Annotated in this window: 42 protein-coding genes and 1 tRNA gene (1 of these 43 running past the window's edge); 11 read left to right on the forward strand and 32 right to left on the reverse strand. The window is 54.8% G+C overall.

The genetic code is table 11. From position 1 onward, the window contains the following. Positions 1-301 precede the first annotated feature (301 nt). Positions 302-901, reverse strand: a complete 600-nt coding sequence (locus ROO76_22710; protein MDT8070982.1) for a hypothetical protein — start codon at positions 899-901, stop codon at positions 302-304. A 135-nt stretch (positions 902-1036) separates the two neighbouring features. Here ROO76_22710 and ROO76_22715 point away from each other — a divergent pair, with 135 nt between their 5' ends. Both ROO76_22715 and ROO76_22720 read left to right on the forward strand, forming a co-directional pair. After that, positions 1037-1696, forward strand: coding sequence for an HAD family hydrolase (locus ROO76_22715; GenBank protein MDT8070983.1), 660 nt, complete (start codon positions 1037-1039; stop codon positions 1694-1696). Positions 1697-1828: 132 nt separating this feature from the next. Next, a complete protein-coding gene (locus ROO76_22720) occupies positions 1829-3784 on the forward strand; it encodes a glycoside hydrolase family 125 protein (protein ID MDT8070984.1) in 1956 nt (651 codons plus the stop codon). 144 nt (positions 3785-3928) lie between these two features. On the opposite strand, the gene ROO76_22725 is transcribed toward ROO76_22720, so the two are convergent. Beyond that, a complete protein-coding gene (locus ROO76_22725; GenBank protein MDT8070985.1) occupies positions 3929-6124 on the reverse strand; it encodes a prolyl oligopeptidase family serine peptidase in 2196 nt (731 codons plus the stop codon). 118 nt (positions 6125-6242) lie between these two features. On the opposite strand from ROO76_22725, the gene ROO76_22730 reads away from it, so the two are divergent. Together ROO76_22730 and ROO76_22735 are read left to right on the forward strand one after the other, a co-directional pair. Next, the gene (locus ROO76_22730; GenBank protein ID MDT8070986.1) at positions 6243-8567 is read left to right on the forward strand and encodes a transferrin receptor-like dimerization domain-containing protein; all 2325 of its coding nucleotides are present in this window, start codon (positions 6243-6245) and stop codon (positions 8565-8567) included. Positions 8568-8757: 190 nt separating this feature from the next. Then, the gene (locus ROO76_22735) at positions 8758-9729 is read left to right on the forward strand and encodes an NAD-dependent epimerase/dehydratase family protein (GenBank protein MDT8070987.1); all 972 of its coding nucleotides are present in this window, start codon (positions 8758-8760) and stop codon (positions 9727-9729) included. Between the two features lie 47 nt (positions 9730-9776). Here ROO76_22735 and ROO76_22740 read toward each other — a convergent pair whose 3' ends face one another. Together ROO76_22740 and ROO76_22745 are read right to left on the reverse strand one after the other, a co-directional pair. After that, positions 9777-10124 (reverse strand): cupin domain-containing protein, encoded by a 348-nt coding sequence (locus tag ROO76_22740; GenBank protein ID MDT8070988.1) that lies wholly within the window; start codon positions 10122-10124, stop codon positions 9777-9779. A gap of 315 nt (positions 10125-10439) precedes the next feature. Continuing rightward, positions 10440-12251: an ABC-F family ATP-binding cassette domain-containing protein gene (locus ROO76_22745; protein ID MDT8070989.1), complete on the reverse strand. Its 1812-nt coding sequence runs from the start codon at positions 12249-12251 to the stop codon at positions 10440-10442. Positions 12252-12837: 586 nt separating this feature from the next. Here ROO76_22745 and ROO76_22750 point away from each other — a divergent pair. The 3 genes from ROO76_22750 to ROO76_22760 all read left to right on the forward strand — a co-directional run bounded on the left by ROO76_22750 (position 12838) and on the right by ROO76_22760 (position 17563). Next, entirely contained in the window at positions 12838-13836 is a 999-nt protein-coding gene (locus ROO76_22750) for a response regulator transcription factor (protein ID MDT8070990.1), read from the forward strand. A 912-nt stretch (positions 13837-14748) separates the two neighbouring features. Beyond that, the gene (locus ROO76_22755) at positions 14749-16536 is read left to right on the forward strand and encodes a choice-of-anchor D domain-containing protein (GenBank protein ID MDT8070991.1); all 1788 of its coding nucleotides are present in this window, start codon (positions 14749-14751) and stop codon (positions 16534-16536) included. Next, positions 16484-17563 (forward strand): choice-of-anchor D domain-containing protein, encoded by a 1080-nt coding sequence (locus tag ROO76_22760; protein MDT8070992.1) that lies wholly within the window; start codon positions 16484-16486, stop codon positions 17561-17563. Before ROO76_22755 ends, ROO76_22760 begins: the two co-directional genes overlap by 53 nt. Positions 17564-17632: 69 nt before the next feature. Here ROO76_22760 and ROO76_22765 read toward each other — a convergent pair whose 3' ends face one another. The 9 genes from ROO76_22765 to ROO76_22805 all read right to left on the reverse strand — a co-directional run bounded on the left by ROO76_22765 (position 17633) and on the right by ROO76_22805 (position 26929). Then, entirely contained in the window at positions 17633-18346 is a 714-nt protein-coding gene (locus ROO76_22765; GenBank protein MDT8070993.1) for a hypothetical protein, read from the reverse strand. A gap of 228 nt (positions 18347-18574) precedes the next feature. After that, on the reverse strand, positions 18575-19456 hold the full coding sequence (locus tag ROO76_22770) for an exosortase/archaeosortase family protein (protein MDT8070994.1): 882 nt from the start codon (positions 19454-19456) through the stop codon (positions 18575-18577). Positions 19457-19628: 172 nt separating this feature from the next. Beyond that, positions 19629-19702: transfer RNA gene (locus tag ROO76_22775), tRNA-Cys, on the reverse strand. A 62-nt stretch (positions 19703-19764) separates the two neighbouring features. Further along, positions 19765-20331 carry a hypothetical protein gene (locus tag ROO76_22780; GenBank protein ID MDT8070995.1) on the reverse strand — a complete coding sequence of 189 codons (567 nt, stop codon included), beginning with the start codon at positions 20329-20331 and terminating at the stop codon, positions 19765-19767. A gap of 34 nt (positions 20332-20365) precedes the next feature. Further along, positions 20366-21481: a DegT/DnrJ/EryC1/StrS family aminotransferase gene (locus ROO76_22785; GenBank protein ID MDT8070996.1), complete on the reverse strand. Its 1116-nt coding sequence runs from the start codon at positions 21479-21481 to the stop codon at positions 20366-20368. Between the two features lie 126 nt (positions 21482-21607). Further along, positions 21608-22753, reverse strand: coding sequence for a hypothetical protein (locus tag ROO76_22790; protein ID MDT8070997.1), 1146 nt, complete (start codon positions 22751-22753; stop codon positions 21608-21610). 261 nt (positions 22754-23014) lie between these two features. Beyond that, complete coding sequence (locus tag ROO76_22795; protein ID MDT8070998.1) at positions 23015-24052, reverse strand: GNAT family N-acetyltransferase; 1038 nt, start codon at positions 24050-24052, stop codon at positions 23015-23017. 147 nt (positions 24053-24199) lie between these two features. Then, on the reverse strand, positions 24200-25513 hold the full coding sequence (locus ROO76_22800) for a nucleotide sugar dehydrogenase (protein MDT8070999.1): 1314 nt from the start codon (positions 25511-25513) through the stop codon (positions 24200-24202). Positions 25514-25681: 168 nt separating this feature from the next. Continuing rightward, positions 25682-26929, reverse strand: coding sequence for a glycosyltransferase family 4 protein (locus ROO76_22805; GenBank protein ID MDT8071000.1), 1248 nt, complete (start codon positions 26927-26929; stop codon positions 25682-25684). A gap of 519 nt (positions 26930-27448) precedes the next feature. On the opposite strand from ROO76_22805, the gene ROO76_22810 reads away from it, so the two are divergent. After that, positions 27449-29113 (forward strand): hypothetical protein, encoded by a 1665-nt coding sequence (locus ROO76_22810; protein ID MDT8071001.1) that lies wholly within the window; start codon positions 27449-27451, stop codon positions 29111-29113. On the opposite strand, the gene ROO76_22815 is transcribed toward ROO76_22810, so the two are convergent. From ROO76_22815 to ROO76_22900, 18 genes are all read right to left on the reverse strand, one after another. Beyond that, entirely contained in the window at positions 29106-30629 is a 1524-nt protein-coding gene (locus ROO76_22815) for a lipopolysaccharide biosynthesis protein (GenBank protein ID MDT8071002.1), read from the reverse strand. The genes ROO76_22810 and ROO76_22815 overlap by 8 nt on opposite strands. Before the next feature lie 162 nt (positions 30630-30791). Further along, positions 30792-31829, reverse strand: coding sequence for a glycosyltransferase (locus ROO76_22820; GenBank protein MDT8071003.1), 1038 nt, complete (start codon positions 31827-31829; stop codon positions 30792-30794). A gap of 335 nt (positions 31830-32164) precedes the next feature. Continuing rightward, complete coding sequence (locus ROO76_22825) at positions 32165-33421, reverse strand: O-antigen ligase family protein (GenBank protein MDT8071004.1); 1257 nt, start codon at positions 33419-33421, stop codon at positions 32165-32167. 288 nt (positions 33422-33709) lie between these two features. Continuing rightward, positions 33710-35533, reverse strand: coding sequence for an asparagine synthase-related protein (locus ROO76_22830; protein MDT8071005.1), 1824 nt, complete (start codon positions 35531-35533; stop codon positions 33710-33712). 10 nt (positions 35534-35543) lie between these two features. Next, the gene (locus tag ROO76_22835; GenBank protein MDT8071006.1) at positions 35544-36401 is read right to left on the reverse strand and encodes a hypothetical protein; all 858 of its coding nucleotides are present in this window, start codon (positions 36399-36401) and stop codon (positions 35544-35546) included. A gap of 242 nt (positions 36402-36643) precedes the next feature. After that, the gene (locus ROO76_22840) at positions 36644-37774 is read right to left on the reverse strand and encodes a Gfo/Idh/MocA family oxidoreductase (GenBank protein ID MDT8071007.1); all 1131 of its coding nucleotides are present in this window, start codon (positions 37772-37774) and stop codon (positions 36644-36646) included. After that, positions 37767-38834 (reverse strand): NAD(P)-dependent oxidoreductase, encoded by a 1068-nt coding sequence (locus ROO76_22845; protein MDT8071008.1) that lies wholly within the window; start codon positions 38832-38834, stop codon positions 37767-37769. Before ROO76_22845 ends, ROO76_22840 begins: the two co-directional genes overlap by 8 nt. Positions 38835-38844: 10 nt before the next feature. Then, a complete protein-coding gene (locus tag ROO76_22850; protein ID MDT8071009.1) occupies positions 38845-39762 on the reverse strand; it encodes a glycosyltransferase family 2 protein in 918 nt (305 codons plus the stop codon). Between the two features lie 48 nt (positions 39763-39810). Beyond that, on the reverse strand, positions 39811-40614 hold the full coding sequence (locus ROO76_22855; GenBank protein MDT8071010.1) for a ChbG/HpnK family deacetylase: 804 nt from the start codon (positions 40612-40614) through the stop codon (positions 39811-39813). An 82-nt stretch (positions 40615-40696) separates the two neighbouring features. Beyond that, positions 40697-41575, reverse strand: coding sequence for a glycosyltransferase family A protein (locus ROO76_22860; GenBank protein ID MDT8071011.1), 879 nt, complete (start codon positions 41573-41575; stop codon positions 40697-40699). A gap of 133 nt (positions 41576-41708) precedes the next feature. After that, positions 41709-42917, reverse strand: a complete 1209-nt coding sequence (locus ROO76_22865) for a DegT/DnrJ/EryC1/StrS family aminotransferase (protein MDT8071012.1) — start codon at positions 42915-42917, stop codon at positions 41709-41711. Next, positions 42914-43408, reverse strand: a complete 495-nt coding sequence (locus tag ROO76_22870; protein MDT8071013.1) for an acyltransferase — start codon at positions 43406-43408, stop codon at positions 42914-42916. Before ROO76_22870 ends, ROO76_22865 begins: the two co-directional genes overlap by 4 nt. After that, positions 43387-44409 carry a Gfo/Idh/MocA family oxidoreductase gene (locus tag ROO76_22875; GenBank protein MDT8071014.1) on the reverse strand — a complete coding sequence of 341 codons (1023 nt, stop codon included), beginning with the start codon at positions 44407-44409 and terminating at the stop codon, positions 43387-43389. The genes ROO76_22870 and ROO76_22875 overlap by 22 nt, the downstream gene beginning before the upstream one ends. Before the next feature lie 75 nt (positions 44410-44484). After that, on the reverse strand, positions 44485-45465 hold the full coding sequence (locus tag ROO76_22880) for a sugar transferase (protein MDT8071015.1): 981 nt from the start codon (positions 45463-45465) through the stop codon (positions 44485-44487). A 218-nt stretch (positions 45466-45683) separates the two neighbouring features. After that, positions 45684-46535 carry a CpsD/CapB family tyrosine-protein kinase gene (locus ROO76_22885; protein MDT8071016.1) on the reverse strand — a complete coding sequence of 284 codons (852 nt, stop codon included), beginning with the start codon at positions 46533-46535 and terminating at the stop codon, positions 45684-45686. A 34-nt stretch (positions 46536-46569) separates the two neighbouring features. Next, positions 46570-48183, reverse strand: coding sequence for a GNVR domain-containing protein (locus tag ROO76_22890; GenBank protein MDT8071017.1), 1614 nt, complete (start codon positions 48181-48183; stop codon positions 46570-46572). Positions 48184-48460: 277 nt separating this feature from the next. Beyond that, a complete protein-coding gene (locus ROO76_22895; GenBank protein MDT8071018.1) occupies positions 48461-49072 on the reverse strand; it encodes a UpxY family transcription antiterminator in 612 nt (203 codons plus the stop codon). 781 nt (positions 49073-49853) lie between these two features. Continuing rightward, on the reverse strand, positions 49854-50036 hold the full coding sequence (locus ROO76_22900; GenBank protein MDT8071019.1) for a hypothetical protein: 183 nt from the start codon (positions 50034-50036) through the stop codon (positions 49854-49856). 832 nt (positions 50037-50868) lie between these two features. Between ROO76_22900 and ROO76_22905 the strand changes: the two genes are divergently transcribed. Genes ROO76_22905 through ROO76_22915 form a run of 3 tightly spaced genes read left to right on the forward strand, consistent with a single transcriptional unit; the run spans position 50869 to position 56962 of the window. After that, positions 50869-52206, forward strand: a complete 1338-nt coding sequence (locus tag ROO76_22905) for a TolC family protein (GenBank protein ID MDT8071020.1) — start codon at positions 50869-50871, stop codon at positions 52204-52206. Beyond that, positions 52203-53780: an efflux RND transporter periplasmic adaptor subunit gene (locus tag ROO76_22910; GenBank protein ID MDT8071021.1), complete on the forward strand. Its 1578-nt coding sequence runs from the start codon at positions 52203-52205 to the stop codon at positions 53778-53780. The genes ROO76_22905 and ROO76_22910 overlap by 4 nt, the downstream gene beginning before the upstream one ends. Continuing rightward, positions 53780-56962, forward strand: coding sequence for a CusA/CzcA family heavy metal efflux RND transporter (locus ROO76_22915; protein MDT8071022.1), 3183 nt, complete (start codon positions 53780-53782; stop codon positions 56960-56962). The genes ROO76_22910 and ROO76_22915 overlap by 1 nt, the downstream gene beginning before the upstream one ends. A 50-nt stretch (positions 56963-57012) precedes the next feature. On the opposite strand, the gene ROO76_22920 is transcribed toward ROO76_22915, so the two are convergent. Continuing rightward, positions 57013-57671: the final stretch of a hypothetical protein gene (locus ROO76_22920; GenBank protein MDT8071023.1), read on the reverse strand. The gene runs 763 nt beyond the window's last position; only the last 659 of its 1422 coding nucleotides appear in the window; its start codon lies beyond the right edge, outside the window; the stop codon is at positions 57013-57015.

The raw sequence follows: 57671 nt of genomic DNA on the forward strand, positions 1-57671 counted from the left end.
CCGCTGATCACGACTCGTCCGAGGGCAGCGCCCCGGCAACGGCTGATCGGGGTGCACTCCAGCAGACGCTGGTCATACCAGTCCATGAAGCCGATCAAGAACACGAACAGTCCGAGGGAGAGAAGAAGGAAACCGGCCGCGACCACTACACTTTCAGGCATGGGAGGATTCGCGAGAGTACGCGCTCGGCGGGCACTTTAGCATTCGGGGCGGGCAAAGACCAATGTGAATATTCAGGATTCCCCGGAGACAGCAATGCCCCAGAGGTTACGTTTCCCGCGATAGAGTGGTTTCAAACCAGCTAGAAGCCGAGGAGGATTTCGCTTTTGCTCTCAGGAATCTGCAGGTCCAGTCCGCGCTGGTGATTCTCCGCCAGCGTCGCGTCCACATTGAGTTGGCTGAGCGGTACCTGTATGGCGGTACGGTATGGTTCTTTGATGATCAGCAGCGAATCCGTGACCGTGTAGTTCCGGGCCTCGAGCTTTCGCCCGTTCGAAAGGATGAAAATCGCCTGCGGAGTTCTTGTCGAAGCAGCAGCGCGTGCTACAACCACGTCGGGGACCTCGATCATCTTTGGTGGTTCCACGGGGGTGATTTGGATGGGTGCTGCCACAGGCGCAGGGCGCTCATCACGAACTACTACGACGGGCGGCGCGGGCTGTTCGATCACTTCGGGGTACGCTTGGTCGTAACCATAGAAACCGTCGTAAAGGCCAAACGGGTAAACTACCGGTCCAAAGCGGTTGGCGCGGAAATGGTGGCCGAAGCCTGATCGTAGAATGACGCCCGGAGGATGTGGACGGCCTCCGCGGATGGGACCGGCAGAGATCGTGGATCGCATCTGTGCCAAGCCCGGCACGGCCAACAGAATCGCTACGAAACTCAGAAAGGCAGACCGCATAGGGCACCCCGCCCACCTTGCCTACATTCGCCTTCATTCATGATACGCCCGGTTGGTGCCGGGTAGCGTATCCAAATTGTAAAAACCGGCACCCGGTTCGGTCTCGTCAACTGGCCTGATTTGTTATCGTGAGGTATGTCCCAGGTTTCCTGCGAAGCTGTTCTGTTCGATCTCGACGGTGTTCTCATCGACTCCACCCCGGCGGTAGAGCGAGTCTGGACGCGCTGGGCCGAGGTCCATGGGTTCGAGCCCCACGAAGTCGTGCAGCGCGCTCATGGACGGCCGAGCATCGTGACCCTGCGGGAGTATCTCCCCAACGCGAACCATGAAGCCGAAAATACGCTGGTCGAACGAGCGGAAATTGAGGACATCGAAGGAATCGTTCCTCTCCCAGGAGCATTGGAACTGCTGAGAAGCCTGCCCCCAGATCGCTGGGCCATCGTGACCTCCTGTACCAGGCCGCTGGCGAAGGTGCGGATCGACGCCGCTGGTCTACCGCGACCCAAGTTTTTCATAGCATCCACCGATGTTTCTAATGGAAAGCCTCATCCTGAGCCATATCTTCAAGGGGCAAAGCGCCTGGGATTTGCCGCCGAACGCTGCATCGTGGTTGAAGATGCTCCCGCCGGAATTCGGGCGGGCAAGGCTGCGGGAATGAGAGTGATCGCCTTCGGAACCATTACTGGCGAAAAGGAACTGCGCGATGCGGGGGCCAACTGGATCCTGCGCAATTGCTCGGAGATTCGGACCAAGTCGCTCGGCGCGGCTGGATTGGAACTGAGCTTGAGCGACTAGGGGCTCGATCAGTGTGACGAGATATTGAAATCACGGATATAAGGCCCGCACCGGTATCGCTCCGGAAATCTACATCTGCACTGCCGCAAAAGGCACCGGCGAAGTATAGTTTGATCAGCCCTGGAAAAACTCGTGAACAGCACAACGTTTCGTTTTGCCATCTTTCTGAAGATGCTGATTCTGTTCTGTTTACTTGGAACAGCGGCATTTGCTGCCGAAACTCCGCGTCGGATTCCCATTACGCTTGGCGCTGATGACGTCATCCCGACGGGTAACGAATGGATCGCCTTGCCGACCATCCGCGCGTCCGATGCGGCACTCGTAAACTTCAACGTGCTCTCCATGCGTGACCGTGGCCTGCTGCAGGTCTCAGGCGACGGCAATTCGCCGGCGTTAGGTCCATATGTTCAGGTGGACGGAAAGACAGTCGCGATTCGGAACCTCTCGTGGGAGTTGATCGAGTACTGGGTTCCGACGGCGAAGTTCAGCGTGGGAGATATCGAATTCACGTTCACCTACTGCGCTCCACCGGGTTCACGCGGCGCGTTCCTGAACATCAAGGCCACGAATCGTGGCAAGGCGCAGACATCCGTGGTTCTTGGTGCGAAAGCCTCATGGGGGGCGCTGGATCGCGTCACCTATCTACCGGTGGCGCTTCGTGGCGACCGCACCATCGTTCCTGCGCCATGGGTCGCCGATGGGGAGACCTTCGCGTTTGTAACAGATGACACAAAGTTTGCGTGGGCATTCGTTCACCCGGGATCGCAAACGACGTGGAACGGTCCTCCGGCGGAGCATGCGCCGATGTCGGACGCGCACAAGTCGGTCACACTCGCGCCTGGCTCATCGACGGAAGTCAATTTTGTTCTTGCTGCCGGAGTCGAGGAATTCAGCGCGGCACATAACGCGAAGGCCCTGGTCGAATTGCTCGATCGAAATGGCGCGGACGCGTTGATCGACGAAGCCGCCGCATGGTGCCGCAAGCGCACACGCACTACCGGGCAGCCGGATCTCGACCTGTTGATGAATCGCAATTTCCTCTTTACGGCACTTTACGCGTGGGGAAGGACGATCGACACGGAACAACTTGTTGGCGCAACGTCGCGAAGCCCGCGATATTACGTTTCGGCGGCGTACTGGGATCGCGACGCGATGCTGTGGAGTTTCCCCGGCCTGCTCGATATCGACCCTGGCATGGCACGCGATGCGCTCGATTATGCACTGACGATCCAGTTGCGGAACACAGGAATCCATAGCCGATTCATTGACGGCATTGTCCTTGAAGACGGCTTCCAACTGGATGAGGCGGTCGCGCCGGTTATCGCGCTCGGCGACTACGTAAAGAAGACGAACGATACTGGCTTCCTCACCGCGCATCGAGACGCTCTGGTCATGCTGCGCGACAGGTTGCTTTCGCGGTTTGATCCTGCGACGGGCCTCTATTCCACACTGCAGGATTCCCAGGATGAATACCAGAAACTGCCGTTCAACACTTACAGCAACGTTCTGACCTGGCGTGCGCTGCTGGACATGGCGGATCTTTTCGAAGGATTGAAAGATGCGAACACCGCTCGCGATCTTACCCAGCGTGCGGCGTTACTGAAGAAAGCGATCCTGCAGGAGACGGTTGCGACGCCGCCGGGAGCCACGGGCCTGATCTTCGCCGACGCGACTGACGGAAAGAAACATCTGTTTGTCGATGTTCCGCCGGGATCGCTGATGAAATTGCCGGCGCTCGGCTTTATCTCCGAGAGCGATCCCCTTTTCGTGCGCACCTACGACTGGCTTCACTCAAACAACTATCAATATTCCTACTCAGATGAGCCATACGGATTGCCGGGGAGTTACCGGCTGCCCTTCACAACATCGTGGGAAGTCGCCGACCACCTCAGGCTCGCCAAGGGCCGCGACCAGGCACTCAAGATTCTGCGTCGAAGCGGCTGGGACGGCGGCATCATTACAGAAGGAGTTTCGCCCGCCACCGGAGTGATGGATCAGGCAGGACGAGCCTTCGCCACCGCTGCCGGCTATGTTGCCCACGCAATCTGCGAGGCCTTCTGCAAGGACGGCCGCCAGCCGGTACCATAAAATCCGTATGTTGAATCCAGAGGCGCTCTGCTGACCGGAGCGCCTCTGCTGCTCTCAATCCCACTGCTCTCTCCAGAAACGAACAGCCTCGTCGGGATCTTCCTCCGATGAGGCTGTTCTTCTTTTTGCTGAACCAAAACGCGGTTACGGCTTAGGCCCCCCATATTTCTGGAGCCACTTGATTTCCTCGCGCACTTTGATCTTCCCATGCCAAGGGTTCTTTGCCAGCGAATGTCCCTCGCCGGGGAAAATCAGTAGTGTCGAGGGCACGTTCAGCGTGTGCAGTGCGCGCTCGAGCAAGTAGTCCTCGGCGACCGAAACGCGTATATCGTCGGCGCCGGCAACCATGTGGGTAGGAGTCTTCACTTTATTGATTTGCCAGAGTGCGGCTTCTTCGTTGTAGACGTTCTCGTTCTCCCAAGGGGTGCCGCCGAGATACCACGCATCATCGAATGTCAGGTCATCGTTGCCCCAGTTCGCGGCGTGTTCGATGGCGCCTGCGCCGGTGACTGCCGCTTTGAAACGCGTCGTTTGCGTGATCAGCCAGTTGGTCATGTAGCCACCATAGCTGTAACCGCCAATAAACAGCCGGTCCGGATCGGCAATGCCGTCGCGGACCAGTGCGTCGACGCCTTCGAGGATGTCTTTGCCGGGACGCGACACAATGTGCGGAACAATCTCGCGCATAAAATCGTCCCCATATCCGGTCGAGCCGCGGTAGTTGGGACGAAACACGAGGTAGCCCTGCGTCGCGGCAAGGATCCCCCAGTCATACCAATCGGCTCCGAACTGATCGCCGTCGGCATCTTCCGGGCCGCCATGAATCAGCAGGAACATCGGGAGGTGTTTTGCCTCGAACTTTCCCGGCGGATAGAGCAGCATTCCCTCAATCTGCCGGCCATCGTCTGCTTTCCATGTATAGGTCTTGCCCTGCGGCAGTGCACGTTCCGTGAATAACTTGTTGAATGCAGTTACTGGCTTCGCCGTTTCCAGTGCTTGCGGGCTGTCGGCAATATAGACCTCACCCGGCCGACCAAGCGCGCTGAAAACGAAGGCAACACGGTTTGAGTGGGTTGCTGTCGCGAGCCGTTTGTACGTTCCTTTCCACGATGGCAGTTCGCGGAACCTGGCCGCAGCACTGGCCTCGGTATACATAGCGACGTTGGTGCCGAGACGCGCGGAAGAGACGACGCTGCCATCGGGAGCAAGTTCCCAGTGCTCGACGTTGCCGCCGAAGGAACCAGCCCAGCGCTGGACCTTCCCGTCCTTCACATCGATGGAGTAGATACGGTTTTGGATGTGCTCGTAATGTTTCTCGATAGACCCCGAACCGACCGAGAAGAGAATGTGTTGCGAGTCGGGAGACCAATGCAAGTCCGACTCCACCGCCTCATTATTGGTGAGCCGCCGTGGCGAGCCTCCATTCGCAGGAGCCAGGTAGATCTCGTAATCGGAGACGCCTTCCACGCGCCCCGATACTGAATCGGTCGTGAACGCAATAGAGCTCCCATCCGGAGACGCCACGAGGTCGTCGACTTTGAAAGGGGTAGTTGTAACGGGTTCGGCTCCGGGCGTTTCTGCCGTTTCCCCCTCCTTTTTGATCTCCGGCTTAGTCTCGAGTTCGCTGATCGCAGATTGGCGCGCCACTGCGTCGGTTACCCGGATGCGCGCGACAACGTCTCCGCGCTCCGATTCCCGGTACTGCACGACGTCCTTCCACTCCGCTTTGTAGGCATCGCGCTTCTGCTTGCTCCATGGAGTGCGCGTCGCGAAATACAACATTTGCGAATCCGGAGACCATGCGAATTCATGTACCGACTCAATCCCGCGAGTTACGGGAAATGCTTCGCCGCCGGATGTCGATATCAAATACAGCTGCGTGATTGTTTTCGCGGCAGGCTGCTCATCCTCGTCGCGGCCCTGCGGCTTAGGATTGGGAGGCGCCGTAGGTCGTGCTTCGTTGGGAACCGGTTGTGTACCTGGCTGAGGCTCGGGCTCTGTCGGCCTTTCGCTGAGAAAAGCAATCCATTTCCCGTCCGGTGACCAGCGCGCGTCGGTATCGCGGCCAGAGTTAGTCAGCAGGATCGGCGCAGTCATGCCTTCGCGCCACAACCAGAGGTCCTTACGAAATCGGTTGTGGCCCCAGTCGGAGCGCTCCGTCCCGATCAGTAGGGCTTTGCCGTCGGGAGCGAGGTTCAGCCCGGTGTAATCGACGTAATTGAAAAACTCGTCGAGAGTTATACGGGGTTTCTCCGCCGCAACTTGTGCTGACGCGGATACGGATACGATGCTGATGAAGGCGACTGCGATTACACCGACAAAGGTTGTGAAGTGTTTCACGAGACTCCTCCGGGAGAAAGCCTCGTAGTATCGCACACACTTACATTCGTACCCAATGGGCGTATAATTCGGCCTCGCTCGCTTTAAAAAAACTTTTCAGGCACCGGGGGATCTTCTCTTGCGCGCGAAACTCTTGCTCTGCTCCGTTCTTGTTATCTCCATCTGCGGATTCAGCCAGCAAATTGACACGGCCAAATCCACCCCTTCCAACTCAATCCTTACCGGCTATTCGAACTCCGCGGCTGCAACCGAACGCCAGTGGGAGGAAAAATTCCGCAACCTTCCTTCACCGGATCTCATGCGCCAATACATGCAGCGCCTCAGTGCGCGTCCTCACGCGGTCGGCCAGCCATACCAGCAGGAGAACGCCGACTGGCTGGCATCGCAGTTCAAGCAGTGGGGCTTCGACACCCACGTCGAGACCTACTATGTGTTGTTCCCTACGCCGAAAGAGCGCGTGCTCGAACTGGTTGCTCCGAGCAAGTTCACGGCAAAACTTCAGGAACCGCCGGTTCCCGGGGACCCGACGTCGAACCAGACTGCCGAGCAGTTGCCGACTTACAACGCCTACGCGGTCGACGGCGATGTGACCGCCCCGCTTGTATATGTGAATTACGGTCTGCGCGAAGATTACGAAATGCTGGATCGCATGGGAATTTCCGTCAAAGGCGCCATCGTGATCGCCCGGTACGGCAGATCCTGGCGTGGCATCAAGCCGAAAGTTGCCGCCGAGCACGGTGCGATCGGCTGCATCATCTACTCCGATCCCGCCGATGACGGTTACACGCAAGGCGATGTCTTTCCCGTTGGCCCAATGCGCCCTAAAGATGGCGTGCAGCGCGGCAGTGTGATGGATACGGATTATCCGGGCGACCCGTTGACTCCGGGCTATGCCTCCACCAAGGACGCCAAGCGTGTCCCGATCTCCGAAGCCAAGACCATCATCAAGATTCCCGTCCTGCCGATTTCTTACGCGGACGCCCAGCCTCTTTTGGCTGCGATCGGAGGTCGAACCGCTCCCGAAAACTGGGCCGGCAGTTTGCCCATCACCTATCACATCGGTCCGGGTCCCGCTCGCGTTCATCTGAAGGTGACGTCGAACTGGGACATCAAACCGATCAACGATATCGTCGCGACGATCCGTGGTTCGCAGTATCCAGATGAGTGGGTCATGCGCGGCAATCACTATGACGCCTGGGTCAACGGTGCCGAAGACCCGATCTCCGGACTCGTCGCCGAACTCGAGGAGGCTCGTTCGCTCGGCGAGCTCGTAAAGCAGGGTTGGCGCCCCAAGCGAACCATCACCTACATCGCTTGGGATGGTGAAGAGCCCGGCCTGCTCGGCTCGACCGAATTCGTCGAAGCCCATCTCGCCGACTTGCGCAAACACGCGGTTATGTACGTTAACTCGGACGGTTCCGGCCGCGGCTATCTCTTTGCCTCTGGGGAGCACACGCTGGAACATTTCATCAATAACGTAGCCAAGGACGTTAATGATCCCGAAAAGAACATCAGCGTCTGGGAGCGCGCCCGCCTGCACCGCATCTCGGCTACGAAAGAGGGCGAAACCCGCTCCGAACTCCGCACGCGCACCGATGTTCGCATCAGTCCCCTCGGAGATGGTTCGGATTACGCGCCCTTCCTCGACCACGCCGGCGTGCCTGCGCTGAACCTCGGCTTCGGTGGGGAGGACGACGGTGGCATCTACCATTCGATCTATGACGATTTCTACTGGTACACGCATTTCTCCGATACCAAGTTTGTTTACGGGCGCGCTCTCGCGCAGACTGCCGGTACCGCCGTCATGCGCATGGCCGATGCCGAAATGATTCCTGTCAGCTTCGGCGATATGGCGGACACCATTGCCCGCTACGACAAGGAAATTCATGAATTGTTCGACAAGAGCCAATCGAAAGCAAAAGAAACCAATACCGAGTTGGACGAAGGTGTATTCACGGCGAGTTCCGACCCACTGAAGCCGCTAGGGCCTCCGGATCGCGCTGATGTACCTCCGTTCCTGAACTTCGCGCCCCTGGATAACGGTTCTGCCGCATTCACCACCGCGGCCAAGCGCTTCGAAAAAGCCTTGACGGCAGCGGAAAAGAATGGCGGCGAGACCTTCGCGAATGCATCCGTCGACAAGCTCAACCAGCAGCTCATCCAGTGCTGGCAGGCCTTCCTCGACGAACGGGGCTTGGCGGATCGCCCCTACTTCAAGAACATGATCTACGCTCCCGGCGCCTATACCGGATACGGCGTAAAAACCCTCCCCGCGATTCGGGAGGCGCTTGAGATGAAGAGATGGGCGCAGGCGGAGCAGGGTGCGGCACAAGTCGGAGAGGTGCTGCAAAACTCCGCGAAGGCAATCGAAGAAGCCGCCAACATGCTCGAGCAAATGACCAAATCGCCCGCGAATTCATCGACCGCGAGCGGTTCGAACTAGTTCTCAAAGAACAAGGCGAAAGGGTAATTGGCACCCCCTTCGCCTTGTCCACAATGGTGCACAAACCTGTTGGACAGTGATATCGATCACGGCACCCTCCCAATCGTGTCGAATAATCTAAGTTGGAGGACGATGCAAGAACGAGCGGGGAAGACTTCATGAATTTGACAATGTCGGGAGGGCAGCCACCATGGCAAAGGTAGATCGAAGGATTCTCGTCACCGGATCATCGGGCCAAATCGGCTCCGAACTTGTGCCTGTGCTGCGCGAGCGATATGGACCAGAGAACGTAGTCGCCTGTGACATCAAGCCAGTGGACGAAGGCTCGGGCCCCTTTGAACTCGCCGACGCTACGAATCGTGACGCGTTGGAAAACATCATTCGGAAGCACAACATCGGGTCCATCTACCACCTGGTCTCGATTCTTTCCGCGACGGGCGAGCAGAATCCGTCTCTTGCCTGGTCCGTAAACATCGAGAGCCTCAGGAGTGTGCTCGATCTTGCCGTGCGGCACCAAATGGAAAAGGTGTTCTGGCCAAGCTCCATCGCCGCCTTTGGGCCCCATACGCCTCGCATTCAAACTCAGCAACTCACGGTCATGGACCCCAACACGATGTACGGCATCACCAAGGTTGCGGGCGAACTTCTCTGCAACTATTACTTCGTGAAATACGGCCTCGATGTTCGATGTCTCAGATTTCCCGGGATCATCAGTTGGAAGACGCCACCGGGAGGTGGCACTACGGACTACGCGGTGGCGATCTTCCATGACGCGCTCCGCGAGGGGCGTTATCAGTGCTTTGTTTCTGCCGATACAGTCCTCCCCATGATGTACATGCCCGATGCCGTCCGCGCAGTCATTGAATTCATGGCGGCTTCACGCTCGCGGCTTAGCACCCATCTCGGCTATAACCTCGCCGCCATGAGTTTCTCCGCCGAAGAGTTGGCGAGGGAGATCAAACGCCATCTGCCAAACTTCGTGTGCACATACAGGCCAGACGCCCGTCAGAAGATCGCAGATTCGTGGCCGAAGAGTATTGATGACAGTTGTTCCCGCGAAGAGTGGGGGTGGAGGCCGGAATTTGACCTCGGTAAGACAGTCGCCGATATGTTGACCAATCTCCGAACGCTAGTCGTCGAAACAGCGGAAGCCCGCGGCTAACCGTCGATGCATCGGCCACCCACGACAGTTCAGCCCCAGGCCGCGGATTATTTCGCCGGCTGTGAAGGCAAGGGAATGGCACAAAGGAATCGAAGAGGCTCATTCCCAGTGTTAAGAAACTGGTGTTCGTCGTGCGGCAGTACCAGCACCGTATCTCCTGCAACCAAGCTACTTTGTCCCGATTTGCCTCGAACCAAGCCCTTCCCGCTGAGCACATATACCTCATGCTCATGACTGTGAGAGTGCTGCGGCGTAGCCGCTCTGGGCTCGATCTCGAACAGACGCAAGGCAAAACTCGGGGCGCCATCTTTGGCGGTCCACAGCCACCGCACCGTCACACCAGGCACTCCTTCGATAGGCTCAGTTGTTACTTCCATGCTCCGTTTCAGTTGCATCGCGTTCTCCTCGACACGGGCAATTCTCCGTTCAATTAGATGTAATACGAAGCAAATGGCCGTGTAAAGCATCGTTGGGACACCAGAAACAATAGTCTGCGCGGAGGGCCTGCTCATTGGCAGGCTCTGGTGAACCACATCTGCGCGAATGGGCGGAAGTGCTCGGTAATCCTGGGCTGCGATGTGGACGTCTGGGAAACGAGCTTCAGCAGTTCCAACCGCAAGAACCTGCTGCTACCAACAGCGCCAAACGCATCAGCCCGTGAACCGGAACCAATACCACCCGGCAGATTAGACGGGACGGGTCGGCTAAAATCAGCTGTGGGGAAAGCTGCTTGCCTTCTCTTCCAGCTTCGCCCAGCGCGCATAAAGGGAATCCAAGGCCTCTTGCGCCGCTTCCATTTCGGCCTGGGCAGCAATCAGTTTGGCTGCATCGCTGGCGATCGCCGGATTTTCCAGTTGAGCTCGTTTGCGTTCTAGTTCCTGCTCGGCCGAAGTGATGCGCTCTTCAATATTGGCGTATTCCCGCGCTTCCAGGTAAGAAAGCTTCTTTGGTCCTTGGGTGGGTCGTTCGGAAATTCTTGGGTGTCGCCCCTCTTGATTCGAGGTACGCGAGCGTTCCGCTTGCCAGGACTCCCATTGAGGATAATCGGCAAAGCTTTCCGCGCCACCTCGACCATCAAGACCCAGCACGACTGTCGACACGCGATCAAGCAGGTACCGGTCGTGCGTGACAAGAACGATTGATCCACGGAATTCGAGCAGGCTCTGTTCGAGGATTTCCAGTGTTGGAATGTCAAGGTCGTTGGTCGGTTCATCCAAGAGAAGAATGTCGGCGGGTTGCAGCATAAGCTGCGCGATCAGCACGCGGGCACGTTCGCCCCCGGAAAGCCGCTCGACTGGCTGGCTCAGCTGTTCGCCGGTGAACAGGAATTTCGCGGCCCAGGAAGCGACGTGAATGAGTCGATCCTGATACACGACAGAATCGCCTTCCGGCGCCAGAGCGCGGCGCAAAGTTGTGCTCAAGTCAAGTTGGCGGCTCTGGTCGAAATACACGATGCGCAACCATTCGGCTCGACGAATTTCGCCTCGCGTGGGAACTACTTCGCCCCGCAGCATTCGCAGCATGGTCGTCTTCCCGCTGCCGTTCGGCCCGACCAACCCAACTCGCATTCCGGCCGAGACTATGAAGTTCAGTCGTTCGAAGAGTGTACGACCTTCGACTTCAAATGCAACGTCCTGCAGATCGATCAGGTGCTTGGTCTTTCGATCAGTCGCTGAGAACTCAATCTGTGTGGTCGCGCTCCTTGTCCTGGCATTCAAGTCGGCAAGTTCCCCGATCAGTTCGCCGGCCTTACTGATGCGTGCCTTCGATTTTCGCGTACGGGCTTTTGCTCCCCGGCGAAGCCACTCTATTTCCGAATGAACCAGATTTTCGAGCGCCTCCTGGTGCTTGGACTGAGCGTGAAGGAACTCTTCTTTCTTCTCCAGGAACGAGCTGTAATTTCCATCCACGCGCAGCAAACCGTCGGGATATACCTGGCTGAGCTCCATCATCGCCGTGGCCACATTCTCCAGGAAGTAGCGATCGTGGCTGATGACCACGCAGGCGAATCCTGCCTGGTCCAGGATATCTTCGAGCCACTTGATTCCGGCGAGGTCCAGGTGATTCGTGGGCTCATCGAGCAGCAGGATGTCCGGCGCCTGAACGAGCGCCTCCACGATGGCGAGGCGCTTCTGCCAGCCGCCGGACAGAGCGGTCGCCTGGAGTTCGAGATTGTCGAAACCCGCCCGCCCGAGTATCTCCGCAAAGTGAGCGGAAGATTCAGTCCCTCCCATTGCCGAACGTTTCAGGGCATTCTCGACGACAGAACGCACGGTTGCTCCGACGGCGAATGTTGAGTTCTGCTCCACGTAACTGAGCCGTAACCGCTTCCGTACGGATAAGGTGCCAGTATCTGATACTTCGATCCCGGCAAGAATTCGCATTAGCGTGGATTTTCCCGACCCGTTCGGCCCGATTAGACCGATGCGGTCTGCCTCTGAAACCGTGAAAGAAATATGCTCGAAGAGCGGCTTTGCGCCAAAGGCTTTCGAGATTTCTTGCGCATTGATGATCGGCGGCAATCGGTCCTCCGCAAAGTTCAGGTTATCAGGAAACGAACTTGATGCTCTGGCGATGCCGCGGGATACCGATGCTGCCGCGTCCTTGTGCCTAATCGTTTGCCTTTTTGAGCCGATAAACTGTGTCAGCAAAGCCTCGACGTGTTCAGGTAAATCCCAACCTAAAGGGCGATCACGGCGAAGATGAGGTGGTCGCCATCACTCAGGAAAACGGCGTCTGCGGCGGGAAGTTCAACGAATCATCGGCGGATGCAAGAACCACCGCTTTCGTGATACCTGTACGAACAATGTAACCATTCCATGGAAGCATCTTGAACGGCAGTTAATCTCTGCCATCGCTAAGTACCTGTCACACCTCCGACCAGCGAGAGCGCATTCCTGAGTTCTCGAACTATCCGCGTATTGCAATGAGAAGCAGCAAGCTGCGCACGAAGCCGCCAGAGATTCGCTTCAGGAACCAGGCGCTAAGAGGGCTGAAGTCGCTGCAGATGCTGTTATTGCCCTGATTGATGCTCGTCTCCCCGCAACGCCTTTGAGCATGCATGGTACACGTTCGACTGGCAAACCATCATTATTGCGAGGATGTGCGTTGGATGAACCAAATCTGGAGCGACCCCTCTCAGAAAAATATATCATTGCAAAAAAAAAACTTCGCCAAAGCGTGGCCCGGGGTAAGATTTGGGCGATAAGGCTTCGAACTTCCTCCCCCGTCGTGCCATATCGCGTCACGCTGGCAAGTCGCTTGAGACTCCAAGATTCCAGGTCCCATTGTAAACAAGAGAACCAGCGATCTCAGTACGGTGAAGATACGGTCTGGCCAATGAACGGGCATGCTAATCCCGACGAACGCATCAGCGTATTGATTGCAGACTCCAATCTGATTCGCATACAACTCTTCACGCGCGAATTGCAGCGCAATGGAACATTCAGCATCGCGAACTGCGAGAATAATCCGCTCGCATGCAAGTCTGCTCTCAAGACATTTCCTGCCGACGTTCTTCTTTGGGCGCAGAGTTCACAATGTGAGATCAATCAAGTGTTCTCGGGAATGCGGGAAGTGTTATCGTCCCGTTCGTCTGTCCGTGGTGTGGCATTGTTGGAGGCGTGGTCGGACGACTCCGTCGTTCGCGCTTTTCGTGTCGGTGTGCGCGGCCTCTTCTCCCTGGAGCAAGCATCTCTTCCGGAACTTCGAAAATGCATCCTGTGCGTTTTTCGCAACCAGGTGTGGGCGACCAATGAGCAGATTCTGCTCTTGCTCGAGACGTTCAAGGGATCATCTCTGGTGCAGATCGCGAACGCAAAGGGAGAAGGCTTGCTTACCCCGCGACAGAGACAACTGGTGCAACTGGTGGCCGAAGGAATGGGAAATCGCGAAGTTGCGCAAAACATGAACATCACTGAGAACACCGTCAAGAAATCGCTTCTGCGGATCTTCGACAAGGTGGGAGTCTCCAATCGGGTTGAACTCGTGTTATCTGCTTTAGCCTCCAGAAACCTGGACTCCGAAAAAGAAGCAGCTAAAGCAACAGGCAAGTCCCCGGTGAGTGCTGGCCAGTTCAGTGAGAATCGCGAAGATGAACTGGCATGACGCCGTGACAATCTAGTCCCTTCTGCGGGTGTGACCATCGCGTCGTGAACTCATTGAGCCGGAAAATAGAAATGCCCCTGTGTTGGTACAGGGGCATTTAAATCAATTGCTCTTTTCTATTGGCGGTGCAGCCGAGGTGATCCGCGGTTCATGCTATCCGATGCAGGTCCCCTCCGCTCCATGGCCCGCCAAGTGTGCAGGTTGCAGCCGGCGGCCTCGATAATCCGAGTCTTTGAATATCGCCGTGCAGACGCGCCGGCTCTGACAGTTCTGATGCTCTGCGGACCGACGCGCCTGCAACGGGGGGAGAACAGAGTGGGGTGGTTGTGGCCGCTAACAAGATGTGCGGCGAATAAACACTACTAGAAGCAATGTGAGGGTTAGGTTATACGGATTAGTCTGCCGCTAGAAAATTCGTGCACATTTCTGCGTAGTTCCTACACTTGAAAATTCTTCCAGACAGTTCTAAATGCCTCAACCTAAGGCTCAAAACAAATGGCACCCGAGTTGCTCTTCTGCTGGCTTCACCAAAGGTTGGGGCCTGACGTAAAGCAATTCCGAGGTGTTGCAATATTCAACAACACGATCGTCTGTGAACCTCCGCCGGAGCGTCATTACCCTAGGGGTATCTGTTCTCTCTATCGAATGCCGCTGAGAATACAAGCTAAACCCAATTAATTGCGATTAACCCAATTGCCGGAAGTGTCACATCGCAATCGGCCCAAAGGATCAGACTCTATTTGCCCGGTTGAGGTTCCCCCGATGAAAGACCTGGGTCCACGGTGTCTCGGAAACTATTTTTGGGTAGTTGTTCTGGTAGCAATCACTGCGGCGAGTTTCCCGAAGTTGCAGGCAGCAACTGGATCCTCGTCACCAACATCTGCGCTGCAGATCTCGGTTACTCCCTCGTCCATGAATTTTGGAAGTGTTGTGGTAGGGAGTACGAGCACTCAGGCCGCGAGCATTACGAACAGCAGTAATACAACTGTGACCATGACGAAAATCAGCGTCCCGCAGGGGTTCACGGTGTCGGGCTTGGCCATGTCCAACTCGCTCGCCCCGGGGCAGTCGCTCGCTTTTTCTGTAGTCTTTGCCCCGTCCGCAACCGGAACAGTTTCAGGTTCGGTCTCGATCACGGCATCGTCTAGCTCAAAGAGGGGCGGCAAGAAGAATTCGGCCTCGACGTCGATTGCGGTCAGTGGAACCGGTGTGGCTCAGGGAACGTTGGCTCCATCGCCAACGAGCGTGAATTTCGGTTCGGTGACAACGTCGACCACGTCTGCCCAGTCTGTGCAGGTTACAAACTCAGGCGGATCTACAACGACGATCAATCAAGTCGCCACCAGCGGGACAGGTTTCTCCGTAGGCGCCGTCGCTCTTCCTCTCAATCTGGGGCCGGGCCAGTCGACCACGTTTAGCGTCAAATTCAGTCCCACGTCCACAGGAACCACCACCGGCAGCCTCAACATCAACAGTAACGCATCCGATCCAAGCCTCAGTGTCGGACTTACTGGCTCTGGCGTCTCCTCCGCAACGTTGAGCGCATCTCCTTCGAGCGTTGATTTCGGCTCGGTGACAACCTCGACAACCGCAACCAAAACAGTCCAGATTACCAACGCGGGAGGCTCGAGCGGCACGATCAGCCAGGTCAGTGTGACCGGCACCGGATTTGCAGTTACACAACCCACCCTGCCGCTGACGCTGGCGGCGGGACAGTCGACATCACTGAGTGTCACTTTCAGCCCCACTGCAACCGGCACGGCAACCGGTAATCTCACCGTCAACAGCAATGCATCGAATCCGAGTCTCAGTGTTGGCCTTACCGGCTCGGGAGTCTCTCCTGCTGCATTGACTGTCAGCCCTACCAGCGTAACCTTCGGCAATGTGCAAGTGGGGACGACGCAGACACAAAGTGCCTATGTATCGAACACGGGCGGATCGAGCGCCAGTATTTCACAGGTGGCAGTGACGGGAAGCGGTTTTAGCGTCAGCGGGCTGAACACCCCATTCACGCTGTCGGCGGGACAGTCCGCAACGTTTTCTATTTCGTTCGCACCGACGGTGACCGGAACATCAACTGGTTCGGTCACGCTCTCGTCGACAGTGTCGGTGCCGCCCATTGCACTTTCCGGTTCTGGAACTTCAGCGGGGCAATTGAGTGCCAGCCCCACATCCCTGAGCTTCGGAAGCGTCGTGGTCGGAACAAGCGGAACGCAATCGGCTTCACTGACCGCGAGCGGAGCAAGTGTAACCGTTTCCTCAGCGTCTTCAACGGATTCTGAATTCACCTTATCCGGAATCGCATTCCCGATCACGATTGCTGCCGGTCAGACGGTACCATTCAGCGTGGTTTTTGCACCCACTGCAACCGGTACGGCTTCTGCAAATCTCACATTCACCACTAGCGTATCGACATCGTCGGCGATTGCGTTGAGCGGTTCAGGTGCGGCTCCGCCGCAGCACTTGGTGACTCTCTCCTGGGCGGCGGATACTTCGACGGTGGCAGGCTACAACGTATACCGGGGAACGACATCCGGTGGGCCATATACGCAAATCTATTCTCTCGACGCCAACACGACCTACACCGATAGTACGGTCCAATCGGGATCCACTTACTACTACGTGGTGACCGCAGTCGGGACGAGTGGTGCCGAGAGCGGCTATTCCAATCAAGTCCAGGCAGTGGTACCCAGCCCATAAGAGCGGGCGGAGGCAAGTCTTGCGTTTGAATCGAAGTGTTCTAGTTTCAGGGTCCCGCCCCGAGATATTCATATTCGGGGCGGCATTGTTTCTTGCGGTCGTTCTGACTGGTTGTGGAGGTACTTCTCAGAATTCATCCTCGAACGGAAGCCCCTCTCCCTCGACAATAACCGCGAATCCGAACACGGTCTCGTTCGGCAACGTTATTGTGGGCGCCACCACGACAAAAACCGCATATGTTACCAACTCGGGGACGTCGAGCGTGACCATTTCGAAGGCGACCGTTGGTGGTTCCGGCTACAGTGTCGCAGGAATCGATGTTCCTCTAACTTTATCTGCCGGACAGACGTTGACCTATACAGTCACATACAAACCGCAGACCGGCGGGGCGTCCAATGGCAGCCTGACACTTGTGTCGGACGCATCGAACCCGACCTTGTCGATCGTGCTCTCCGGGACCGGAGTCGCCGCGGGACAACTCACAGCGAGTCCCTCGACTCTCAGCTTCGGGAGCGTAAACACGGGGCAGAGCAAATCCCTGAGCGGAACCTTGACCGCCAGTTCAACCGACATCACTATTTCGTCGGCAAGTCTGAACGGGACATGGTTTTCCTTGAGCGGAATCACATTCCCGAAGACAATTGCGTCTGGCCAGAGTTCGGGATTTACGATTACGTTCACCCCGACTGCGTCTGGAACCTCCACTGGATCAGTTTCGTTCGTCAGCAACGCCTCGACGTCCCCGAATGCCGTCGGATTGTCTGGCACGGGCGTGCAAACGACGACCCCTCACAGCGTCAGCCTGTCTTGGATGGAAAGCTCTACTTCTGTGCAGGGATATTACGTGTATCGCGGAGGCCAGACTGGCGGGCCTTACAGCAGAATCTCGGGGTTGCAGGCGCTCACTTCCTATGTCGATTCCAGTGTCGTAAGCGGAGCAACGTATTACTACGTGGTGACGGCGGTCGGAACAAATTCAGCGGAGAGCGGCTATTCGAATGAGGCGGTGGCAGCGATACCGCAGTAGAGAGAACTAGCTTCTGCGACTAGGGCGAGGAAAAGGTCGGGAGGCGGCTGCAGCCTCCCGACCAAAGGTTCACGGTTGCCGCACCTTCCTTACGATCGTACCGGCAAGGGCAAGTCCACTCAGTAGCAACAATGAGTAGGAACTGCTGTCCGGAACAGTCGTAGGCGGGGAAGGTGTAGTGCCAAACTGAATGTAATAGCCCAAGATGTCGGAATCAGCCGTGACACCTGGGACCGTCAGTGTGAACTCTACAACACCGGATAAGAATGGATTATGGGGATCATTGTTATTCAAGGAACTGTTGGCGTGAAGGTACGGTGCTGTGCCGCCATATGGAACGGTTCCGCCAATGATGGTCCAGTCGGGGCCTGGCTGGGGGCCGATGACACATATAGTGCATACGCCGAACCAGCCATTTACGTTGTTCTGCACAATCCAAGGCGTGGGATTCTGTGCCCCTGAAGATTTACCCACGTGATTGAACAGGTTGATCGAGTCATAACTGCTGCTCGAGTCCAACGCGGCGCCCCCTCCATATCCATCTACCCGGAGGTAGATTGCGCTAATGTTTTGGGCAATGCTGATGACATCGGCATTGCTCAAGGCGTTTGTTATTGAGATTGTTACCGTCCCACTACCCGTGGTGATGGAGCCAGTCACGAGTCTGTAGCTTGAGCCTGAGCCGGTATTGACGGCGATATTGATCGTATCGGCCATTGCCGACAGTCCCAAGCAGATAAAGGCGGCCACAATCAACAGTCTTAGCTTTGGAGTGGAGAACATAAGGTGTTCCCCCCTTCTGGACTGCAGTTTCTTCGCACATGGCGCCCAAAACTGCCCATCATCAGCAATTCCAGGCGGCGAGGCGAAGGCTTTGTTTGGTGGAAATGACCTTGTGCCATTCCCATTCGTTTTACAGCACCTGCAACGAGGAGTTGCAGAGTGGATTGGAGGCAGGGCCCTACCGGGGGGAGAGGCTGAAGCAGGGTCCTACCTCTGAGGGAGGACCCGTTAGACACAAGCAGGAGAATGATCGATGCGTCGTTGGCTCGCACTGGACCGTTGCTGTTTCCTCTTTTCGATCCACTTCAGGACAAGAGTCGAAAAGTACAGTGCCATTATGGAAATTGCAAAAAAGACCATTCCGCTATGACGATGAAATTCGCTTTCCAGAATTTCGGGATCTGCGTAGTTACTCAGCAAACAAAGGGCGAGGATTCTCAGGCCGTTCTTAATGATTGAGATCGGAACGGATGCTGCTACGAGGAGTGTGCGGAGGACCATGGTGCGCAGGTACAGATGAGCTACCACCATGCTCAGGATGAAAAGAATAATCGCCGCCCGGATCCCGCTGCACTGCTCAGCAATCTCAATCGAGCGGAGGGGAAGGAGGATGACGAATCCGTCGCGATGAAAAGGAACACCTGCTAGATATAAGAGCCAATCGACAGCTACCGTCGACCCATATTGAAGTCCAAGATTTATCCATCTCACGACGTAAGAGGGGAACGGAACTATAAACCCTAACATGACAAGAGGAAACTGCGCGGCGGCCACGGCTCGAGTACCATAGGCGAGCGCGAATACCCCAATACATACCAAGACAAGTGAGAGTATTGAAATACTGAGACTATTCTCAATGCCAATTGAGGCTTGGAAGAAACTGCACAAGATTCTGAGAGCTATGCCAGAGGCGAGGAGAATTGGACCACTCACAAGCCCTAATGAGACATCTCGAAATATTTTTCCCCTATTCAACCAGATCAATGATATTGCGATTGGGATCACGAGTATGGCGTGAGTATTTTCTGATTCCTGCGCAGAAAGTTCGAGCAGGGCAACGAGCGTATCCATCCAGAGGACAATCGCTGCTGCAAACAACGATGCGAACATCAGATGTCTGCGAGTCACAGAGGTCTTGGAATCGAATTGGCGGACTATATCACGCACTATTCAACCTCGATCGGCCGGAGATGGGTTCCGCCGCTGACGAGATCGGCCAGGAATATCCATCTGATCTCGATTCTTGACGCAGAAAATAGAGGGTGATGGATCAAGTGGGTTCTGGAGGCGCGGGCCGGAATCGAACCGACGATTAAGGTTTTGCGAACCTTTGCCTTACCACTTGGCTACCGCGCCATTTAGATCGGCTGCGTATCAGATCACGATATTAGATTCGAACAGCTAGATGCTGGCACTTTTTACTGATTAAGCTTTTCCAACCACTCTTCTCTCCAGAAATAAAAACAGGCACGATCACATGCTCCGTACAACTCAAAGCCTTGGCACATAACGCCTTCCAAAAGGCAAATCCCTTTCACCTTTTTCACTCGGCAGTCACGCTCATCGACGAACCTTTTCACCGGCTTGAGCACTATTTGTGTCGTGCCGCAGTACTTCCACATCTCTGGGAGGAAACTGCACCCTTTCAACTCGTTCCAGCAATTGAGCGTAGCCTGGATTTGGTTTGTGGACCTGACAAGGACCTTATCTCCCGGATTCAATTCGATCCGCTTCAAATCCGTTACGGCAGGAGATTGTTCTTCCATTTTCCCGGTCACTCTCGAATATGCGACCGCCACTGTGTTGAGGTACTCCTTGATTTTCCTCTTGGCGGAAGGAGTAAAACTCCTTCTAAGCACCAGTCTCACGCGCTGAGCGACGGAGCACTTGGCGGCCTCTGCGTTTCTTTCTCTTTCAGCCAACTGGTCCAATCTGAACACCTGGCATCCTCTATGATCCATCGTTGATGTCTTCAGATGATTCATCGCGTCCATCCGTTCTTCCTGCGTTTGTTCAAATTTAGATTTTCTGGGAGCCTTCATTTATGCAGCGCGCAATATGCTCGATGTCGCGAGTGTTCAGGTTGTAATGAATTGGCACAAGCAGAACGGTTTTGGAAAGCAGTTCTGCATTCGGGCAGTCTCCACGATAACCATACAGTGCACGAGCTTCAGCGACGATGTTGTCGAGGTATTTGGCGCAGTCGATGCCCCTGCTTAACAGATAGTCAGCCATAGCGTCTCGTTGCTGCGTGTTGTAAAACCTGAGAGCAAACTGGAACCAATTGCTAGACGAGTCTTTGCCTTCGGACGGCAAGTGAAACCTCCCAGACATCACAGAACGGAGAAGCATTTGAGCGTGTTCTCTCTGAATATCGATGTTCTTCCGAAAGTGCGTAATGCGAGCATTGATAAGAGCAAGGTGAGTCGGTGCGATCTTGCCTGTATTAAAACCGTTCTTGGCTGTCAGATTCATGCGCTTATCAAGTTGCATGCCGACAGGGTAGCCAATGACTCCGTACCACGGACGCTTGTATAAGGTTGCCTTACCAAAGGTCAGGAGCGAGTCGGTCAGCAGTTTCCAGGCAGGCCAGCTCTCGAAGGAGCTTACTATTCGTTCGACCTTCTTGCGGAATTCCACGTCTTTGCAGATAATGGCGCTCCCTTCACCGGCGGAAATATATTTGCCGCAGCGAAAAGAGAAGAACGAGGCGGTTGAAAGTAATCCTGTTTGTTTTCCTTTATAGGTGCTGAAAAGTGATTGTGCGCAGTCTTCAATCACTGGCAGACCCTCAGCGGCAGCAACGATCGCGTCGATATCGCACGGCTGGCCGAACATGTGCACTGCAATTACCGCTGCAATGTCGGCGCGCTTTGTGCGGAGATCGGCGACCGAAATGTTACAGTCGCTGGCATTTGAGTCGATAAATCTGGGGGAAAGTCCGGCACGACGAATGGCATCAAAAACGACCGAGCAGCAAAATAATGGAACTCCCACTTTTGCGGGCGCCGGCAGCTCCAGGCATTTGAGAATTGCGTAGAGCGAAGCCCTGCCTGACCTGGTCCAAATGGGATTCTGTTCGAAGACGGTTTCCACATTCGGCGTGTGCGTGGTGCTATCGCGTCCGCCACGCACGGTGCCGACTAGGTCTTTGAAGCCATAGTCCCAATTGTTTCGGGGAATAAGGTTGAAGCGAGTGCGCCAATTCATCCTGGTTATCTCGCCGAGAACGCGACCTCGCCTTCCAGTGTCGTCGTGACCTCAACAAACAAATTGCGTGGCCTCTTGCAGTTCATAGAGTAGGTGTCCCTCCTGCGCCACGGCCCACGCTACACTGGCGCGCTCGGCACCATCTCCACGGATCCCCCAAGCTCCCGCAGTCCTGACCAGGGTCAGTGTTTCCCGCTGTTTCCACCATTGCGCAATCTCGCGCGGCAGGGTGAGCCAAGCACCCTCTTTCACTGCGCATTCGCAGAGGCGGTGCAGCAAGTGACGATAGGTGTTTCGCGCCCGATCCTCCAGCAGGTAATCAGGATGGACAATGAAACTTAGCAGTCCGTTATGAGTCATCACCGCTGCGATTTGCTGCTCCCACAGAGCGGTCGAGAAACTTCCCAGCACGTGGAATAAGGAGTAATCCTGAATGGTCGTCAATGGCAGTTCGACCAAACGGCCGATGGAGTAGGGCATTACCGTACAGCAGCCACCACGCTGCGGGTCCAAAGGGGCGGTATTCGGCACGGACATGTCATAGAGAAACTCAAGCTCCTCGAACCAATCCATGTTTCTGTAAAGAACAGCCGAACGGAATCCGAGCGCGCCGAAGTGCCTACCGAACTCGTTGATTCTGACTGCGCGGCGAAGGAACTCCTTTCGCTGGAGAAATAGTCGTCCGTCATGGTTAAGATCGTGGATGTTAATCTCAAACCCACGTTGCCGAATCTCAGTCAGGAATTCTTCTGTAATGTCATAGCGTTGTTCCGGCACGAGTTGGAAGGAACCGCGCAATCCGTACGACTCATCTAAGTCCATCAACTGACTGCAAAAATCTCGCCCGGCAGCCGTTTCAACGTCGTGAGTCATTATTGCAGCAGACCTGCAACCGTCCGGCCAAAACCAAATGAATGGCAAGCGATCTACGCCCAGCGATGCCATCACTAGAAGAAGAATCTGTTCCAAACATAAATCCAGACTGAGATCTACCGGCCAACCTGGAAATGCAATCTTTTGCCATCCTAAGGCGTGTGCTTGCTGAAGTTTCTGCCTCAGTTTCGCAGGAAGTAACGATCGTACTGAGTAGTACAGCCTGCGAGAAAAGTGAGAGCCTGCGCCGCAGAATCTCTTTTGCTGGATGAGATAGCACTCGCGACGGAAGTTGTTTGGAACCTCGTCCGCATCGAAGGGCATTTCGAGCATTCCTGCCGTGGTTCGAACTTTGTGTCCGCAGTCGGACAAAACTCCTCGCGCAGTACGAGCGACGGGGACGCTGCATCTTCCGAAGCATTTGATTCCGTTGAAGCTGAAGAACCCGGGCTCGTTGCGGAGATCATTCGGCGAGTAACACTCGACCGAAATCTCGGGGAGACGGTAGTAATCAAGCAGGGTCTGCAACATGCATCATTCTCCGGCACGCTGGCGTCCAGAGACAGTATTTAGTATGCATAATATCTATGCGAAGTGTCGGTAGAGAAGCCTGCCGGCTGCTTGCAGCAGTGGGCCCGGCAAATGAGAGAACACTTCCTTTGCGACTGTCATCTTCCAGCCAGTATCGGTAGCTATCGGCAGAGGCGGATTACGCCAATACTGAATCTCCCTCTGCTTTGCTCCCCAGCGCAGTCGGAAAGTGATTAGACCGGTGTTGTCCTTTTCGGTCCGGCCAAAATCGAATCTCGAAAGACCTGCCGCTTTGGCGCTGCAGATAGCATTCCAGAACACCAGTTGACCGCCAGCGAGATTGCAATAATCGTGATCCGAACACGAATACTTACAGTAAAGCGTCGCACCGAATTTCAAGGTGAGCAATCCTGCGATACTGCGATCTCCCTTGCTGACGAGGTGAATGGTTAGATCGTCGTGAACAGCATTCAGCAGGTTCCGGAACCACTCGAACGGTTGAGGGGGGAGTTGGTGTCGTTGGCGTGTCAAGATCATCAGAGTGTAGAAGCTAGCCAGATCGGCTTCCGAGCGGCCTTCCTTGTAGGTCAATTGTTCACGCTCTGCTCGTTTGATTCGCTGCTGGATGCAGCGTTTGTCGCACGCTGCCAGGAGTTCACCAAGGCTGGGCTTAAGATCGATCGAATGCACATAGAATTGCTGAACAGGTGCAAACGCTGCCGACCTTACAAGGATATCGCTCGTCGGACGGAGTTCGACATATTTGACATCCGGAGCAATCCTGCACACGCCATCTAGAATGCCAGCCAATTCGTCAGGATTGTTAACAAGCGGCTCGCAGAAGTCCGAAAATGGCATTGACACCAACCGTTTGCCCATCATCCAGGATGACAGCGATGCGAACACGATTCCATTGGAGAGAGGATATCCCGGGGGAGATGTTGTGAACACGATGGGTTGGAATGAATAGGTCCGTTGCAGTGCACACAACCATTGGGGAGAGTGAAAGATCGAGGCATTCGGATGACGCGAAATGAACTCCCCCCAGCGAGGATCCTTTATGGGATCCGTACGGTATACGGTGAAACTCATCTCGGGCCTCCCAGCGGCGGTTCGGGGAGAATGCTGACCCATTACGTTCATAACGTCTCCTGAATTTGCGATAAACTGAGGAGCTCTCTTTCCGCTCTCCGCGTCCCGCTGGAGTATCCGGAGATCGCGCCGCTTGCACTCACATACTCACCAACATATTCCTTCGTATCTGCCGTTTGCGCTTCTGCCATTATTGATGTGAACGAAATCCACTAACATCTGCCCATCGTGCAGACGGTCAGTTATATTGCAGAACTCTGGATCCCTATTGCCGACAACTATTGTCTGCGCGTGATCCAAGACAGCGTCGATACTATCTACCATCAGTTTCGAGATATGAGGAATTCTTGTGAAAATAAAATCTCGATTCGCACCAACGAGGCTCGCCACTCTTACGTTTTTATCGTAAATACGAAGGTCGTAGCCTTTTCCTATGAGATTTTCAATCAGTTCGATCAAGGGACTTTCACGCAAGTCGTCAGTGCCCGCTTTGAAACTGAAGCCTAAGAACCCAACTCGCTTGTATTCCTTCTTGATTATTATCTGTAAGCCCCGACGTATCTGCTTATCATTGCTGGCCAGTATTGACGTGAGTATTGGAAGTTCCAAGTCATGAAGCTTTGCGCCATAAGTGAGAGCTCGCAAATCCTTTGGCAAACAGGAACCGCCAAACGCAAAGCCAGGCTCCAGGTAAGTGGCAGAAATGTTGAGTTTCTTGTCTTGGCAGAAAATGTCCATCACTTTGTAGGCGTCGACATTTAAAGATTTGCATATGTTGCCAATTTCATTGGCAAAACCAATCTTTAGCGCGTGCCAGGTATTGTCGACGTACTTGACCATCTCCGCAGTACTCAAATCAGTTCGGATGAGGGGGGCGGGAAATCCTTCATAGAGTGCTGCCAAAATGTCACCGCTGGCCGAGTCCAATTCTCCGATGACAGTCTTGGGTGGAAAATTGAAATCTCTCACTGACGAGCCTTCCCTCAAGAATTCGGGATTATGACAAATGCCGAAGTTGTTGCCCACTCTCTTTCCAGAGAACTTTTCTAACGTGGGAATCACGAGTGTTTGCATCGTCCCCGGCACGATAGTGCTCCGAACAACAACCAGGTGGAAAGTCGACTTGCTCGCCAATGCTTGCCCGATCTGGGTAGCTACACGTTCCACGTAGCGCAGGTCCAAGTCACCATTTTCTTTACTGGGAGTTCCCACACACACAAATGAAAGATCTGTCGCTCGGATCGCTTCACCTACGTCGGTCGTGGCGCGTAACCGACCAGCAGTCCGTGCCGCGGCTACGATATCCCCGATTTCGGCTTCGATAATTGGAGATTGACCATCGTTAATCAGGTCGACTTTCATACTGATTGGATCGACGCCAATGACGGTGTGCCCTCGGGAAGCGAAACAACCGGCCGATACAGTACCCACATAACCTAGACCGAAAATACTGATCTTCATTTTGTTCCTCTCCCTACCGAAGTCGATCGCAGAACACCCGTCACGCTCTGTAAACTTGGTAGACAGGTCACTTTCGGGCAAAGAACGGGGATTAGCAGCAACTCAAGATATGAAGCTGGTATTCGATGCAGGTAAGTGATTAACCTTCAGCGAGCAAATGTTGGATACCTACTTCACAGGCTTTGGTGTCCAGCCGTGACGCAGTTCCTCGGCCCCCTTATGAGCCGCCTTGCAAAATGCCCGATCATATGCTGCTAACAGTTGCTCAACGGAGTATTTCCACGCTAGTTCCAGTTCAACTCGTTTTCGACCAGACTGCCCCATCCTGGCGCGCTCATCCGGTCTGTCAAGCAACCATGCAATCTTCGCAGCGAAATCGGGGACACCGGTCGCGCTGTCGGCGTACAGCGATGCGTCGCCCGCACTAAACCGTCCCTCTCTCAAGTCGAATTGAACTATGGGTTTACCTAGAGCCATATACTCTATGATCTTTATCATCGTGGAGATGTCGTTCATGGAGCACGGGGTATCGGGATTAACGCAAACATCCGATGTCGAGAGAATCTCCATCAGGTCTTCGTCTGGGATCGGTCCCGTGAAATTGACTGTGCCTTCCAAACCGTTGTGAGTGACTAGGGTTCGAAGTCGCTCGAGTTGTGAGCCACCACCGACGCAAGTGAAATGTATGTCGTCACGGCCGGCTTTCTTGAGATGCAGTGCCGCATCCAGCAGAATCTCCACGCCTTCCTGCACGCCCATAGTCCCGACGTATGCGACCAAATAACGCTTGCCGTGCTTGAGTGAGTGGTTGGGGGCGACAGAAGTGACTCTGTTCAAGTCAGGGCCATTGCGAACAACGAAGACGTCTTCCGGTTTTTTCCCGCCTCGACCAAGCGCGAGTTCCCTGTAGCTATTGTTGGTGGACATGACGACGTCGCTGTATGAGTAACTGAGTTTCTCGAGCCACCACAGCAATTTGTAAAATATTCCGTGCTTTCGATAGATGGACAGGTACAGCTCTGGGCAAGCGTCGTGGTGATCGAAAATGTACGGTATTCCGAACAATTTGAACGGAAGTGCTACTAGGAAGATGTCATCGGGTGGGTTGCATCCTTGGATGACGTGAAACCTGTGGCGGAGGTAGATCCGGAAGGTATAGACGAACTGCCAGAACAATGCGTGAACGTACTCACGAAGATGCCCGCCTCTTCCTTCATGCTGCGGATAGCGGTACACGTGAATACCGTTTATGACCTCGTAACTCTGATCCCATCGCTTTCCCCTTGTGCCTTCGCTCTTGGGACACAGCACCGTAACTTCATAGTCGTTATTACTTAGTGAAGTGGCTTCGTTCCAGACGCGAATATCGTCTGGAAACGAGCAGTTCTCAATGATAATAAGCGCTCTTCTTTTCACGATGAATTCTCATTAGATTGGTTTGCAGAGTCCGCCAAGTGCGCGAAGCATGAGGCTTCGCCCCGAGTGCGGGGTGGCGTCTTGTTGACAAGCAACGAGGAATAGCGGCGGTAGAAAAGTATTCGGTCTTTCCTGAATCTGACTGGCTTTTAGCTTCTAACCAATAACCAGGAAATAAGTCCATGCGCCGTTGTAGTTCCTACATTGATATTTACCGACGAGGCATGAAGATTCACCACAGACGGAAGTTTCGGATTGGCCCGTGAGTTGCTTCCAAAGTTTCTTCCAATATTCCGAACTGAAAATCCGCTTTGGGGAGTGTTGCAAAATTCAACAACACAATCGTCTGTGACCTTCCGCCGGAAAGAAGTTTCCCTTGCGACATCTATGGTCTCGATGGAATGCCGCGGAGAATACAAGCTCAATATCAATTAATTGCGACCGACCCACTTACGAACAGTGTCTCATCGCAATCGGCCAATGGGATTAGACTAATTTGTTGGTTGAGGATTTCCCCCGATGAAAGATATGGGTCCACATTGCCATCCGAAAATTGAAGATCAAGAAGTTCTCGTTGAACGTGGAGAGTCTGGAATGACTCACGAGAGATACCTTGGAAGTTCGGTGCAGCGTCACCGGTCGTTTGTTCTGCCCTCATTTCTGTTGCTGAGCTTGATTGTTGTAGCCCTTCAAGCACGGGCAACTACGTACACGGTCAAGGCTGCGGGCGGAGGCAGCTATACCACCATCTCGGGATGTGCGGCGGTGGCAGTAGCTGGGGACACGTGCTTGGTCTATGCGGGTTCTTATGCTGGATGGACACAGCCCAACAGCGGCTCTGCTGGGAAACTAATCACCTTCCAGGCAAACTCGGGAGATACAGTGAACATCACGGGCGGTGTAACTATTTCTGGCCGCAGTTACATTCGCATCACAGGTTTCCACTTTACCGGCGGGGGCGTCACCGGGAACAATGCAAGCACCCATAATCAGATTGACCACAATACCTTCGTTACGACCGGATTCAATATCTCTTCTGGTCAAGGCAGCGGGGGTTCCGACAATATCATCAGCTATAACACCGTGACATTTGCCTCTAGTTCTAATAACAGTCGCGGCTTCAATGTCTACGGGGATCGTAATTTATTGGAACACAATGAGGTGAGTGGTGGTGGGGGCGATTGTTTTAATGTCGGTGGAAGCAACGTGGTCGTCCGAAATAACTATTGCCACGATCAGAACGGCGCCACTAGCGGCGAACACATCGACTTCGTACAGGTGATAGGTGGCACTGCGCCTACACTGCAATACTCGCTAATCGAAAACAATATCGAGCAGAACTGCATTAACGATGCGGGGAACTGTCATTTTTTGATGATACGCGCCAGCGGTGGACAGGTTGCAGATACCCTGATCGCTCGTCACAATTTTGTTTACAGTCTGGACGGCTCCTTTGGCGGGATTGGCTATCATGCCGATGGCACTGCCACGGTTCCCAACGCCCACGTTTACCACAACACCGTAGCCACCGAAGCTAAACTGGGCAGTGGAAGTACTGGCCCGTGCGCTAATTTCGATTCTGGCTATGGTGTGGCCCTCAACAACATCTGTTACAACACCGCTGCTGGACCTTATACGCCAATCTATTTTGGTCAGGGTGGACTCAGCAACGGGAATATTGCCTACACGGACGGATACTCCGGTTATTGGAACTCGCCATACTCCACAGAAGCCACTTACAATACCCTGAAAAACCAGAATCCCGATTTTGCTAACTATCCCACCGATGCGAGTTTACAGACTGGCTCTCCCGCGATTGAAGCAGGGGTCGCACTTACTACTGTTTCGAGCGGGTGCGGGTCATCTTCCCTGGTCGTTACTGATGCACGCTTCTTCCAGCCGGGCTGGGGACCGGACAACGCCAAAGTACAAGCAGACCGTGTTCGCGTCGGATCATCAGCAACGGCCCAGATCACCAGCATCAATTACTCAACCAGCACGCTTACCTTGGCGAGTTCTATATCGTGTTCAGCGGGAGACCCGGTGTGGCTCTATTCGAACTCCACCGGAACCCAAGTGCTCTCCGGGGCGGCTCCAAATATCGGCTCGAGCTTCGGTTCGGGATCATCGGGTTCGGGTTCGTCTCCGGCCCCCCCGCTGGGTCTTGCGGCCACTGTCAACTGACATTGACCCCACCTCCTGACGCCGGTAGCCTCGCCAGAGTTGGTCGGTGCGGAGTTCCAGGAAGCAACTCCCGCACGAGACCGGCGACTTGAAACAGTGGGTCGCATCCTTTGTGCAGCAGGATGACAGCGCCGATATAAAAAATGGCATACCCGAGAGACTTGACTATGACCAACACCAGAGCTTCCGCAGCGCTTCTCGCGACTGTCGAGGTCGGCATACCCCGCATTATTGCAACGCATGCGAGGCCCGCGAGGATGGAGGCGATAACATACCTCCAGACGGCGGCGATCAAAGACGAAACGCCAAACCCTATTGGCCGCCCAGCGTACCAAAAGGCTGGAATCGTAAGTGTCCAATAGGACACGCTCCAGGCCACCGCGATGCCTTCTGGCCCCCAGGGCAACGCAATAACAAACAACAAAGCCGTCACAGCCGATTCGACTAGTGTCCAGCGAAGCCAGCGCCCCGGCTTCCCGATCGAAAGATGCATCCAGCCAACAGTACTATAGAGCAGCATGATCCCGATTCCCGGTCCGAATAACTCGAAGATCCTTGCGGATTCCGACCAGTTTGGTCCAAGCACTAGGCGAACCAGGTCCTTGCCGACCAAAGTGAGATCCGCGCCTACTGCCATGCCAACGAAGGCGACGAGCCCAAGAGAATTGGCGAGGTGTCGCTTGAAGCGAACCGGGTCCTGAGTCAGCCGGCTCAGAGCCGCCAAGGCGACATTGTGGAGAGGCGCAGTAAGCTGGCTGGCCGAAAGCGCGAACAAGTCATAAGCCTTTTTGTAGAACCCAAGTGCCGCCGCGTTGAATTGCCAGCCGACCAGAAGATTGTCAAAATTCCTCGCAAAATAGTTCGCGCTGAACCTACCATAGACGTTTGCGGCGAATCTCAACATCGCACGCGTGCCCACTCCACGCCGGGGCAAGCTCGGAATCCATCGGCAGAGCCACCAGGCTCCAAGTGTTGTGCTGATCCCCTGCGCGACGATTCCCGCCACCAGCGCCCAATATCCCCATCCTTTCAGAGCCAAAAGGATTGACACAAAGGTGTTCACAGCACGGCCAACAACGTCATTGGCAGACACGGTCGCGAATCGCATTGCTCGCTTCAAAAGAGCCAGGTGTATGGTGGAGGCTGCAGTAATGAAGATCGCCACCGACAGTGCTACCGCGACATGCGCAACAAGTGGATTTCGGTAGAATCGTGCTAGTAGAGACCCTGAGGCGGCAAACCCGACGGCCAAGATCAATCCCACCACGGAGTTGATCCAGAAAAGATTACTAGCCTGAAACCGATCGATCTCCTCGCGTTGGATGACAACCTCGTTAAAGCCGTTTAGACCGAAGCTCATGAGGAGTAGGCTGAAGGTGGTGACCATAGCCACGACGCCGAAATCGTTGGACGTCAGCAGGCGGGCCAAGATCACGGTACCGACCACCTGTGCGGCGAGCGCCAGCGCCGCAGCGGATAACGTCGCGGCCGCACCTTGAACGGCGAGGCGTCGCAATTCGCTGCTTTCAGTCCTAGTACGAAACGCACCACTCGCGTCGAAAGGAATCATTCTTAATGTTTTATGTCGTATCAGAGTCGTCTCTTAGGGTGCAGCCGCGGGAGCCGAGCAGACGCCGCGTACGCCGTCGCGACCGCGTGCTGGCTAACTTTTTTGGCATCAGCTCGCATTGTGCAGGCGCAGGATCTTCGGCGGCGAAAGATCTGGTTTCGGACCCCGCCGCATAGCCCAATTAAGAACCTGACTTGTACGCTGAGCCTTCGCATCCCAAGTTAGACATTCACGAGCATACGACTTGCCTTCTTGTCGTAAGCGGTCAAGAAGGTCCCGGTCCTGAGCCAGACTGGCTAGAATCTTTTGTATCTGAGCCGTCATCTCGCCTTCATTTGTGAGAGGCACTTTATACCCCACCTTGGGATGGACGATATCTCCAGGCCCGCCGAAGTCTACGACCACAGGTACGGCGCCGGTCGCGAGAGCTTCGAACACAACCCCTGCGCCGTTGTCGCGAAGGGAGGGAAACACAAACACATGCGCACATCGCATCCGACTGAGGACGTCCTCATGACGGATCCAGCCACAGAAGGAGACGGCCTTCTCAATCCCAAGGGATTGTGCAAGTTGTTCAAGGCGGCTTCGCTCCGGTCCGTCGCCGATGACTGTAAAGTGGGCCACATCGCTCCGTAATAGTGGGGCGGCAGCGCGCAGCGCGAGATCACAAGCCTTTCGGGGAACCAGGCCACCAACAAAAATCAGTTCGAGTTTGGATTCGGGCGCAGTACTGCGCGAATCAGAGGAACAGACGGAGCTATCGATGCCCGGCTCTGGAACAAAGAACAGCTTGTCGCGATACGCAGAAAACTCGGCACACGTTTGAGAGGAAGCGGCTATGATGGCCGCCGCGTGACGATAAGTAGACCGGGCAAAAGGGAGGAACTTGTATGCGCTCCTCAGCCCTGCGATCCATTCCCTTTGTCTGTCGAGTTGGGTGAAACCGGTCGGCCAGGGTAAGCCGCCATTGAGCGGCCCGATCACAAACGGTATTGGCCCCTTGCGCAGGAAGAAAGCGAAAGGACTGGGCAACACCGGTGACATCGGAACCAAGCGCAGTACGACATCGAACTCGCCGGCAAAGATGCGGTGCCGCAGTTGTCGCCAAGCTTGCCATTCAAAGGCAATGGAGAAGGGGTAGCTCAACGCGGTCCTCAACTGACTGTCGTAGTTGGACCTGCAGATTCTTCGGAAACACCAATCAAAGGAGCGGTCGAGCCGAGGAGTTCGGACGATCTCGATGGCGCGAAAAGGAGCCTTGCTGCGGCGGAGAGCGCCCTCGACGGTCTCTCTAGCAACCAACGTGACGTCATGCAGTCGGGCGAGCGCCGCCGCATGGGAATACGTGACAAAAGGAATGCAGACTTTCTCGGGATTGCAGTCCGGCCCTAACAGCAGAACACGTAAGCGATTCACGGTTTCTTCCTGCGCATTTCGCCCCGATATCCGCACGAAAGCGTGGCACGGAGCGATGTGATGATCTATCTGGCCGTTCGGTATGTGACTGGACTGAGTGCCGACTCGGTCGCTGGCTCTTCGCTGGTATTAGTTTTATAAGCCAGCCGGGTTGGCCGGGTGCATCTGAAAAGCGCGGCTTGGGAGCCGCCCACAATGACGAGGAGCAGAAAAACCCAGGAGATGGTCAACGTCCTGAAGGCAGCTTCCGAAAAGGCATAGAAGAGCGTGCAAAGAAAAAAACCAAGAAATAATGAAGCCCTTCCCGGGTTTCGCCGAATGCCGGAAACGACCCTCTTATACCCAGTCGCCAGCAAAAGAGCGATGAAGCAGATCCCTGCCCATCCTAAATTCAAATAGAGCTCGAGGTAGCCGTTGTGTGCTTCATTCATGTAGAAATTGGGCATGGCCGTCCACATTTGCTTCAGTCGTGGCCCAAGCCAGAAGCTTTCGAACCCCGTTCCGACCAACGGGTTCGTGTGCAGGCCCAGGACCAAGCGCCAGATTTCCGTCCTTCCGTGAATTGTCGGGTCCTTCCCCAAGGCCCCGATCATGCTGCCCCCAGGATCGAAAAAGAGGGCGGTTATGGCTATGCCAAGCACCACGATAACGGACGCGTGCACAACAACAGGTCCCCGCGAACGGCGGCTTGCTAACCACATCACTCCCCCGGCCGCGACAAGGCCAGTTATAGAAGTCATGGACTGACATTGGCCGAGTAGCCAGATGATCATGATGACGATCATTCCGTGGGCCAGAAGGCGGCGATGTCGACTGGGATCCTGCCGCTCGCGATAAACGGACAGCATCATCCACAGAAAGAAGACCCCATACACCATACAGTCCAAGCCGAGTGCGTTCTTCTGGGTAGCTACACCGGTTGGTTCGAGGGTCCAGCTCTGCGTTAGGATCCGTCCGACGCCGGGATAGCACGCGATGAACAAGACCGACAAGGGGAAGATGAGGAAACCCACTCGGGTGACGACACGTTTCAGGGCTCCCAACGGGTCCGATTCGGTCAGGATGATAAGGACAATTCCCAGATCGCCGAGTGCTTTGACCCATCGCTTGAGGGCGACGAAAGGGTAGTCCGACCAGACAATGCTCACCGCACAAAACGAAAAATACAACAAGATCAAGCCATTCTTCCGTAGCAATAAACCTACCCTGCCACTTCTTGCGATGAGCACGACCAGAGCCGCCACCAACAGAAAGGTGAACACCCACATGTCAATCGGGCTTCCGTCTTCATAGGACTTGGCTACGGCGTCTCCCTTGGTCATCGGGTGTAATCTAAGCCACGCAGAAACTCCTCGCGAGCTGATCACGAACAACCATGCTGTCGGAATCCAAAGGGCTTTAAACACCTGCGAGTCCCCGTGCCGGTTGAGGTAGAAAAGACCGGGGATACTGATTGCACAAAGGATGGTAGCGACTATGCGATACGGGTGCATGGATATAGTGAACAGGTCACTAGGGGCCGGCTATAGATCAGCGACGAGCGATGAGTCACGAAGAAACGGTAACTTGGCATGAACGGCTACATCCTGCCGTTTCTGCCATCCCGTCCCTCAATGTCCATCGATAAAAAGGCGGTGCAGCAATTCCACCGAAAGCACTCTGTGAATCTCGTTGGTGTAGTTCCGGTCTCCTTTGATGTGATGCTGCACCATTGCTTCGAGCACACTCTTTTGCCAGTAGGGGCGGGAGAGAGTTCGCGGATCAAGCAGGATTTCGCGAATGTAACCGGATAGAGCGTCCCGGTACCAGACGCGGAAATGGTAATACTTGTGACGGCCGAGGAAAAGACGCTCAAGATGAAAGGGGAAGAATGCGTGATCCATCTTGGCCACCCATTGGGGCATGCCGTTGTCATATGCATACTCCGCTTTAAAAGTGAACGCGTGAAAGCGGCGCATAATGGCGCCAAGAAGCGCCTCGTACTCCCCTCCAACTCCCATGTCTGTCCGTATTTTCCGCAGGGTGGAATTTCCATCGGCGATCAACCGAAGGCGAAGGTCATTATTTTGGATGGCGACCTTCGGGGCTCGAAAGCAGGTCCTAACCAAATCATTATCCAGAAACGGAGAGCGCAAAGTGAGCTGCGTCTGCTCTAGCGCCAGAAGACCGTAATGGTGCCACGGTGCCTGGCGGAAGGCCGCAAACGACAGGGGATGCGTGTTCACGACTCTGTCGTATGCTGTATGCGCGACTCGAATTTGAGCGATCAGCTCAGGGTGGAATACGTCCACCGTTGGCATTGTGGGCTTAAACGCACGAAAGCGGCGAATGATCTGGTCCCCGTAATTTCCCGTCATCCTGACTGGGGCGATGCCACGCGCTTCTTGGCACATATGAAGCACCGGCGAACAACTCACGTCCGCGCAGCCGTCCGTCAGGTACACCGTCCGCTCCGCGAAATGCGGAAACCGAGAAAGAAACTCCCCGTCCGCCCGGATCACTTCATGACGCTGCCCGCAAAGGCGAGCAACCTGCCGCCCCACCGACACATCGCGGCATTCGCGGTATGGGCCGCCAAAGGTGTAGCAGGGGAGCGTGTCTTGCCGCGGCCTGCGCCAAGCCATGATGGCACGCGTGTCCAGTCCCCCGGTTAGCGACATCCCCACACGCTGCCGGCCGTTGAAGTACCTGGACAGATTTTGTGAGAAAACTTCGCGCAGTTGCAGATAGAATTCTTCGGGCTCCAGCGGAGCTTGTTCTTCCCACACTTTCGGTTCGAAGTAAACCGCTTTTTGTTCGATCGAACCATTTCGAAAGTTCCAGGTGGAAGCAGGGGGCAACACGTAAATGCCTTCGAATAATGCTCGGTTCTCCAAAACGCAACCAAGGGCGACAAACTCGCCCAGGCATTCGGGATCGACCCTCCGCAACTCAGGGCGAAGGGCGAGAATTGCTTTAGCTTCTGCGGCAAAATAGAACGTATTCTTCGACTCGTGGTAGTAAAGCCGGTGCATTCCGAACCGATCGTTGAAAAGTAGCGCTGTACTGTTTGCCCGGTCCAAAATGAGTCCATGGAACCACCCGTTTAAGCCTGCGGGAAAGGACGAGTCTTCTTCGTAAAGATGCACGAGATAAGACGGACCTTCTTCGCTGACCGAATGGCCGCGCTCCTTCAGCCTGGCGACCGTTCCCAGTTCTGGGTGGTCTTCCCCGGAAAAAATCAGGACCGCGGTGCCTGTCTCATTGCTCACAGGCATGCCGTCTGAAAACGAACCCTTCCGAGCCACCCATCCAACGTACACGCCCAATGATTCGTCGCACCACACTCCGGTGGTATAGAACGGTTCATGCCGGAGTGTCTCCAACATCGCGAGCAGTTGCCGCTCCGCCTCGTCGCGTCTTAACTTTGTAATAAGTCCAACAATTCCCGGCATAGACTTGACCCTAGAACGCGTCCGATATCGATCCATATTTCCTGACGTACCACGCCGCGCGTAAATCTCGGAGTTTGGCAGCCAAGGATTCGGGGATACGCTGCGTCAGACGATGGTGCAATCCCATGCGGAGCGCCAGCCAGCCCAGAGATGTCAAGGGAACGTGATAGCGCGGAACGTCGACACGGTTGAAGGCGTTGCGCTCCTTGAAGTCGCTTAGACTATCGTGCTGCTTCTTTCCATAAGCAAACCTGGAATACACAAGAAACTGAATGCCACGGCTGGCGCAAGCCCGAACTGCGTGTGCTACCAAGGCGTTCTGCGGAGCTTTGTCGCGGTGACGGACCATCGAGACAATATTCATGAGACCCGCCTGCGTGCCAGTCTCATCCACCACAATCTTGGCGAATCCAATAAGCTGTTCGGCGTAATAGGCGCCGATGAAAATGCTACTGTCGAGAAATGTAGCTTCGTCGCGATGTACCGTCTCTATGCTTTTGCCGTAGTGGGGGAATCGACGTCTCTGCCGAATTGGGCACTCGTTGTAGATTTTCCAGATTCCCTTGATCAGTGCTTCGTCGAAAGGCGCCTCGCGTAAGGAGACTCCTTTCTTTTCCGCTTGCCTGGCCTTGTTCCGGGCTTTGAAGCCGATTTGCTGACCCCACCAATTCTCGAAGGTAGAAATCGGCAAGACGGCATAGTTGTCCCACTCTATCGGATACGGGTAAATGGGCTTCGTTTCGGGAAGCCTCTGAGCGAACGAGAAGAGGTCCACTCGGGTCCCACACTGCCGCAAACCATCTACCACCGCCGCTGGATCCTCGAGGAAGCAGTACCCGTCCCCATGAGGCCGAGCGAGGTGCAGCAATCGCCCCTCAATTCTTATTTCCCGATCACAAATCTTAATAATTTTGCGCACGATCGTTTGATCCGCTACTCGGCGCCAGAATTCTCATATAAATCCGGGGCGATTCTGTTCAGAAGTGCGCGTGTCAGACCATTCACAGAAAAGCGGCGGGGAGGGAAGTGGCTCGTAACTCTGGATGAGGCAAGCCAATCATGTCCAGCGAATGCCTAGTTCGCTCCAAAGCGAACCCTTTTCCTTGAGGCTCACCTCGTCAAGAAAGAAGTCATGGAATCCTCGAGCCGCACTGCGCCCATGGATCGTCTCATGTCTAACTGACGGAATATCTCATCCATGATTTGGGCAGTCAGAAGAATTTCACGATACGGAATCGGTTCTGGAGTATCCTCCAGGATTGACCTGTAGAATGATTCGATCAAATACTTCATGCCCGACTTCATATGGAAGTCGCGCACCAGAAAAGTTCGCAGGTTCGTGCGAAGATTTCCGAGGTACTGCCTGGCAAAGTTAATTGGAGGAATAAATTTCTCAGCGTAGCTCGTATACCTCTTCCCACGAAGCCTGATAAGGATCTCCTGATCCTGATCCAGAATCAGACCATTCTTCTCGCCATAAATCCGGAACTGATGGAGAGCCGGCCGCATCTGCGAAGAAAAAGTAAAATACGCCGTGGCGCGTTCTTCATCAGAGATGATCACTCTGAGTTCATCGATGATTTCGCGTTCACCCTTGCTCCTCAGAGCCGGGCTCGTAAAACCATGGGCGATTACCTCAGGAGAGTCACTTGACAGAAACTCTGCAATTCTAGCGATACCATGACTGATGATGTTGTGTAACAGCTTTCCTGGAAGCCTTCGCACCCAGTGCTGTTTATCGTCGAGTAGAGCCCTTGCGTAGCCTGATCCACCAAATTCATAACAGTAACAGCTCTCCATGTGCACCGGTCCGCCGCCCAGATAGCCTTGCTGTACAAGAGCCCTCATGCGCCGCGCTACGTGGCGGAATTGATCATCATGACCGGCGGTTATCTTCAGACCTTTTCTCGTGGCCAGTCCAATAAGGGTGCGAGCGTCATCGAGGCAAAGCGCAAATGGCTTCTCGACGTAAACATGACATCCTGCTTCCATGGACTTCTTGGCAATGGCAAAATGGCTCTGCGGTGGCGTGCAGACGTGTATGACATCAGGCTGAGCATGGCTGAGCATCTGCGTCAAATCGCTAAAATATGCTTTGACCGGGAACCTCTCGGAAAGTTGCCGCGCCATGAGCGACTCCCGATCACAGACGCCCACAATTTCACATCCCTTGATCCTCTGGATCTGCGAGCAGTGATCGTCAGCAATCTTGCCGCATCCTACGATGCCTACTTTAAGCATTCCGAACCCCGTTAAGACAGGCATTAAAGTAGATTGTTAGTCCTTCGGAGGTAGACACTTTTGGTTTCCAACCGATGCCCTTGAGCTTGGCGTTGCTGTAATGAGTCTTGCTCCAATTGGCGTACCATCTGTGCCGGTTGAAGAGGGGTGGCAACTGCCCCATCGACCATGCCGAATAGCGCTCCCACCCATAGCAGAGTGCGTAGCTCAAGAAATGTGGAACATAAACCGACTTGAACCGTTTTACGTTGCGCTTGTAGAGGCGCAGGAATTGTCGGCTGGAAGGGAGATTGTCGTCTACGATATTGAAAACCTCCCCCTGCGTATCGGTCTTTAGACCTACAAGCGCAATTGCATCCGCGCAGTTGTCAACGTAAGTCAGAGGTATTGCATTTGATCCTCCGAGGTGCAAGAACAGCCCAAAGGTGCCGATTCCAACCCGGGCATGGATCGCTTCGTTGCCCGGGCCGTAAACAACTCCAGGCCTGACCGTGACGCACGGAATACCAAACTGCTTACTGTACTCGGCGACGATCTCATCCTGTCTAACTTTTGCGAAGCAGTAAGCGTCCCCGCGAATCGCAGGGTGCGTTTCCACCGGGCACGATTCGTCTAGCATCCGTCCCTGCGGTTTCTTGTTGTTGGTGTAGACCGCAAAGGAACTGACATTGACAAACCGCTTCAAGCACTGGTGCTGCATGCATGCTTCAAGTAGATTCCGCGTGGTAACAACCGTGTTCATGAATGCATCGGGAAACGACTTTTCGCCTCGGCCGGCTGCAAGATGAAAAATGACTGCCACATCCCTGGTGGCGGTAATGCAGTCCTCGCGCGACAGCAGATTGCCGGTCATCACCTCAACATTACCGATCCCCGCGAATGCAGAGAGGCTCTGAATCCGCGCCGCTACACTGGATGGCCGCGCAAAGCAACGGATCTTGCGAAATCCGCGATCGAACAAGTTCGCAACAAGCCTGGATCCAATGAAGCCAGTTGCCCCTGTTACGAGGATTCGATCGTTCCGCCCGACGATAGAGTCGCACGGCGTTGTTCCCGCCATATGTCTACACCTAATCGGTAATCAACTGACTTCTAATCGGCTTGATGCCAACGAAAGTCAAGAGACTTGCTAGGTGGTCACAGAGTCTTATCAGGAGGTACATGAATCTGTGGTGACCAAACCCTATGGAAAATGGAATGGCAATTGCATAAATCGGCACGGCTATGAGAGCCTTAGCGACTTTGCGCCCTCGGGACGTCGGATGTTGCATCCGAATTGTCCCGCGGAGTAACGCTCTCTTTAACATGAAAGTGCGAGTCCAACGTATGGGAGGAACGACCTCGTACGCAACTGCCTCGTTGCACCAGATGAATACGTGTCCTTTTGCAATCATTCTTCGGAAAAAATCTTGGTCGCCTGCCCGGTGGAACTCTGGGCTGAAGGGCACCTCCTCATCCTCGAGGATCTGTCTCCTCAGCAACACGTTCCCCGTCCTTCCTTTAGTCCAGTCAATCACGAACCCTGTCGGATAAGTAGGCCGCTCGTAGAATTTCCCCTTGATAACCCATCGTGGCGGCTTCTCGTCGAAGTGGCACTTGACAGGTCCGAGCACGCCGTCGACGCCGTATTTAAGGTATGCTTCGAACAAGGTCAACAGCCAGCGGTCCGCGGGAAACTCGTCATCGTCGATGAACGCAATAAAATCGCCGGTGGCATTTGCGATGGCCCTGTTTCGCGTCAGGGAGATGTTCTGCCGAGGCTCCACGCAGTACATGATCGGGATCTCGGACGTCGCAGCGATTTCCGACACCACGCTCTCGGCGGATCGCGAACCATCATTATCGGCAACCACGACCGAATGTGTGAACAGCCCGTCCGTTTCCTGCTTTATAACCTCATGTAACAGCCGTTGGAGTAGTTTGGGTCGTCGGAAAGTGCAAATACACACACTGATGTGATTTCGGCCCATATCCATGATTTTCTCCATAGCAGGCGCCGTACTGCCCTACGCTAGACGAAAATCGACCTGGCTAACTCAGAATGCGAACCCACGGGCGATACGAACATCTTCTGCCAAACTGCAAATTTCACGGCTAGATAAGAACTGGTATTCGACGGGATTGGCAGGGTGTGTCTCTACTTCCACCACAAACTGCTGCGCTAAGCAGAAGATTCTCTGCAAACGCCTGCGCGGACTGAGTGGAGCTAGCGAAAAGAAGAAATCAGTGAGACGATGCCTTCGCGTCAAGATCCGGTCAACGACCCGACGATAGAGACGGTTGGCGAAGCACTTTTCCCCGGCCTCGAAAGAAAAGTTTCGCCGAACTACTGTCAGGGGCGGTAGCAATCGCCCCGCGAGAACGTTTGCACAAAGGTGCATGTGATGATGACCGTCCAACCGGTTGGGCATTCTTCCATAAAGCCGACAGAACTCTTCGAGCTGCGCCGAAACCGCATATTCGAACGAGCGCATCAGCGTTGGGTGAAAAAGAGCTTGGGCTAGACGATAGCGCCAAAGACACCGGGCGATTCTTTGCTGATGCTGGACGAGCTGGGCGGAGCAGTTCGCCGCCGAGAACGCGGTAGTAAAGTTCAAATGCAGGCCAGCGTCAATTTCTCGCTCCCTAGCGATCGCCGCAGCACGTTCGGAATCCTGCATGAAAACCATTGCACTGACTGAAGAGACACTTCCCTGAGCCACACAGCTTAGGATTCGAGTGGTTGTCTCTTGGTCCCGGCCCCAATCATCGGCATCAATAATGAGTTTCCCGGATCGCAAAGCAGTCTTATTTCCGAAAGGCCTCTCGGCTGGTAATGCCAATGTAGCCTCGTTCTTCACGGTAACTGCGATCCTCCTGAATGGCTTCGGCTGTGCTCGAGGAATTACAAGCTTCCTTCGCACTGCCAATACATCTCTCTTCTCAAAGTGCCGCAAAGGCCTTGGGAATGAATCTGACGAGCGTCCTTCTTAACCTCCGGGTATGTTCTAGCCTGATAAAAGTCGACATGTCTTGAGATATCGGCCTTTCCCGGCGGCTTGCAAAGGCCCAGAAATAACCGGCGCCTAGCAGAAATCCGCGTAAAACAAATGGCCTTCGCGTCATCTGATAAAGAGTCCTAAAGAGTTCCCAAAGCGGACCGTTCCCTAAGGCATAGTCCTTCATGCCAAGTTTGAATCGCGCAGAAAAACGATTGCGCTGCGCCGTACCGTGGTGGATGCACACTTTGTCAGTGAAAGCCCGAGTCCTCCATCCTTTCATTCTTGCAGTTATGAGGGCGACATAGTCGATGCCGCCCTCCTTGAGCGGAGTGTATCCACCGACTTCTTCGAAGCATTCCCGCCGAAACAGTTGGCACACTCCGGGGACATCGTCGGCACTCGAAAACATATAATCGTAAGCTTCGTTGGAACCTTCAATGTATGCCGTACCGACCAAACCCAGGCCGCTATCCTCTGCGAGCTTTTGAAGCAGAAATGCAAAAAAACCTTTGTCAAATGAAACATCGCCGTCGAGGCTACCGATCGCGTCGTATTTCATTCCTCGCACCTTGGCGTATCCCGCCTTGAAGGCGTACACCTTCCCTGCGAAATGCCGCTCCCGTCGCTCTGGCATCCGGATCAACTCAATCCAGGGGTTTTCTGAGGCATACTTGCCCACAATATCGTCTGTTCCATCGGTTGAACCGTCACTGACGATCACCCATTTGAGCGGCCGGACAGTTTGCGCCACCACCGATTTCATGGTCAGTTCGATGAATGGCCCCTCATCGCGTACTGGTGTGATTAGAACGTAACGCATGGGTAATGTTTACCGCTGTATTAGGCACCGCGGGGCGAGTCTTTGTAGGAGAGCCTCATGCAATGGCAGGAATTAGACCAGACATTGACACGCGAGTACCAGCGGGGCGCGTGTAAGATCCCACCTCGCTTGTCTACTCTGTCAGTTCCACTTGCGAAAAGCGAGCGACCTCTTCTGTGACCCTTGCCTGCTGGGCAGGCGTCAGTTGCGGAAACATTGGGAGGGACAGGATCTCCGCCGCGGTCCTTTCCGTAATTGGAAAATCACCTTCACAATAATTCAGGAATACGTACGCTTTTTGCAGATGGAGGGGAATCGGATAATGAATTCCCGTGCCGATTCCGGCCCGTCTCAATTGCTCCATTAGAGCTTGGCGATCCTCCACACGAATAACGTACAGGTGATACACGGACTTCGACCACGAAGGTTCATAGGGTGGATTGACACCACAATCTGCAGCGTTAAACAGCCGGCGGTACTCAGCGGCGCGGTCGCGACGCTGGAAGTTCCACGCTGCGAGACGATCCAGCTTCGCGCGCATGATGGCCGCCTGAATTGCGTCCAACCTGCCGTTATACCCTTCTACATCGTGGTAGTACTTCTTAACCCGCCCATGATCGCGTAGCATTTTCACCTTGAGTGCCAGATCTGCATCATTCGTTGTGACCGCCCCAGCTTCTCCGCACGCGCCGAGGTTTTTACCGGGATAGAAGCTGAAGGCTGCAGCACGGCCCATGGACCCGGCCTTCATCCACTGGTCCTTCTTGCAGGAGAAGTACTCTGCGCCATGCGCCTGGCAGGCATCTTCGATGACCATAAGGTTGTATCGCTCTGCTAACTCCAGCATCGGATCCATGTGGGCCATCTGACCGTAGAGATGCACTGGCACAATCGTCGACACCGGCTTTCGAGACCTCCGGCTGATCAGCCTGCCTGTATTGATGTCCAGCGTGCACTGATTCTCCAGATACTCCTGCAGCTTCGCTGGATCCATGTTGTAGGTCCGTTCGTCAATGTCCACGAACTCCGGATGGGCCCCGGCCTGAGTAATGGCCTCCGTAGTCGCGATGAATGTGTTCGGGACGGTGACGACGATCTCTCCGGGCCTCACACCAGAGGCGATTAAGGCGAAACGCAATGCGTCCGTGCCGCTGCTCACCCCAACACAGTATTTTGTTCCGCAGAACTTCGCATAATTCTCCTCGAACTCCTCAACCATAGCTCCGCCAACGAAGCTTGCAGTGCTGAGTGCTTTCCGAAACACCGCGATTAGGTCCTCTTCGAGTTCTTTGTGGGGAGTTATCAGATCAAGAAACGGAATTGGGTCGGTTGCTCTGTTCATGCTGTCCTCGATTGTTCTCCGATATATCGGAAAAGGCGGGCTGGGTTTCCGGCAACGATGGCATTAGGAGGAACGTCGCGAGTGACTACGCTTCCTGCCCCGACGATCGCATTTTCGCCAATCGTGATGTTCGATAAGATCGTGCTGCCGGATCCGATGGATGCTCCCCTTCTGACGAGAGTGCGCTCTACCTTCCAATCGGCTTCGGTCTGCAATACTCCCTCCGAAGTTGTTGCTCGTGGGTACGAGTCGTTTATGAACACGACGCTGTGCCCGATGAAGACATTGTCTTCAATCGTCACGCCTTCACAGATAAAGGTGTGGCTGGAAATCTTGCAGCGCTTTCCGATCCGGGCATTCTTCTGAACCTCGACGAAAGCACCGATCTTGGTTTCATCGCCGATTTCGCAGCCGTAGAGGTTGATGAACTTGGCCAAACGGACATCACGTCCGAGCTTGACGTCGGGAGCTATGCATAAGAAGGCATCCATAAATCCACCAGGGCTCCTCTCTGTTTGACAGATCTATCAGCAGCCTCGAGGATGCGAACAACACGTAGACCGGCTCCGCCATCGTTGATTGGCTTCTTATTGACGGCAAGGCAATCGATGAAGTAGGCGACCTCGCTGCTGAGTGCCTCAATATGTTCCAAGTGCGGTGCGAGCATGTCGCCCGTTCTGTATTTCACGAGCAACTTGTAGATACCCTCACGATCCTCTACATGCTCTACTCCCTTGTCGTAGATCCGAATTTTCTCGTCCGGTTCGATGTCGTCCCAAACGAGCATTTTCTTTTCGCCGCCAATTAGCGTTGTCCTCACTTTCACCGGTGAAAGCCAATTGACGTTGATATGCGCGATAACTTTGTTGGGGAAATAGAGCGTGATGAATGCAAGATCCTCGAGGCCGTTGAAGTGTTGCTCTGCCGTGGCGATTACCGCCTCAGGCTTATCTTTGAGGAGATAGTCAACAATGGATAAATCGTGAGGGGCCAAGTCCCAGATCACATTTACGTCATGCTGAAATAGTCCAAGATTTGCGCGCGTCGAATCGTAGTAGTAGAGCCTTCCGAGTGCTCCCGACTCGATGTAGTGATGAATCTTCTGAACGGCAGCTGTAAACAGAAACGTATGGTCCACCATTATCTGCAGGTGCTTCCGGTCCGCGATCTCGATCAATTCCTCCGCCTGCGCGGTGGTACTGGTAAAAGGCTTTTCGACAAAAACGTGCTTGCCGTTACATAGTGCCGATTTTGTGAGCTCGAAGTGCGTCCAAACTGGCGTAACTACTGCAACCGCATCGACATCCGACGAAGTGATCACTTCCTGTGGGTTCGTTGTGACCCGTATACTCGGAAATGCTTTGGTCGCCTTTTGCAGCGCAGTCGGACGTTGATCGCAGACCGTCACTACTCGCGCATCACTGCATCCTGAAAAATTTCTGACGATGTTGGGCCCCCAATAACCAAAGCCAATGACACCGACATTAATCATCGAGTATTCCTTTCAAGCGAGAACCGGGGCAGAAGTGGGTGAACTCGATTTTGCTGAAACAGGTCCGATGATCACCTAATAGGCGCCGCTGCCGCGAATGACGGCAAGGGGGGTGCGCCAGAGAATCTGCGCATCTAGCCAGAAGGAGGATGTTCGCGCGTACCGCAGGTCGAGCCTGACCATCTCGTCGAAGGTCGTCCTGCTCCGGCCGCTAACTTGCCAGAGTCCCGTAATTCCTGGCTTCGCCATAAGGAATCGCTTCCGGTGCCAGACGTCGTAGGCGTCTACCTCGTACGGGAGGGGCGGGCGTGGCCCGACCAGGGACATGTCTCCACGAAATACGTTCCAGAGTTGGGGCAACTCGTCAAGACTAGTCTTCCGAAGGAAGCTTCCGAGCGGCGTCACGCGAGGATCATGTGTGAGTTTGAAAACGCCACGATTGGATATCTCAGGGGATCCGGCAATAAGCTTGCGGACAAAATCCTTGTGTATTTGAGAGTCGTTTCCGTCACGCATCGACCGAAACTTGAGGAATGTGAAGGGGAGCCCGTATTGCCCAATGCGCTTCTGACGGAAGAGGACAGGCCCACGAGAAGTTAGCTTCACGGCAATTGCTATAAGGCACAGCAGAGGGGAAAGAAGAAGGAGGGCCAGAACGCTTCCCAGGATATCCAGGGTTCGTTTGCCCCTGCTGAAAATCCATCCCGCATCGCGCGGTCCTTTCCTCTGAGAGGCTGATGGATAATCGGTCGAAGCAGAGTCGGCATGATACTCCTGCGGACAGATATGGAATGTCACCGGGAGTTGGGACCGCGTAGCGGAATCGAATTGTTGCTGCAACGCCAACCTCACCTTGTTTTCAATCGGCACCAGTGCGTGCTCCGCATCCTGAGTCGACCCAAGCTCGGTAAAGATGACGCCCAAAACCGATTCCGCACTGTACCATCCCAAGTGGTCGGTCTCCCGCGCAATCGCCGCAAGGGAGCCAGCTACCTGCCGCAGAAATAGATCGCGGTCACCGTTCAGTCCAGCGGCCGCCAGAACACTCAATTTCATAAGTATGAAGGAGTGATGGGAGCGCTCCGTTCTCCGATGCTCTTGATCCAGCACTTCGGCGAAAGCCTCTGGAGACAAGATCCGGCGGGAACTAGAAGGGGATGGTGAAGAAACCTGTCTGGGGGAAAGGACTGGTAAACGGGAAACGATCTTTTTTCCCCCTGCTGGTGGCAGCAATGGAGTGATCGAAGTATTCATTTGTCCTCGAAGGAATACAACTACGCTTCCGGGGCTGGGTTGGGGGACCGGTAGTAACGTTTGTAATAGTCGTGCTCGGTCGGCTGAGAGTCGTTGAATACAACCCCAATTAACTTGGATGTATCGATCACTTCTAAACTGCGTTTCAGTAGCTCTCGTGGAGTGTGAGCGTTTCGGACGACGAGCAGTATGCCATCCGACTGCTGCGCCCAGAATCCGGCATCAGCCAACGGCAGCAGCGGCGGTGAGTCGATGAGAATCCAATCGAAAGCGGAGCTCAGAATTGCAAATATTCTTTGGAAGATTGCCGATTGCAGTAACGAGAGCGGATGCTCTTGTGATCGGCCAGCTGGGAGTACCCAGAGATGATTATTCCTCAGACGGTAACAACTCTTTTCTACGGTGCCTCCGTTGCTTAGGCACTCAGACAGTCCGGGACGGCCTGTGAGTCCAACCTTCTTCGCTAACGTGGGTTTATGGAGATCGCCCTCCAAAAGCAGAACTTTCAAATTCGTGTGCGTCGCGAGACTGATAGCCAGATTTGCTGCAACCAGGCTCTTGCCATCTTCGGGAACTGCGCTGGTTATGAGCACAGTATTGATCTTTCGGAGAAGCGACATCTGACGCAAGCGAGACTGTAACAACCTGAACTTCTCATTCCCCAATTCTTTTCCGTTATTCAGGGCAATCAGATGGTCTTCTGGGCGACATGCGGCTACGAATTCAGCAATGCTATCCCAACGCAAGAGCTCTTGCGTCTCACTTTCTTCTGGTTTTGTTGGTCCCTGAGCGGCCCCCTCGTACTTGAAAATATCGGCGGACAGACCACGTTCCCGATTCCACTGTCGGAGCGCATCGTAAACTCGGCTCATTTGACAGAACTCCTAGTTCCGATCAAGACGGTTCTTATCCAAAGTAAAAGCTGATCCCAACGGCAACGGCTGTTAGTACTCCCACGAACACGAAGGAGGATCTCTGGAATCGGAGCAGAATTCTGTTCCGTGTTTCTTGTTCCACTGTAAAGAGCGGTGGGATCTCGACGATCACGGGGACTTCAACAACGTCATTCACCTCGTCTCTCAAGTAGACAACGTTGTGGAGAACGCCATTTGTAACCAGGAACATCACACCACAGACGATGCCGGCTAATAGCCCGACCAATGCGATCTTTAGCCGATTGGGTGAATAAGGCTTTTGCGGAAGGTTAGCAGGATCAATTACCCGGAATTGTTCCCCTTGTTGGCGTCTCTCAAGAGTTGTAGCCATCGAGGACTGATCACGCTTGGCCAACAGTTGTTCGTAATTCTTACGTGATTGGTCGTAATCTCTTGTTAAGTCTGCCAGTTGCTGTTCCCGGAGAGGTGTCGTATTTAGGCGACCCTGGTAGGACTCAATCTGGTGTTCCAGATCCCTTATGCTGCGTTCCCGATTGTCGATCTCCGCCCGATTCGCTTTCAGTTCGCTCTCAACGTTCAGTCGCGGCGACATTGCCTGTAGCTCAGCTAAGCTTCCTACCGCGGGCATTTCGGTGCTCGCCGCCGATTTGGCTGCCTCGGCGACCTGAGCGTCACGTTGTTGTTTTAATTGGAGTGTTTTAGCCAATTGTGTTCGCGTCTTCTGAACATCAGGATGCTCTTCGCTGTACTTCGAAGTTAGTTCAGTGAGCTGATTCCGGAGTCGCTCTATCTCTTGATCCAGTGTCAGGGGAGATGCCATCACCGTAGACGGATTCGCCCTGATGCCGGCTTCTACCGAACGCAGTTGCGATAGCATCGATTCCAAGTAGACCTTTTGCTGCTTGGCATGAGCCAAGGCTTCCATTTCCTGCTGTAGTCGTGTTTGCAGTCCACTGAGGATCTGAACATTAGATTGGGTCTGACCAGGCAATTCCCCTAAGTAGCGGCTCTTAAACTCTCGTACTCGTACTTCTTGTGCCCCGAGACTCTGGCGGGCTTGCTCCAGTTCGCTCTCAAGAAAGGCCGTAGTGTTTTCTGAGCGCTCCTGCCGAACTCGCAGGTTTTCGTTAATGAACAATGAGCTCAGTTGAGATGTTACTGATTGTGCAGTTTGTGGACTTATCGAGAGATAAGCAATTTTAAAGGCGGTGAGATCTCGGGCTCGACTTGAATCTCGTACCAGCTCAATCTGAATGTCTTTTCGCATCCGATCGACCAGTTCGTCCTCGGTGAGGCGAGTGCGCTCTTTGGAGTAAAGGTCAAACTGGTTAATAACGCTTATCAGGCGTGTGCGGCTCAGGATCTGCTGTGTCATACTTTGCAATCTCTGTTGCAGATCGTCGGCTATATTTGAAACTACATACTGATCCGGTACTTTCTGCTGCTCAACGAGAATTAGCGTCTCAGAGCGATAAGTGGCCGGAAGCAGCCAGCTTGCGCTCCACACCGCAAGAAACACGCTGAATGCCGGCAAGACGAACCACCATTTGTGGTGCTGTAAGAGTCTCCAATAACGTTGCCAGCTAATCCGCTGTTCTTCTAGTTCGGTGGATTCTTCGTGCATTTCAACCCAATCCTCAGAGGGAGCACACCGTAATATCTACTAATGACTCGCCGGCAGGTGGCGGATCCAAGCACGATGCGACCAAAGCCAGTAGGCAACCCGATACATCCACAGTGCTTGGAGACCGGAGTAACAAAGGATCACTCGAACTGGTTTTTTGCTGCTGGGTTGCGATCGAAGACCGAAGCGATGTCTTTGTAGACGTGTGATCCTCGTCGGCATGAATGTGTCATCGTGCGAGAATGCTGTGGTCGTCATAAAGACAGCGAAGGCCAATTCAACCCTGATGCCGGCCGGTCGAGCGAATCGGCGATATGTCGGAGACATCCACTTCTACTGCTATTGATTGCATTATCAAATCGACAGAAATCACGACCCGAAATTGGCCATGCCAGCGCTTCAGGATTCCGACTAAGCCCTGCAACGGACCGTTCCGAATTTCCACGTGCGTGCCGACTTTCAGGTAAGGGAAGGGCTGGGCAATTACGCCTCCGCGAAGCGCGTTCCGTAACCGTTCAATTTCCTCTAAAGGGAGCGGCGTCGGGACACCATGCGAGCCGACGATATAACCGACTCCTGGCACTTGAAGTACTCTTGATCTCTCTGAAGGGGAGATGCGCACGAATACATAGCTGGGGAATAGCGGAAGCTGCACTTTATGCCGACCATTTTTCCAGCGGTGGGTCGCCTCGTAAACCGGTAGAAATCGCTCTACGCAACGCTCTTCGAGCTGCTTAGCGATGCTTTTTTCGTGACGTGTCTGTACGTATGCCGCAAACCATTGCGGAACTCCGCTCTCAGTCGCGGGGTAAATTGGACCTGGAGCCAATAATGACGATGACGAACCGGCTCCGATATCAGTGGTATTTAAGACGCTTTCTCCAAGCATGGCTCCGCCAACTCAGTTCGTTGTGGAAATTATGTCTAACGTACTAAAAACAGAAGACTTAGATCCAGCTAATGCGCCTTTCCTTTGGGCGCCGATCTAGGGGCACACTCAAGTTCATCCTGCGAATCTGAGAAAAAAAGTTTTGTTATCTGGTGATTGTTGCGATTCGCATGATTGGAAAATCCAATGGCCGCTTGCGCCGCAAAACCGTCACTTTGGGCGCGAACAACGCGCCCGAAACCCTGCATTTCGGAAACCCTCGCTCCTTTGCGGATCGGAGGAACGGAAAACCTCAACCAGACGTCGCTGCCTTCGACAACTCTCTCTTGAGTCAGAATAAAAACGCCGTGGGTGCTGATGTCACGAGAGGTGCCATTCCCTTTCGAAAAGGCATTGTTACTTCCCCAATAGAAAGTTATTGGAAGGGAAACACGAAACCGCTGGACGCTTCGATGCTCCACCGTAGTTTCTCTCTAGGTCACTGCGTGGATGGGCGCGAGATTACCCCGCGAGTGCAGTCTCCGCAAGACCAACAAAGTTAGCGGCCCAGAGGTGCCACAATGGGGTGCAATCTGGGGCCTGGGTGGTCTCCGGCCGAACCCCACTTCGCAATCTCCCAGGGAGTAGTGTCTACCTCGATGTGCCCACGAAAGTACCCTGCGATCCGACGCGAGACTCGCACCCGTCCACAGTTCGTCTGTTCGCGTGTTCCATACAACTCCGTGCACGCCACTGAATTCACGCGTCAGTCGTCGCACGTTGCCTCTGGCATCGAGGATCGCTACGCGGCCACGATCGTCGCCGTACAAAGGATGGTCGATGCGAAGCTGGCGGGCAGGACCTTGATTGCGACGTCGCGCTCCAACCGCGTATCGCGCGCACGATACACCTCACCCATGCCGCCCGCGCCGAGTGGCGACACAATTTCATAGGGGTCCAGTCGAGATCCGTTAGAAAGGCCCAATCCCCCACTCCGGAGAAGAGTGAACGAATTCTACTTGAAAGGAGAGAGTGGAGACGAGCCAAAACGTACCACGATGAAGGTACCGCCAGCAGCACAAACGGCATGAGGAGCTTCGCTTACCTGCTCTGGGAAGGCCAGGAGATCAGGGCGAGCCAAGTGCCCCTTCGGGAATCACTGGCACATTCGGGCACAACAGGGAGAAGTGGCGTAAACGGAGGCGTCGTCGGCTGTAACAAAAGGGGCGCTCCGGCGCCCTTCTAACCTGTTGAATCTGCGTGCTCGCGATATGTCGTTTCCGCTGTTACAAAATCTGTGGGTAACCGTCAGGGCAGTGCTGGACCAGCAAGTTTTATCCTGACATGTGATCCTCATCACTGGCACCTGAGATGTGAGTGCAGTAGAGTGCATGTGTGCATCGTTGGTCTTCATTGATTGTCGCTCTGGTGATGCTGGTGGCATTAGCCACGCCTCTTCTTGCGTGCGTGGCTCCCGGGAGCACCTTCGCGATGCAGTCATGTTCCAAGTGCTGCGAACACATGAGTGGGATGGATCATTCCTCACAGTCCATGTCTTCCTGCTGCAAGGCGGGCACACAGCCTACCAGTTTCAGTGTCCTGCTGAACGACGGGCAACCCATCACTCAGCCCCAGTTGGCGTTCGTTTCGCTCGCATCCGAGCCGATTCCGTCCTCTCGTTTCTTTATTGCTGCTCATCAATCCAGCCTCGGCATGCCCTCGCCGCCCGATGTAACCATTCTGAGGATCTAGAACTCTCCGTCGCACAACTGTGCCCGGGCGTATCAACGTCCACGACTTAGCTGACGGAGAGATCTATGAAATTCGTGTATGTATTGCTCGCACTATGTCTGTGCGGGCTGAGGGCCCATGCCCAGGAGTCACTCCTCGCTGCGGAAACGTTACTGCCAAAGCAGCAGATGGTTGAGGATTCATCGCCGCCTCTGACACTCGACGAGGTCGAACAGAAGGCGATGATCGGCAATCCCGAGATCAGGGTCGCGGTGCGACAGCTCGCCGTCGTACAAACGCGGGTGTCCACGGCAGGGGCACTCGAAGATCCTTCCTTTATGTACCGCGCTTGGGGTGTCCCCTTACGGCAGCCCTGGAACTACAACGCGGCACAGAACATGTTCATGGTGGGCCAAACCTTTCCGTGGCCTGGCAAACGCGACCTCCGTACCAACATCGCTCAGTCCGATGCAGATGTCGCCAAGGCCGCACTCGAGAACACGAGGCTTCAAGTACGCATCGCTGTCCGAAAAGCCTTCTACGATCTATTGCGCACGCAAGACGAGATGCGGATCCACGACGAGCACGTCGCAATCGCCAGGCAGGCGGTTGAGGCGGCCAAGATCAAATACACCGTAGGCAATGTCCCGCAGCAGGACATCCTGAAAGCTCAGGTCGCGCTGACCCGCCTTGCGGAACACCTTATTCACTTTGAACAGGACGCCGATGTCGCCCGTTCGAAGCTAAACACACTGATGGGCCGTGATCCGGCTTTGCCCATTCGGGTTGCGGGCGATTACCGGATCCCGGCTCGATTTCCCGGAACGGAAGACCTGGAGAAATTGGCCCTGCAATCGCGGCCTGACCTGGCGCAGGCGCGGGCGATGATCCACAAGAGCGAACAAGAACAAAAGTTGGCTGCCAGAACCTTCCAGCCGGATGTGACCGTAGCAGGCGGATACATGCTGATGCCGCGCGGCTCTGAGCAACGCAACAGCTACATGCTGGAAGGCTCAATCAATCTTCCCTGGCTGAATCATCGCAAGCACGACGCGGAAATTGAAGAGGCCAGGGCGAAGGTCAGCGAACAAGAGGCTGAGTACGAAGCCCTGCAGAGCACCGCTTTTGGGCAGATACAGGAGGCGATGTCACAAGCCAGAGCGTCCAAACGACTCGCGGATGTTTATCAGAGCGCGTTGAAGCCACAAGCGGAAGCAACTTTGCGCTCGACCTTGATCGCCTACGAGAACAACCACACCGATTTCCTCAACCTGCTGGATAGTCAGACCGCAGTAATCGATATCGATCTTGCTTATTACCAGGCGCTGGCCGATTTCGAAGCGCGATTCTCTGACTTGGAACTTGCCGTGGGCGCCCCCATCAACAGAAACACTCAGGCGAAGGCGCCGGAGGTGACCAAATGAAAGATCATACTTTCAAGAACGCATTCATTCTTGCTGTCATTGTCTGCCTGGCGCTCGGTGGCGGCTTGGCTTACGTCCTGTGGCAACAGCGCAGTTCTGTTCATGAAGAGACCGGCATCGTCGCGGCGAAGGGGCCTGACGCCCCCATGCAGATGCCCAGGAAGGCAGATCGATCCGACGGTTCGCCGACAGTAGCACCACTCTCTCCCGTGCAGCTGTCGCCGCAGCGTCTGCAGGCGATCGGCGTAACTACAGCCGTTGCCGTGATGAAAACGGTCACGAACGATCTGCGCGTGCCCGGCAACGTTGATGTGAATGAGCGCCGGATATCATATCTCCAAACGCGCTTCCCGGGCTGGATCCAGAAGGTGTTCGCCAATGCAAGCTACGAGTATGTACGCAAGGGCCAGCCGATGTTCACCATTTACAGTCCGGAACTGTTAAGCACGGAACAGGAGTACCTGCTGGCAAAGAAGAATCAAAAGACGTTCAACAACGACGGGCATGGTATGGCGGCAAAAGAAGGCGAGTGGTTGCTGAGCGCAGCCGCGGACCGGCTTGCCCAGTTTGGAGTGCCGGCGAGCGAGGTTCAGAGGCTGGAAAAGACCGGAACCGTGCAGCACGACATCACGATCGATTCCCCCATGTCGGGTTACATAACAGAGTTAAACGCACTTCCCAACCAGTACACCGAAGCCGGAACAAAGCTGTATACCATCGCCGACCTCTCTTCCGTTTGGGTATACGCGAATGTGTTTCAGAACGATATTGGCCAACTGAAACCGGGCACGCCAGCCCAGGTAACCGTGGACGCGTATCCAGGACGCATATTCCATGGCCGAATTGACCAGATTCTCCCGCAGGTCGACCCGGCAACGCGAACCGTCCGAGTGCGCTTCGTCTTCAGTAACCCCAAGCTGGCGCTGAAGCCTGGAATGTTCGTGAACGTCAGCATGTCTATTCCACTCGGACGAAAGCTCGTGATCCCAGCTTCTGGCGCGTTGCAATCGGGAACCCGCGAGATTGCGTTCATCGATCACGGAAACGGCTATCTTGAACCGCGTGAAATCGAACTCGGTCCGCGGCTTGACGACCACGTCGTCGTTCTTAAAGGCTTGCAGGCCGGCGACAAGATTGTGAGTTCCGCGAACTTCCTGGTCGATTCAGAGGCGCAACTTCAGGCGGCGATTGGCTCGTTTGCTCCTCCCCCGGCCAGTGCGGCCGGCTCGGCTTCGGCGAATTCTCCGGCCGGGCAGGTCGCTCTCGACTTCAGCAGCACACCTTCACCGCCTCAACGCGGCAGCAACACTCTCCGGGTGAAGCTGACTGGCGCAGGGAACAAACCTGTGACCGGCGCGCAGGTGACCGTCACCTTTTACATGCCCGCGATGCCCGCCATGGGCATGGCGGCAATCAAGAAGACGGCAACGCTCCCGGATCGCGGAAATGGCACCTATGAAGGTCTGCTGGACCTTCCCAGCGGCGGCTCATATCAGGTGACGGTATCCGCGACGCGTGGTGGTCAAACCATAGCCGGCATGCAGCTCAGCGTGACTGCGACGGGAGGTATGTGATGATCTCCCGAATCATTGAATGGTGCGAACGCAATCGTTTCCTCGTACTGACGGGCACCGCATTTCTCGTCATCGCCGGCGTCTGGTGCCTGCATCGCATTCCGCTGGACGCGCTTCCCGATATCAGCGACGTGCAGGTAGTTATTCATACCGAATGGGCAGGCGAGCCGCCGAACGTGATCGAAGACCAGGTGACGTATCCGCTCGTCACGACGCTGCTTGCGGCTCCGCATGTGAAAGCCGTCCGTGCGCAGACCATGTTCGGCGATTCCTACGTGTTTGTAGTCTTTGAAGATGGTACGGACCTCTATTGGGCGCGGTCGCGCGTGACCGAATACCTGCAGCAGATCGCCGGACGCTTGCCGCCCAATGTGCATCCTGCGATTGGCCCGGACGCGACAGGTGCCGGCTGGGTGTATCAGTACGCCATCGTGGACACAAGTCATACCAAGAGCCTGGCCGACTTGCGTGCGCTCCAGGACTGGTACGTGCGTTATCAACTGGAGACAGTTCCGGGTGTCGCCGAGGTTGCAACCATCGGTGGATATGTGAAGCAGTACCAGGTGAAGCTCGATCCCAACAAGCTGTTTTCTTACGGCATTCCCATCTCGACCGTAATTGACCGCGTGCGCGACAGCACGAATGAAGTTGGCGGAAGCGTGCTGGAGATGAGCGGTGCCGAGTACATGGTGCGCGGCCTCGGATATTTGCGCTCGCTCGATGATCTGCGAAACATCCCGGTGGCGACAAAGAACGGCACACCCGTGTTGGTCCGCGATCTCGGAACGGTAGAGTTCGGTCCGGATATTCGGCGCGGCGCCGTGGATTGGCAAGGCGAAGGCGAAACCGTCGGCGGAATCGTCGTCATGCGGTACGGAATGAATGCTCTCGACGTGATCAACGGGGTCAAAGCCAAACTGCACGAGATCGGCCCGTCCTTGCCGCCCGGCGTTGAGATCGTCACGGGTTACGACCGCTCGGGCCTGATCAACGAATCCATCAAGACTTTGAAGCGCGATCTGATCGAAGAAGCCATCATCGTCAGCTTCGTATCTCTCGCGTTCCTGTTTCACTTTCGTTCCGCGCTTGTTCCTATCATCACGTTGCCGATTGCGGTGCTCGCGGCATTTATCCCGATGTACTACCTGCACGTGAGCTCCAACATCATGTCCCTCGGAGGACTGGCTCTCGCAATAGGTGTGCTCATCGACGCCGCCATCGTAATGGTGGAGAACGGGTATAAGCATCTGGCAGAGCGTCACGAACTCGCCCCCGGAGAGGTACTGACCGAAAGCAAGCGAAGAGCCATACTTCTGAGAGCGGCCAAGCAAGTCGGTCCGGCGCTCTTCTATTCACTGATCATCATTCTCGTTTCGTTCCTCCCCGTCTTCCTGCTGGAAGCGCAGGAAGGGCGCATGTTCCGACCGCTAGCGTGGACGAAGACGATGGCACTCGTATTTTCCTCGCTGCTTTCGATCACTCTCGTGCCGATGTTGATGCCGATCTTCATCCGCGGGCGCCTGAGGCCCGAGTCTGAGAATCCCTTTGCACGTGCTACGCACGCCATCTATCTGCCAGTGCTGCGCTGGTGCTTGCGGCATTGGAAACTGGTAATCGCCATAAATCTGATATTCCTGGCGGCAAGCATTCCCCTCTATTTCAAGCTGGGTAGCCAGTTCATGCCCCCGCTGTACGAAGGCTCATCTCTCTACATGCCGAGCGCATTGCCCGGTATATCCATCACCCAGGCGGCCGCGCTCATGCAGGAGCAGGACCGGATTATTCGCTCGTTCCCAGAGGTCTCCACCGTGCTGGGTGCGGTGGGTAGATCCGACAGCGCCACCGACAACGCACCGCTCGATATGTACGACACGACGATCATGCTGAAACCCCGTGAACAGTGGCGAAAGGGCATGACCTACGAAAAGCTCATCCAGGAGATGGATGCCAAGCTGCAATTCCCGGGCCTTACGAACACGTGGACTATGCCGGTGGCTAACCGTCTCGATATGGAGATGACCGGGATCAAGACTCCACTGGGAATGAAAATCCAGGGTCCAGACCTCGACAAGATTCAGGAGATCGGGGCCAGTATCCAAAAAATTCTCTCCACGATGTCGACGACCAGTTCGGTGTTTGCCGAGCGTGTATCGCAAGGCTTCTATTTGAACGTGGAGGTCGATCGTGCTGAAGCCGCACGCTATGGGCTCACGGTCGGCGACGTGCAGCGAGTAATCACCTCAGGAGTTGGCGGCGCCGATATCGCCGAGAACGTGGAAGGCAGGCAGCGATTCCCAATTAGCGTTCGCTACGACCGCGATTTCCGCGACAATCCAGGGGCAATCGGTCGAATCCTGATCGGCACGCCGACCGGTGCTCAGATCCCCATCAACCAGGTGGCAAGGGTATTCTTCTCGAGTGGCCCGGCGATGATTCGCGACGAAGATGGTGCGCTCACCGGATACGTGTATCTCGACCTGAAGACGAACGACTACGGCGGGTACGTGAAGCAGGCCGACAAACTCTTGCAGGAACAGCTGGTTCTCCCCGCCGGTTATACCTACAAGTGGGCTGGTGAGTACGAATTCGAATTGCGCGCCAAAGAACGATTGAAGTTCATTCTGCCAATCGTATTCTTCGTGATCTTCGTGCTGCTATACATGATCTTCAAATCGGCTGCGGAAGCCGCCGTGCTGATCTTCCCGACCCTCTACGCCATGTCGGGCGGACTGATTCTGCAATGGATACTCGGTTATAACTTTAGCGTGGCAGTGTGGGTGGGCTACATCGCTCTCTTCGGGATCGCGGTAGAAACTGGCGTGGTCATGGTCGTCTACCTCCACGAAGCGCTACAGCATCGAGTTGCCGCCGGGAGAATGCTGACCGAGGAGGACGTCGAGGAAGCGACAATTGAAGGCGCAGTACAGAGGTTGCGCCCGAAACTGATGACCGTCACCGCCGTGATCCTCAGCCTCGCGCCGATCCTGTGGGAGTCCGGCATCGGTTCCGACGTCATGAAACCGATCGCAACCCCGATTGTCGGCGGCATGATCACCTCGACGATTCACGTGCTGATCCTAGTCCCGGTGTTCTTCTTTCTGATGAAGCGGAGGGCGTTGCGGGAGGCTGGAGCTCATTCTCATGCATACGTAGGTAAGGCAATAGATGCTCATCAGGAGTGAGTGCAACGAAATGGCCTCCGAGCGCAGTTCGGAGGCCATTGGCGGCCAGCTTACATCAATCCTTTCTTGGAATGTGAGGAGATGAGTTCAACGAGTGGATCTTCTTTGTAGCCGAGCGCCTTCCAATCCATGCGTCCACCGGGAGCGTGACAATCAAGACACCCGAGCGCTTTCTCCTTAGGCTGCACTCCATGAAAGATTCCCATGTAACGGCTGGTTTCAACCCAAGTGTACTTTGCGTCGTCCACACCGTAGGTGTCTTTTGCGGCGAGTTTGACCGCATCGTCGATCTTCCCTGATGGGAAGACATCTTCGACGACGATTGGAATGATCCAGTTGCGGCCATCGAGCATCGGCAGTTTCGCCCGGTGCAACTTGAACGCATAAATCCGCGCATTGGGATCTTTGTGTGATCCTTGCGGAATCATCATTCCCACGGTGCCGTCCGGCAGTCGTTTCACTGATTCCCCGAGCAACTGTTCACGCGTATTGCCGTCGAACCATGCGTACACCGGCTGAACGTTTTTCACCAGTTTGATATCAGCGCTGTACTTGTCTGCCTCGGCGTTATAAACGACGTGGGACCAATCGCGATACATATCGGTGGGCTCATCCCGCGCGAACTCGGGGATGTGACACACCGTGCAATTCACGCGCGCAGTGTGGATGTTCAGGACCGTTGCCTTGTGTGGCGCGGTTCCGTGACACT

The organism is Terriglobia bacterium (assembly GCA_032252755.1).
Classification (GTDB): domain Bacteria; phylum Acidobacteriota; class Terriglobia; order Terriglobales; family Acidobacteriaceae; genus JAVUPY01.

Coding starts and splice junctions, on each gene's coding strand:
- ROO76_22825 (MDT8071004.1), bottom strand. CDS start 33,421: ATGACCAAGGGAGACGCCGTAGCCAAGTCCTATGAAGACGGAAGCCCG.
- ROO76_22885 (MDT8071016.1), bottom strand. CDS start 46,535: ATGAGCCGAGTTTACGATGCGCTCCGACAGTGGAATCGGGAACGTGGT.
- ROO76_22910 (MDT8071021.1), top strand. CDS start 52,203: ATGAAAGATCATACTTTCAAGAACGCATTCATTCTTGCTGTCATTGTC.
- ROO76_22765 (MDT8070993.1), bottom strand. CDS start 18,346: ATGTTCTCCACTCCAAAGCTAAGACTGTTGATTGTGGCCGCCTTTATC.
- ROO76_22845 (MDT8071008.1), bottom strand. CDS start 38,834: ATGGCGGGAACAACGCCGTGCGACTCTATCGTCGGGCGGAACGATCGA.
- ROO76_22780 (MDT8070995.1), bottom strand. CDS start 20,331: ATGAATCATCTGAAGACATCAACGATGGATCATAGAGGATGCCAGGTG.
- ROO76_22850 (MDT8071009.1), bottom strand. CDS start 39,762: ATGGAGAAAATCATGGATATGGGCCGAAATCACATCAGTGTGTGTATT.
- ROO76_22830 (MDT8071005.1), bottom strand. CDS start 35,533: ATGCCGGGAATTGTTGGACTTATTACAAAGTTAAGACGCGACGAGGCG.
- ROO76_22865 (MDT8071012.1), bottom strand. CDS start 42,917: ATGAACAGAGCAACCGACCCAATTCCGTTTCTTGATCTGATAACTCCC.
- ROO76_22800 (MDT8070999.1), bottom strand. CDS start 25,513: ATGAAGATCAGTATTTTCGGTCTAGGTTATGTGGGTACTGTATCGGCC.
- ROO76_22915 (MDT8071022.1), top strand. CDS start 53,780: ATGATCTCCCGAATCATTGAATGGTGCGAACGCAATCGTTTCCTCGTA.
- ROO76_22790 (MDT8070997.1), bottom strand. CDS start 22,753: ATGCCCTTCGATGCGGACGAGGTTCCAAACAACTTCCGTCGCGAGTGC.
- ROO76_22795 (MDT8070998.1), bottom strand. CDS start 24,052: ATGAGTTTCACCGTATACCGTACGGATCCCATAAAGGATCCTCGCTGG.
- ROO76_22870 (MDT8071013.1), bottom strand. CDS start 43,408: ATGGATGCCTTCTTATGCATAGCTCCCGACGTCAAGCTCGGACGTGAT.
- ROO76_22840 (MDT8071007.1), bottom strand. CDS start 37,774: ATGCTTAAAGTAGGCATCGTAGGATGCGGCAAGATTGCTGACGATCAC.
- ROO76_22810 (MDT8071001.1), top strand. CDS start 27,449: ATGAAAGATATGGGTCCACATTGCCATCCGAAAATTGAAGATCAAGAA.
- ROO76_22875 (MDT8071014.1), bottom strand. CDS start 44,409: ATGATTAATGTCGGTGTCATTGGCTTTGGTTATTGGGGGCCCAACATC.
- ROO76_22860 (MDT8071011.1), bottom strand. CDS start 41,575: ATGCGTTACGTTCTAATCACACCAGTACGCGATGAGGGGCCATTCATC.
- ROO76_22895 (MDT8071018.1), bottom strand. CDS start 49,072: ATGCTTGGAGAAAGCGTCTTAAATACCACTGATATCGGAGCCGGTTCG.
- ROO76_22770 (MDT8070994.1), bottom strand. CDS start 19,456: ATGTTCGCATCGTTGTTTGCAGCAGCGATTGTCCTCTGGATGGATACG.
- ROO76_22905 (MDT8071020.1), top strand. CDS start 50,869: ATGAAATTCGTGTATGTATTGCTCGCACTATGTCTGTGCGGGCTGAGG.
- ROO76_22755 (MDT8070991.1), top strand. CDS start 14,749: ATGAATTTTGGAAGTGTTGTGGTAGGGAGTACGAGCACTCAGGCCGCG.
- ROO76_22715 (MDT8070983.1), top strand. CDS start 1,037: ATGTCCCAGGTTTCCTGCGAAGCTGTTCTGTTCGATCTCGACGGTGTT.
- ROO76_22735 (MDT8070987.1), top strand. CDS start 8,758: ATGGCAAAGGTAGATCGAAGGATTCTCGTCACCGGATCATCGGGCCAA.
- ROO76_22740 (MDT8070988.1), bottom strand. CDS start 10,124: ATGCAACTGAAACGGAGCATGGAAGTAACAACTGAGCCTATCGAAGGA.
- ROO76_22880 (MDT8071015.1), bottom strand. CDS start 45,465: ATGAAATTGAGTGTTCTGGCGGCCGCTGGACTGAACGGTGACCGCGAT.
- ROO76_22890 (MDT8071017.1), bottom strand. CDS start 48,183: ATGCACGAAGAATCCACCGAACTAGAAGAACAGCGGATTAGCTGGCAA.
- ROO76_22710 (MDT8070982.1), bottom strand. CDS start 901: ATGCGGTCTGCCTTTCTGAGTTTCGTAGCGATTCTGTTGGCCGTGCCG.